This window comes from Nostoc mirabile CHAB5784, assembly GCF_020829645.1.
Classification (GTDB): Bacteria; Cyanobacteriota; Cyanobacteriia; order Cyanobacteriales; family Nostocaceae; genus Nostoc; species Nostoc mirabile.
In genome coordinates, this window is record NZ_JAIVFS010000061.1 from 1 (window position 1) to 49,679 (window position 49,679).

Sequence of the window (49,679 nt, forward strand, 5' to 3'; positions counted from 1 at the left end):
TATCTCAGGTTTTGGATACTGATAAAAGTTGCCATAATGCAGTGAGTAAAGTTATTGCTTATTTGGCAGGGCAAAGAGTAGAAATTCCATCAACTGATACAAGCGCATATTGTCAAGCGCGGTCTAGATTACCAGAAAAGTTGTTAGAAAAACTTTTTAGTCAGTCTGGACAAAGTTTAGAAGACAAGGTAGTAACAGAGCATTTATGGTGTGGTCGAAACGTGAAGTTGATAGACGGGTCAACTGTGTCCATGCCTGACACTGTAGAGAACCAGAAAGAATACCCTCAACCAAAGACTCAAAAAGCTGGATGTGGGTTTCCAATTGCAAAAATTGGCGTGATGTTCAGTTTAGCGACGGGAGCCGCTGTCGGATTGTGCATCGATATTTTGAACACTCATGATATTCGTTTCAGACTACCTGTCTAGGGGGCATCGTATATTAAATGATATCACTAATCTAGATTTTGTTCATTCAAACATTCACCTAAATAACCCAAGTTGCGGGTTATCGACTGATGTGTGCTTGTTACCACTCAATTCATGCGATGGCGTACCCGCCCGACGTAGGCGATCGCTTTCCTGAGCGTGTCTTTTGTGGCGATCGCTTCCATGACACTGCATCAAGGACGACCGCCTGACCCCTCCTCGACTGTTCAATAACTTTCAAAGCTGTAGCCCTTATTCCGTATAGCTTAGAGCTTTTCTTAGTGCCATTCGACCAACGTTACCTTATCAGTAGACAAGTCACCGGCTGAAGCTGCGAATGCAGGGAGAGCTGTGAATGCGGAAAAAGCCGCTTTTGGGTTTACTGACTTTTGAGTAAAGCTTCTATAGCTTCTAGTTCATCTGTAATTGAGGTTTCAATACCCTGTTCTGACATGGAATTTTCTAGTTCAGAGATAATCATCACCTGCGCTAATTCCCTTTCTTCTGTGTTTAGTAGGAATTCGCTGGCAATGTGGTGCGCTAGGGATTGAATGGTGGGATGCTCAAAAAGGACTGTGGAAGCGATCGCTTTATGCAAACTGGCTTCCAATCGACTACGTAATTCTACCATCATTAAAGAATCCATGCCCATATCAAAAAATCCTACTTGGGCATTTGGTAGTTGGGAAGTTGGTAAACCTAAGACTTTACCAACTTCAGTTTGCAGGTAGTTGGTCAATAAGGAAATGCGATCGCTCATCCCCAATGATGTTAATTGCTCCATTAATTGGGAAGTTTGATGAGTGGGCGATGGTGCTTGGGCTTGAAAGTCTGTAAAGAACGGAGAGGATAAACCTTGGGCTAGGAGTTCAGTCCAATTCACTGGTACTACTCCCACTTGACTGCTAGATTGTGTCAGGAGGAATTCTAAAATATCTATGCCTTGGTCAGGAGCGATCGCACCAATCCCCCGTAAACTCATTTGAGTAGCAATTTGACCTTTGGCAGCAGCACCGATATCTGCCCAAACTCCCCAATTTATACTCAGTGCGGGTAATCCTTGGCTGTGTCGATACTGTGCTAAGGCATCGAGAAATGTGTTACCAGCTACATGGTTGGTTTGTCCAGGAGAACCTAATAGGGAAGCGGCAGAAGAAAACATGATAAAATAATCCAAAGGTATATTTTGGGTCAAAAGATGTAGATTCCAAGCACCTGCAACTTTTACAGACATCACAGACTGCAACCGTTCCGAATTCAGTTGCTGTAAAACTCCATCATCTAAAACGCCCGCTCCATGAATGACACCACGCAAAGGCGGACATTTTTGTTGGATGTTAGTCAGAACTGCTGCTAATTGTTCTGTGTGAACAACATCTGCCTGAGTTGTGATAACTGTAGCACCTGCGGCTTGTAATGCTTGAATTTGTGACTGTGCTTCTAGTGTCGGGCTGCTACGTCCCACGAGTACCAAGTATTTCGCACCTTTTTCAACTAACCAATGGGCAACGCGCAAGCCTAAACCTCCCATTCCACCAGTAATCAAATAGGTTCCTTCGGGATGAACTGGCAATGTTTGCAAATCATCATCTATCGGTTCGTGGGTAATGGCGATTTTGCCAATATGTTGCGCTTGTTGCATCATCTGCAATGCTGTCACCACTTTTTGGGCAGGAAAAACTGTTTGGGGTAAAGGTTGCAACTTTTGGCTTTGAAACTCTGCCATGAGACGATGTAACAAGGATTGCACCTGTTGAGGATTTTGCTGTGCGAGATTCATTAAATCCACCAGATGATAGGCAACTTTGGGCTTGACTTGAGCAACTTGTTGTGCATTCCAAACTCCCCGTTTGCCAATTTCAATAAAGCATCCGTTGGCTTTGATAACTTCTAGACTGGCGGCAATCAACTCACCAGCTAGGGAATTAAATACGATATCTACACCTTTACCGTCAGTGATTTCTAGAATTTCTTGGGCAAAATCCAAGTTGCGTGAGTTAAAGATGTGTTGAACACCTAAAGAACGCAATGTCTCCCATTTCCTTGGACTTGCTGTGGCAAAGACTTCTGCCCCAGCTTGTTGAGCAATTTGTAAAGCTGCCATACCTGTACCCCCAGTGGCGGCGTGAATGAGGATGTGTTGTCCTTTTTGAATTGCAGCAACTTCTTGCAGGGCATAAGCTGCGGTAAGGAAATTGGCGGGAATTGTCGCAGCTGTCTCAAAGCTCAAAAAGTCGGGTTTGGCAACAACAAAGCTGGTATTAGTAGTAACATATCGGCTAAAACTATCAGCAGCTAAGGCTATGACGGCATCACCGATACTAAACTGAGTTACGCCTTCACCAACAGCGACAATCTCACCGGCACATTCAACACCAAACCAGTTGCGATCAAAAGGCAGTAGTCCCAAAGCATCTAATACGTCAATAAAATTTAATCCCGTCGCCCGTACCTGAATCTCTACCTCCCCTGGCTGCGGTTGACAACGCTGTGAGGTTTGCCATTGTAGGGAGTCGAGTAAACCGCGTGTGCCGATTGTTAAGCGGTAAGGCTGTTCGGGAACGGCAAGTACTTTTTGGGGATTAGTGAAGCGAGTTAATCGTGCTACCCTTCGCCCAGTTGAGTGGAGGGCAATTTCCTCTTCCTGGGAAGGGTGCATGAATTCAGTTATGAGGGTATCAACTTGGGAAATTGCTGCTTGTGTCGGATCTAAATCCACACAGCGACAATTGAGTTCTGGGTGTTCCAGACGGATGACTTTACCCATACCCCACACAGGTGACTGCATCAATCCTGTGATTGTGGAGGTGGGATTGACTGCACCTTGAGTCACCAGCCAGAGGTTAATCGGCTGATGTTGCTTTTGAATTAGGGTTTGGACAAGGTTGAGAACATTGGTACATTCAGCGTAACAGTCTTGAGGTAGAGTCTCAATGTGTTCTTGTGAACCAGAAATATAAACAATGTTTTTGATTGATTTCTGAATGCTTTCTGATGTTAAGAACGTCCCAACCTCCCTTGCGAAGGCTAGTGTGTCCGAATTACCCCCCTTAATCCCCCCGATGCATTGGGGGAAACCGGAAATCAAGTCCCCTCCCCAATGCATCGGGAGGGCTAGGGAGGGGTAAAACCGACTTGTGTGTACACCGTAGCTTGCTAAGGGGGGCGATAATTCGTTATTCTCTGTTGTTAGGGGAGCTAAAATGGTACATAATTGCTGTTGATGGTGTAATCGTTGTGCGATCGCATCTCCTAACTCGGAAAAATCTGTCACAATTAACCATTCCCCAGTACAGACGCGATTAATCGCGTCTGTACCTTGATCTGACTGGGCCACAATTACTGCTTGTTGAGCCAATACCTCTGGAAGCACAGAGTTAGGGATAATATTTGCAACGCTGGCAAATCCATTTACTTGTAATAAATTGTGCCACTGCTGGGTAGAAATTAAGGGATACGTAGGACGCAAATCTTTGTCTTGGAATCTCCACCAGCCTTCAGTTAAACCAAAAATCAAATCCAGCCAACTACTGGGACAAGTCCCTTCCACGAGTATCAATAATCCGTTGGGTGCGAGTAAGGATTTGACGTTGGTGATGGTTTGGCTTAAATTTTTGGTGGCATGTAGAACATTTGCTGCAATAATAATATCAAAACTGTTGGCAGTAAATCCCCCAGATGCAATTGGCTGTTCAATATTCAAACTTTGGTAACGGACAAAGCTGTAATCTGAAAACTGCTGGCGTGCTTTTGCTAAAAATAGTGGAGAAATATCAGTAAAAACATATTCCACTGATTGAGTAGCAAGTTGGGGTAAGAGATTAGCTGTGGTTCCCCCTGTACCTGCACCAATTTCTAGAATTCGCACAGTTTGCCCAGGCGGTAACTTTTCTAAAGCTGAGAGTACCGCTTGCTGTACTAGAGTATTCATCATCTGGGCACCAGGGGAATTTTGATACAGTTGAGTAATTGCTGTCAAGTCTCCATTGGGAAATAATATTTGTAAAGGTTCACATCGTCCCTGCAACACCTCTGCTAAACGTAAACCACAGCGTTTAATTAGCGTGAGTTCTGCCGAAGAAGATGGGTATTTTGTTTGTAGTTGTGCTTGGAGAATTTGTGCTTGTCCAACATTAGGAGACTGTCGCACATACCATCGTTCATCTCGTTGTTGTAGAATACCTGCGACTGTTAACATTGACAGCAGGTGTAGAAACAATTGTTCTTGCTCAGGTATAATTTGCAATTGCTGCCCAGAAAAATCTTCACCCATCTGCAAAGATAAACCCAACTGTTGCAGCGCTTCAACAATATAGGCAAGACTCAGAGTTTCCAACTGGGGTAATAATTCTGCATAGATTTGGATCTCCGATTTTGTTAACAGTTTAGTGAATTGAGGTGCTAACTGCTGTGCAATCATCTCTGGAGAAGGAAGCAAAGATGTCTCCTGAAACAGAGAATTGGGGTAAGATTGGGTGCGCCATTCCACCTCATACAACCATTCTCGCCAGTCTGCTGATGAATCTTCAGCAAAGATACTTTGTGATTCCACAGCTTTCAGTTGCAGTCCGGAAAAAGTTGCGATCGCTACTCCCTCTGGCGTTAAAACTTGGATATCTGCAATTATAATTGGTGATGAGATATCTCTATGACGCAGTTGCACCCAACTCCATAGATTTTCCCCGACTGGTTCCCAAATAGTCAAGCGATCCAAACCGATGGGTAGATAAATAGATGAGGTGGACTGGTGAGATAAAATAGCTGCGATCGCTTGTAAACATCCATCCAACACAATTGGATGGAACTGGTAGCCAGCACGCTCAGTACATATTTGTGGTAGATGAATTTCTGCCAATGCTTGATTGTGATTGTACCACAGTTGGGTAATGACTTGGAACATTTCGCCGTAATCAATGCCAACCGTTTTGAGGTTTTGGTAGAAGTCGGCAATATTTGTAATTTGGGTACAATGCCGTTGCTGTTCTAAAAAATTAAAAATCCCATTTGGCTTAATATCTTTGTTCACACCCACTTTCCCTGTTGCATGAACAGTCCAAGCATTTTCAGTGGTGCTGACAATTTCAAATTCGTAGCTGTCAGTGAGAATGAATTGTACAACCCGTGGGCAATCTGGGGTGAAAATGCAAGCCTGTTGCAGAGAAATATTTTCTAAGTATAGACGTTCGCTTTGAAAAACTTCCTTTCCGGCTGCCAATGCCATTTCTATGTAGGCAGCTCCTGGTAAAATTACTTGGGCAAATATCCGATGGTCTTGCAGATATATCGGATAATTATCAGCGAGTTGTTGCTCAAAGTATAAATTAACGGATTTGGCTAAGTGTAATTTCTGTCCCAATAAAGGATGGACATCCACACGACCCCTCCCCAACCCTCCCACCCCCCTTTCATCCCCCCTTGGTAAGGGGGGACAGAGGGGGGTGCTTGATAGGGCGGGTGGGGTAATTTCTGCCCAGAAACGCTTTCTTTGGAAGGGATAATTTGGCACATCAAGACGCTGACGGTTGTAACCTTGATCAAATCTGTGCCAATCAAGCTGAACTCTTCGCCGATAAAGCGTCGCCACACTTGATAATATTACCTGCCAATCCTCCTGTCCGGCTCGTAAACTGGGCAACCAGAGATATTTTTCCTCATCCGCTACCAGCGATCGCGCCATACCGAGTAAAATTGGCTTGGCTCCAACTTCCAAAAATACACTACACTCTTGCTGAATCAGGGTTTGAACCCCGGCAAAAAACTGCACTGGCTGGCGGATATGACGACACCAATATTCAGGTGTGGCAATTTCTGCTACGATGATTTTGCCAGTAAGATTAGAAATGATTGGGTATTGCGGCGGATGAAAGTTGACAGTACGGGCGACTTGCTCAAATTCTGTGAGCATCGCCTCCATTAAAGGAGAATGGAAGGCATGGGAAACTGGTAAAGGTGTAGTTTTGATGCCTTGGGCTTCCAATATGACGGCAATTTGGTCAACAGCAACGGTTTCGCCGGAAATCACCGTGTTATTGGGTGCATTGACAGCTGCAATGGATAGCTGTTGATTGAAGGGTAGAATTAGTTCTTGTAACTCAGACGCAGCAGCAGACACCGCGATCATTTTACCGTGGGGTAACTGCTGCATGAGGCGGGCGCGGGTGGCAATCAGCTTTAGTCCATCCTTTAAACTAAACACTCCTGCAATACAAGCAGCGACATATTCACCAACACTGTGTCCCATGAGAAAATCAGGTGTCACTCCCCAAGATAGCCATAGTTGACAGAGGGCGTATTCCAGGACAAATAAGGCTGGTTGGGTGTAGATGGTTTGGTCTAAACAAGATGCGGTGAAAGAAGAATTATCCGTGTTTTCTACAGTGTCACCTAAAGCAAATAAAAGTGAACGCAAATCCAAATCAGAAGACAGTAATTCACAGCAATGATCTACTGCATCTTGAAATACAGGCGCAGTATTATATAGTTGCCAGCCCATATGAACATACTGGCTACCTTGTCCGGTGAAGAGAAAGGCGATTTTTGGACGTGGTTGAGGAACCCCACCCGCCCTATCGGGCACCCCCCTCTGTCCCCCCTTGCTAAGGGGGGATGAAAGGGGGGTGGGGAGGGGTGTATTTTCTTGACTGTCAACAAAATGATATAATTTTTCACAAGCAACGGTAGGAGAATCGGCAATTATAGCTAAACGATATTCCAAGTGCGATCGCCCCGTGTTGGCACTAAAACAAACATCTGCAAAAGAAACATCTTGATGTTGGCTGAGATAGGCTACATAGTTACGGGCGAGATGTTCTAAAGCTGTAGGAGTTTTAGCACTCAGAGTTAGAATATGTAGAGGACGTTCAATTGTATCTTCTTTTTGAATTTCTGTAGCTGCTGCTGCTAATACGATATGGGCATTAGTGCCACTAAAGCCAAAGGAACTGACACCAGCCAGCCGTTTGTCAGAATTCCAAGGGATACAGGTAGTGGGAACGGCAATGGGCAATTGTTCCCAAGCAATATGGGGATTAGGTTGCCCAAAATGCAGATGAGGGGGAATTTCACCGTATTTTAATGCCAAAACCACCTTCATTAACCCAGCAATTCCCGCCGCCGCTTCCAGATGTCCAATATTGGTTTTAAGTGATCCGATCAATAAAGGGCGATCGCGGGTATGATTGTCACCAAACACAGCCCCTAATGCACCAACTTCAATGGGATCACCCAAAGCTGTACCTGTCCCGTGGGCTTCAATGTAAGTAATATCTCCTGGTTTGACTGTGCTATTTGCTAATGCTTGGCGGATGACAGCTTGTTGTGATGGCCCGTTGGGAACCGTTAACCCACTGCTGCGCCCATCTTGGTTGACAGCACTACCTTTAATCACTGCAAGGATGGGATACCCTGCGGCAATGGCATCTGACAGTCTCTGAAGGACAATGACACCGCAGCCTTCGCCCCGAACAAAGCCATCTGCTGTTGCATCAAAGGTTTTGCAACGCCCATCATTGGCAAGCATCCGGGCTTTGGAGAAATTAATCGTAAATTCTGGTGATAAAATACGATTCACACCACCTGCTAAAGCAATATTACATTCACCACGACGCAGACTTTCACAGGCAAGGTGTACTGCTACTAATGAGGAAGAACAAGCGGTATCAACAGCTAAAGAAGGGCCTGTGAATCCGAGTGTGTAGGATAGACGACCAGCCGCAGTACTATGGGAATTACCAGTTGCTAAGTAAGCATCTATATCTGTAACGGGACGATTTAATAGATGAGTTGAATAGTCATTACTACTAAGTCCAATAAAAACACCTGTAGGACTATCTGCGAGTTGTTCTGGAGGGATGCCTGCATTTTCCAAAGCTTCCCAACTGACTTCGAGTAACAAACGCTGTTGTGGGTCGAGAGAAACGGCTTCTCTAGGAGCAATACCAAAGAATTCTGCATCAAATTCCTGCAACTGCCCAACAAAACCCCCGTAACGATTATACATCTTACCGGGAACATTTGGGTCGGGGTCATAGAATTTATCCAACTGCCAGCGATCGCTCGGTACTTCTGTAATCGCATCAACGCCATTGCGTAACAGTTCCCACAATGCTTGGGGAGTATCTGCCCCACCGGGAAAACGGCATCCCATACCCACAATGGCGATTGCTTCTGTTTGTGCCTTGAGTTTGCTACGTAAATCCCGCAACTTTTGTAGAGCATTTTGCATTAAACTACGATAGTCTTTGGATTCAGGTTGGGTCATGTCGCTTCGCTCCAATTCGTAATTCGTAATTCGTAATTCGTAATTAATACCCCTGGACATTGATGCTACGCATTTCTTTGTTTTCCATAAATAAATAATGGTGCTTTAACAGTTATCAGTTAAAAGTTTTGATAATTGGGTTTAAGTCCCCCACTTATCAAGTATCCGCATTATCAGTCAACAGTTAACTGATAATGCGGATACTGTTCACTGGTTTAAATCTTACGCTGATAATGAGGATACTTGATAACTGTTGACTGTTCACTGATTTAAACCGTGAATTACGAATTATTTTCAGTCAAAACTTTTCCTGTTTAATTTCTAATAATTCCTGTGCTAGTAAATCGGCAATTTCGTCTTCGGATAACTCTGACCCAGAGGAGTCTGCTTTGTCTTGGGCTATTTGGGAAGGTTGGGAGTCATTTAGATGTAATACCTCTTGTATTAAGTAGGGCACCAACTTCTTGATGTTCGGATAGTCAAAAGCAACTGTGGCGGGAAGTGTGGATTTGAGGTCGGTTTGCAAACGATTTTTGAATTCGATCGCTGTCAAAGAATCCATACCCAGATCAAAAAATCCGGCTTGGAAATCAATGGCATGAGCTTGAAATCCCAAAACTTGGGCGATTTGCTGGCACACATAGGTATTGAGTAAGTCATAGCGATCGCTCTGGGCAGCTAATGACAATTGCTCTAATATAGATGATGTAGTTGGAGTTAATGAGGGCACAGGTGTCTCAAACCGTTCCAGAAATCTTGAAGATAGTCCAAGTTGTGTAAATTGTCTCCAATCAATTGGTACAACTCCCACCTGGGCAATGGGTTGAGTCAGCAGATATTGTAAAACTTGGATGCCCTCAATCGGTGCGATCGCTCTAATTCCTCGCTGTTCCATCTGGCTGGTGACTTGGGGTTGTGCAGCAGAACCAATTTGCGACCAGATACCCCAGTTAATGCTCATTGCAGGTAATCCTTGAGAGGTGCGATAGTGGGCTAAAGTATCCAGAAAAGTATTAGCCGCAACATGATTTGCCTGTCCGGGAGAACCAAATAAGGCCGTTGCTGAGGAAAACATGATAAAATAATCCAACGGAGTGTTTTGAGTTAAAAGATGCAGATTCCAAGCACCCATGACTTTAGCAGCCATGACCTTTTCCCAGCGCTGCCAATTCAGTTGTAGCATTACACCATCATCCAACAAACCCGCCGCATGGATAACACCAGCCAAGGGTATAGTTGATTCTTGTATTTGCGTTAATACGGTTGCCAAGTCTTGCTGTTGTGAGACATCCACCTGGGCAACGGTGACGGTTGCACCTGCTGCTTCTAACTGCTGAATGCGAGATTTTGCAGCAGATGTGGGAGCATTACGTCCCAATAAAACAAGATGACGAGCGCCCATATCTACGAGCCATTGAGCTACCAATAAACCTAAACCGCCTAAACCACCAGTAATTAAGTAAGTGCGATCGCTTTTGAATAAGATTTGATCCCCCCTAACCCACGCCAGTTGCTTCAAGTCGGCAGAGCCGCCCAACGCACTGGCTCCCCTTAAAAAGGGGGGAACAAGGTCTTCCTGTTTCAAAGGCAAAACAAAGCCTTTCTTTAAAACAGGTGAAACAAAGCCTTCTCTTGAAACAGGTGGGACAAAGCCCCCCTTTTTAAGGGGGGTTGGGGGGATCTGATTTGCTGCATAGCCAGTTGCCATAAGTTGGGAAACCACTACCTTACCGATGTGCTTACTCTGTTGCATATACCGAAAAGCATCCACAACATTTGCCATCGGAAATACTTGAGCGGGCAATGGTTGCAGACGATGATTAGCAAATTCCTCTACCAACTGCTGTAAGATTTGTTGCACTAATTCTGGTTGCTGTCGGCACAAATCCACGATATCGACTAAGAAATAATCTGCATTTAGTTTGACCTGTTTAACTTGTGACTCTGACCAGACGCCGATTTTGCCAATTTCCACAAATCGCCCGTGGGGTTTGAGAACCGCCAAACTCTGGGGTATAAATTCCCCACCCAGAGAATTGAGGATAATATCTACACCTTCTCCTTGAGTTTGGGCGGCAATTTCGGCACTAAAGTCGAGGGTGCGGGAGTTAAAAATATGCTGCACACCTAGTTTTTGCAATATCTCCCACTTGGAAGGACTTGCTGTGGCAAATACTTCTGCCCCAGCCATCTGGGCAATTTGAATTGCTGCTTGACCGACACCACCAGCGCCAGCGTGAATTAAAATTCTCTCGCCTGCACGAATTTTAGCCAGATGATACAATGTGTAAAATGCTGTCAAAAATGCCACAGGAATAGTAGCAGCTGACGTCACACTCAGATGTTGCGGTTTGGGTACAACCATCTGTGCATCCACAGTTACGTAATTACTAAAACTGCCACTCGCTAATGCCATCACTGTTTGTCCTACTTGGAGGTTTTTAACTCCCGTACCGACGGCAACAATATCTCCGACGCATTCACAACCCAAAAGTCCTGCATCTCCAGGATATAAATCCAAGGCATTCAACACATCACGGAAGTTTAACCCAGTCGCCCGGATACAGATTTCTACTTCTTTAGTAGCTGGGGAACGACGGTTGATAGTTTGGAAGTACAGATTTTCTAGAGTTCCTCGCTGATTAATTATCAGTTGACGCAAAGATGTATCAATAGGAGAATACCTCGCAAGTCTTGCGACACGGCGAGTTTGACCGCGCCAAGCAATATCCTCTTCTGGGGAATTTGCCAGCAATTCTTGTAACAGGATATCTAATTGTGCTGTGAGCGATCGCACTGGGTCAAGATCCAAGCAGCGACAGCGTAATGGATGCTCTAACCGCATAACTTTACTCATCCCCCACAAAGTAGCAGCAGCCATACCGGGGATATCGTTTTCTACACCTGTGGCTACACTTCCCTGAGTTACTTGCCACCATTGAGGCTGGGTAGCTAGTGTTGACAGTGTTTGTAACCAATGCGATACTTGACCACAAAGAACTTGTTGTGTTGCCATTAGTTGCTCTGTAGTCATCTCGTTGGTGTGGGGTACATCCAAACCCCAAAGATTGATCAGGTGGGATGGGGTAAAGGGTAGAGTAAAATTTGAATCTGCTGTAAATACAAGATGACAAGTTGCGCCTTGTGCCTCTAAAGCTGCCGCAAGTTGCAAACCAACACCTTGCTGATCTGCTAAAATTAACCAACATTGAGGCTGGGTTGCATTCAAGTATTGTAGGGGAGATGGGGGAGATGAGGAAAATGAAAGAATTAATTTGTCTCCCCTTTCTCCCTCATCTCTAGATAATTTGGGAGTTTGGGCAATCAACACGGCTTGTTGATCAAAAAATTGGGAATTCTCTATTGTTGGGTTGAGAAGGGTTGTAGATTCAAATCCCACATCCTTTAATAATTCCTGCCATTTTTTGCTAGAAATTAAGGGATAATTTGGACGCAATACTTGGTCTTGGAAGCGCCACCACCCCTCAGTTAAGCCAAAAATTAAGTCTAACCAACGCACGCTTTGCACACCTTCTAATAAGATCAGTAATCCACCAGGGGATAATAATTGCTTGATGTTGGTGACAGTTTGGTGCAAATCTTGGGTGGCGTGGAGGACGTTGGCAGCAATAACAATATCAAAGCTCTTTTCTGTGAACCCTTGGGTAGATAAGGATTTCTCAATATCGAAAAGCTGGTAACGCACGCCAGAATAACTGGCAAATCGCTGTTGTGCTTTGCTCAAAAATAAAGGTGAAACATCGGTGAAAAAATACTCAACTTTTCGTTGTGCTAATTCTGGTAAAATATGGGCTGTAGTGCTACCAGTACCAGCGCCAATTTCGAGAATCCGCAGGGTTGATTCTGGTGGTATCTGTTCTATAACCGCCATCAGTGCCTGTTGCACTAAAGTATTCATCACCTGTGCCACTGGTGAATTTTGGTAAAGTTGCGTCAGGTCACTGAAGTCTCCTTCGGGAAATAGTAACTGTAAAGAATCGATGCTTCCTTGTAAGACTTCTGGCAAATGACTAGTACAGCGTTCGAGTAAAGTGAGTTCTGCTGTTGCACTGGGGTAGGTTTGGCGCAAATGGGCAAAGACTGGGGTAGTTGCAGTGGGTTGAGTTGTTCTCAAAACCCGCCAGTATTCATCCTGTTTTTGTAAAATCCCCTCTTCTTGGAGCATTTGCAACAAGCGGTGACACAATCGCTGATGATGACTAACAACGCCCATTGCTAGCATTGCCTTATTAGTCGAGAATTCCTCACCGGGTTGCAGTGAAAATTGCAACTGCCCGAATGCCTCAAGTACACAAGCAATACTCAACTCCTCCAGTTGTGGTAATAATGATGCGTAGGCTTCAAGCTCTGGCTGATTTTGGGTGAATTGTGCGGAAATATGTTTGCTAATGGTAGACGGATTCTGCAAAGTATGGAATAATAATCCTACGGAGTTTATTGGGTGTTCTTCCCATTCCACTTGATACAACCAATCTTGCCAAGTATTCAACTCAGCATTTCTCAAACTATCCTGTCTGACTGGCTGGATTTGTAAGCCGTCAATGGTTGCCACTAAACTACCATCTGGATTTAATAGTTGCAAGTCGGCAATGTAGGAAGACTCGTCGCGAAGTTCCACATAACTCCAGAGGCTCTCACTTAGCTGACCATACCAACGTACCTGCTCTACACCTACAGGTAAGTACGCTGTGGATGGCTCAGAAGTGAGGAAGATTGCACCCATTACCTGAAAACAAGCATCCAACAAAACGGGATGAATTTGATAATAGGATGGATCTGTGAGCAATGGAGATAAACGAATCTCGCCTAAAGCTTGTTTTTCTCCCCACCAGAGGCGTTGAATTGCTTGGAAGGACTTTCCATATTCCACTCCCAATTCTTGGCAAGTTTGATAGTAGGATGTTACAGCAATTTCTTGAGGGCAAGTTGTTTGTAGTTGAGTTAAATCTACAGTGGTATACCCCTCCCCAGCCCTCCCGATGCATTGGGGAGGGTGTCCAATAGGATCGTTTTGGAGGATGCCTGTAGCATGAGTTACCCATGCTGCATCTTGGGAAATATTGTCTGTGCTGGCAATTTCAAATTGGTAGGTTTGTTGATCTACTGCTTGGAGAATGAGTTGCAGGGTGGTAGTTGTACTTTCTGTCAGAAATAATGCTTTGCTAATGACAATATCTCTGATCGTGTAAGCATCAGTTTTCCAGATTTCTTTTGCTGCTGTCAATGCCATCTCCACATAGCCCGCAGCTGGCATGACGATATGATGGAAAACTTGATGATGTTGCAAAAATAGCGGCTGATTCTGGCTGATTTGACTTTGAAAATAAATTTTCTCTGTATGGGCTAGTTGTAATCTCTGTCCCAACAAAGGATGTTGATGGAAATACCTGTTTTGTGGTACTATTCTGTCCTGTTCAACCCAAAAGCGCTGACGTTGAAATGGATAAGTAGGTACTAAAACACGCTGAGGTAATTCGTCACCTTCAAAGTTCTGCCAATTGATATTCACACCCCGCATATATAATGATGCCAAACTGGATAGCATCACCTGCCAATCGCTTTGTCCTGAACGCAAACTTGGCAACCATGTGAGGTTTTGGGCTTCTGGAAGACAGGTTTGTGCGATACTGAGCAAAGTCGGTTTTGCACCAATTTCCACAAAGACTTCGCAACCTTCTTGTGCTAATGTCTGAATGCCAGCAGCAAACTGCACAGGTTGGCGGATATGACGACACCAATACTCAGGTGTAGCAATTTCTGCACCGATGATTTTGCCAGTGATATTCGAGACTAGTGGAATTTGGGGGGGATAGTAGGAAATGCTCTGTTGCATTTGCTCAAACTCTCTGAGCATCAGCTCCATTAAGGGAGAGTGAAAAGCATGGGAGACTGAAAGTATTGTAGTTTTTATCCCTTGGTTTTGCAAGGTTTCTACAAGTTGCGCGATCGCTGTTTGCTCTCCAGAAATTACTGTATTATTTGGTGCATTAATTGCCGCAATAGATATTTGTTGTTCAAATATTTGCAGTTGTTGGGCGATGTCTGCCGCAGATGCAGCAACTACCACCATTTTACCATTATCAGGCAACTGCTGCATTAAACGAGCGCGGTTGGTAATCAACTTGAGTCCATCCTCTAAACTAAAAACTCCTGCAATACAAGCTGCAACATACTCGCCGACACTGTGTCCCATTACAAAATCCGGTTGCACTCCCCAAGAGAGCCATAGTTGACACAAAGCATATTCGAGGACAAATAAGGCTGGTTGGGTGTAGATAGTTTGGGATAAATTTTGGGAGTTGGGAGAGACGCGATTAATCGCGTCTGTACTGGGGAGTGGGGAAAGATAAAGTAGATTTCGCAAATCTAAGCCTAAGTCGGGATGCAATAACTCACAGCAGTAATCAATTTGGTGGCGAAAAGAGGATTGAGTCTCGTACAGTTCTCTACCCATATTGATATACTGGCTGCCTTGTCCGGTGAAGAGAAAGGCGATTTTAGATACTTGACTTTTAGATATATCTGTAGTATTGTCTAAATAATTTACAAGATTTTCATAACATAATATATAAGAATTGGCGGGTATCGCCAGACGATATTCAAAGTGCGATCGCCCAGCGTTAGCGGTAAAGCAAACATTAGCGAAGTGCGTATCCGGTGGCGTTGCTAGATAGTTTTTATAAAGTTGGGCGAGTTCTCGTAATCCTTGGGGAGTTTTGGCGGAGAGCGTGAGTAGGTGCAAAGGACGTTCAATAGCATCTGAATTTTGAATTTTGAATTTTGAATTTTGAATTGATGAAGGTGCATTTTCTAAGATGATATGCACATTTGTACCACTCATCCCAAAGGAACTAATACCAGCTAGTCGCTGTTTATTCTGATCCTGCCAAGGAGTTAATTTTTGTGGAACGGCAAGGGGTAATTTGTCCCAAGGAATGTAGGGGTTGGGTTGTTGGAAATTCAGGTGGGGTGGAATTTGCTGGTGCTGGAGGGCAAGAATTACTTTGATTAATCCAGCAATTCCAGCGGCTCCTTCGAGATGTCCAATGTTGGTTTTGACGGAACCAATGTATAACGATTCATCTTTTGTTCTACCTTCACCTAAAGCTTTGGCTAAGGCCAAAACTTCGATGGGGTCGCCCAATACCGTACCTGTACCGTGGGTTTCTACATATTGAATTTGCTTAGGTTCTAACCGCGCATTTTTCAAAGCTTGACGAATTACTGCTGACTGCGCCGTGCCATTGGGGGCTGTCAAACCGTTGCTGCTACCGTCGTGATTTACTGCCGAGCCTCGAATCACCGCTAAAATTGGGTCATGGTTAGCGATCGCTTTTGAAAGTCGTTTCAGGACAACAATGCCACAGCCTTCTCCCCGTCCATAACCATCTGCTGCGGCATCAAAGGTTTTGCAACGTCCATCCACTGCCAAAGCTTGCAATTTGCAAAAGCCGATCATTGGCTCTGGCGCTAATATCAGATTTACACCTCCCACCAATGCTAAATCAGATTCCCCGGTGCGGAGACTTTCAGATGCTAAATGCAGTGCCAGTAGGGAAGAAGAACAAGTTGTATCCAACTGCATCACCGGCCCTTGTAGTCCTAAAACATAGGCGATACGTCCGGCGGTGATACTGCGGGTGTTGCCCAAGCTGCTGTAAGCATCAATTTGTCTGGGATCGTTAGATGCAATGCTGTATTTGGCGTAGTCATCAAAACAGACACCAATAAATACCCCGGTGCGACTACCTTTCAACTGTTGGGGAGATTGTCCGGCTCGTTCCAATGCTTCATAGCTGACTTCCAGTAAGAGGCGTTGTTGAGGATCTATGGCTGCGGCTTCACGGGGAGAAATGCCAAAAAAACGGGCATCAAATTGATCTACCCCGTCGATAAAATAACCGTAGCGGGTGTACATTTTTCCAGGTGCATCAGGATTAGTGTCGTAGTAAGCTGCTACGTCCCAACGGTCAGAGGGAATCTCGCTCACCGCATTGACACCATTCTGCAAGAGTTGCCAAAATGCTTCGGGATTATTTGCACCACCCGGAAAGCGACAAGCCATGCCAATAACTGCAATCGCTTCGGTTTTTTGTGACTCAATGGCTGTTAATTCTGCTCGTAACTGGCGCATTTCCAGTAAAGCATCCTTGAGCAAAGCTTGATAGTTGATGTTTGGCGATGATGAATTGCTCATGAGGAATATGGGTTTAATAATTTATAGCGTTTTACCCCACCCTAACTCTCCCCGATGCATTGGGCAGCCACTGCGCCCTTGCGGCAATGCCCGACTTGTTCGCGTAGCGGCGACCACAGGAGAAGCAAGTGGCGTGAGGGAACTGGATTTATAATTTCCCCCGATGCATTGGGGAATGAACTGGATTTTTGATTTCCCCCCAAATGCATCGGGGGGATTAAGGGGGATAATTCCAGGATCGGAATGAGATTTGTGTGTTCATGAGCGTGTCCTTTGTCGTGCTATGGCAATTTCTTGAGCTAACAGTTCTGCCATTTCTGCTGCTGATAAATCTTCTAATGAGGGGGATGAGGAGAACAAGGAAGAATTTTCTCCCTCATCTCCCTCATCTCCCCCATCTCCCCCTGGCTGAGTTTCAAAGGTATCGCTCAAATAACGGGCTAAATCTTCAATTGTGGGAAAATTCCAGGCGATGGTTGCTTCTAATCTCTGAGAAATACCCAACCATTCTTGTAAATCTTGAGCTAATTCTACCGCCGTAACAGAATCGATGCCGTAGTCAGCAAAGGCTTTCGTTGAGTCAATTTCTGAGATAGAAATGTGCAATTTCTGACTCAACCAAGTGATTAACCAGGTTTGGATTTCGGAATTAAACCCACTTCTTCTTAACTCTGTTCTTCGTAAGGGGAAGTTGGGAACAGTTAAGTTCTGGGATGGATTTTCTAAGGAGACTGTTGATTTACGTAACAATTCATCTAGCTGATCGTCTTCACCTGCTAAAGTTTGTTCTACATCACCAATCGTCTGTGCATACTCACTAATTAAATTAGCTGTTGTTTGCACGTTGGCTAATGGCAAGTTATCAGGTGCAAAATTTAAAGTTTGGTGGAGTTTCTCTTCAAACCGATTTTTGATCCAAGCGATCGCTCTTTGGATATTCGCTGATTTATCTATCATACCTGCCATTGCTGCCCAAAGGATAGCATCACTCGCCAATTCACCAAGTTGATGAGATGCCCAGCGCTGGATAGTTATATTATTAGTGAAGTGTAGGCGTAGCCCGCCGTAGGCATCGCTAATTCTTTCTACTGCATCAGCTAATCTTTGGGCTACTTCCACCGCACCCAAAGTCTGAGTCAGAAAATGTTGCAGTTCTTCGCCCTGTTTCAGCACACGCGCACCCAAAAATCCACATAAGGTTTCAGTCGGCCCTTCAAATATCCGAAAAACTCGCGCATCTCGAAGGATTTGTGGTGCTAGGTTGCTTTCGATATAGCCGCGTCCACCCAAGGTTTGTACCAGTAAATCTGCTGCTTGCCAGTAAAATTCGGGGGCAGAAATTTTACAAGCTGTGTACGCTTCTACAGGGACAGTAATTCCTTGGTCGAGTAACTCACAAATTCGCATCACCAAAGTTTCAACTGCGGTAATTGCGGCTGTCAATTGCTCAAGGCGATGTAACACCACAGGATGCTCTAGCAATCGTCCGGTAGCAATTTGACGACGCTCACTGTAGCGCCACATCAGTTGGAGGCAGCGTTTCATCCCACCTACACAAGCAGCTGCGATCGCTAATCTACCATACATCATCGCATCCTGGGCAACGCTCATCCCTGTCCCCACAGTACCCAAAAGTTGCTCAGATGTGACGGGGACATCTTCTAAATAAACGGTATTTTGCACCATCCCCCGCATTCCCATCGTCAGCGCTTCTTTTCCCTGGCGCAATCCAGGGCTACCCCGACGCACTGCAAAACCGCTAATACCTTGATGTGAATGTTGGACAAACACATTAATTACACCCGCCCAAGCCGCAGAACCACTCCAAATTTTTTCACCCCGCAACCGCCAACCATTACTATTTGCGATCGCTTGGGATGCGATCGCTTGGGGATTAGCACCTGCTCCCGGTTCCGTGAGGGCAAATGCTGCTAATTCCCTTCCCGTGGCAAGCATTGGCAGTAATTCTTCCTTCAGGGATGACGTACCATGCAGCAAAATTGGGCGAATTCCCAACACGTTATTCAGTCCCACAAACAGCGCTAAGGTAGAATCTATTGCCCCCAACTGTTGTATAATTCTGATGGTGTCCGTATGTCCCAAACCCAATCCACCATAACTAGGCGGTACTTGCATTCCCAACAGCCCCTGATTACCAAAGTCCAAGACAACGTGGGGCGGAATACAGCGCCGCTCATCCATCAAGCGCGAATTAATATGATGGTTAGCGTAATCTCGTAACCATCTAATCAAATCATCTGTTTGCTGTTTGCTACCCGCCAAATCACCCCTCCCCAACCCTCCCACCCCCCTTTCATCCCCCCTTGGTAAGGGGGGACAGAGGGGGGTGCGCGTCAGCGCGGGTGGGGTAAATTGAAGTTCCCACTGATAAATTACATCCAAACTCTTATTGATAAACCCAGCCTGACAAGCATGGCGTTGCACCTTGCCACTAGAAGTTTTGGGGATGCTGCTCGGTTTGAGCAAGCAAATAGCATACACCTGCAATTCATGTTCGCGGGAAATTGCCCCACGAATGGCTGTAATCATGGCTGCGGTATCAAGCCCTCGCCAAGCACTGCGTTCTACTTCCTGAACAACTACTAACCGTTCTTCACCAGAAACTTCTACATTGAAAGCCGCTCCCCAATGAGGATTAAGCATTTCATGACTGTGAGCAACGCTAGCTTCAATATCTTGAGGGTAATAATTCTGCCCTCTGATTATAATAACATCTTTTATCCGCGCAGTGACAAATAATTCTTTACCCCGCAAAAACCCTAAATCTCCCGTCCGTAAAAATGAACCTGCTCCTGATGCCAAAGTCGCTCTAAAAGTTGCTTCTGTGTCCTCCACACGACCCCAATAACCTTGAGCTACACTCGCACCCCTAACCCAAATTTCCCCTTCTTCCCCTTCTATACATGGTTTTTGGGATTTGGGATCAACAATCATGACTGTTTGTTCAGTGCTAGCGCAACCACAGCCAACGATCGCCTTTTGGTCAGTAAAAGTCTCAATAGTCGGTGCTTTGTCCTTATGTCCGCCAGTGACAAATAATGTTGCTTCTGCTAACCCATAACAGGGATAGAAGGCTTCTTGCCGAAACCCATATTGAGCAAAAGTTGTAGCAAATTTTTCTAGAGTTTGCGCCCGAATTGGCTCTGCTCCGGTAAATGCGATTTCCCAACTACTCAAATCCAAATCTTGACATTCCTCTGGGCGAATATCGTGCAGACACATTTCGTAGGCAAAATTAGGAGCGCCGCTAGTTGTGGCGCGGGTTTGGGAAATCGCCTGTAACCAGCGAATTGGTTTCTGGAGAAAGGCCACAGGAGCCATCAGCGTCACTGGGAAACCGCCATAAAGTGGCTGAAAAATTCCCCCAATCAAACCCATATCATGATAGGGTGGCAACCAGCTGACAAACTTGCTGCTAAATGAATGTCCAAAGCGATGATAAACTTGCGCCAAATTATGCAGTAGATTCCCGTGACTTAGCATCACTCCCTTTGGTGTGCCAGTTGAACCGGATGTATACTGTAACAGGGCGATGCTGTCAGAATTTAGGGAGGGAGGTTGCCAAGCATTAGCCAAGTCTAAAGAAATGCCATCGGTAGTAATTATCGGCAGAGTCGCCATTGCTGTTTCTTTTGCAGCTTCCCTCAACGAGCTTGACAAAGCCACCGTCGTCAAAATCCCACTTGGTTGGGCATCTGTTGCGATCGCTAATAACCGAGCTAAATTACGATTTCGACGTGGTGGATACACCGGTACAGCAATCACACTAGCATAAAAACAACCCATGATTGCCGCAATCAATTCTAGCCCTGGTGGGTACATCAGTAGTATACGCTCTTTTTGCCAATGCATCCCCTGTAAATGAGTTGCGATCGCCCGTGCTTGTTGATCTAACTCCCCATAGGTGAGACTAAGGCTTTCTCTGTCTTGGAGAAAATTGAACCCGATAGAGTTAGGCTGCTCCTGTATCCACAAGAGCAAAACATCCGGAAGTGCCACTGCTTCTTGTAGGGCTATTGAGAAAATTTCTCTTTGACGAGACATAATCATCCAACTAACTGCTTGAAGAGGGTATGAAATTGACTAACTAAGTTTGTGAAAAATTTGCACGTTACCTCTAATTTTATGTGCAACTATAGCAACCAATGTAAAAATATCATTTTTTTTGCAATCTAACCTATGCAATATAGGATATATTATTTTTCATAATACTTCTCAATAAGTTTAGTAAAATTCACCATCTTATGTGATAGTTATCACAGTCAATTTTTTTTAACGTAGACGCGGAGCGGCTTGCCGCAGGCTACCGCCAAGACGCCCAGAGTTGTCAGAGCTAAGGTTTCCTTAGATCTGAACTTCTCCCAAGGGGAGACGCTGCGCGAACGGTGGACACAGAGAGAAGAAAGAAATGCTTAACTGAACTGTATTGGTTTTTAGACCACACTCTTGATTTCTCTCTGCGCCTGGAGCGTCTGGAGCGTGAGATAAAAAAGATGTGGTAGATTCACCTGAAATAAAGCCAGCAGCAACGCAATTTTTAGTGTGAGTGAGGAAACTTTGACATGACGTGGAATTATTGGCAACCATCGATAGGAGTTGCTAACGTAGTAACTCTTGTAGCATTACAGCCAGCTTGGGCGGCACCCATTCCTGTCACAGGAGTGCAACTCAATTCTAACAACCAAGGTTTAGAAATTGTCCTCCAAACACCAACCACAGAATTTTTAAACACCATAACTACTAGCGAAGGTAAAACCCTAATCATTACCGTCGCCAACACCCAACTAAAGTTAACACAAGGACAATCTTTTTTACAGCAGAATCCCACGCCTGACATCGCCGAAGTTGCTGTCATCCAGTTAGATTCAAATACTGTTGAGATCCGAGTAATTGGGAACGCAGCACCACCCACAGCAAACATCCAACAAAGTAACCAAGGATTAGTTTTTAATCTCACCCCATCTATCACAGCCCAAAATCCATCCCCACCAACTGACCAAACTTCAGAAGCACAGGAACCAGAAGAACCAATCGAAATCACCGTTATCGGAGAAAGTCCCCGGCCAACCTACCAAGTTCCTAATTCCTCAGTTGGTACTCGCACCGACACCCCGATTATCGATGTCCCACAAGCGATTCAAATCATCCCCCGAGAGGTGATCAAGGATCAGGGTACGCGCACAGTAGGGGAAATATTGAAAAACACCAGTAGTGTCAATACCGGACGTTCATCTTCCCAAGCCCCAGCTTTAAATCCGGTGATTCGGGGATTTGAATCTAAAAATATTCTGCGTAATGGTCTGCGGGATGAAACTCTCCGCTTTAATAGTGATATTAGTAACGTTGAACGATTAGAACTCCTCAAAGGCCCAGCTTCGGTGCTGTTTGGGCGCGGGGATTTAGGTGGAGTAATTAACCTAGTCACAAAGCAACCTTTAGATCGACCATTTTATTCAGTTGAGTATCAAGTGGGATCATTCGGTTTACAGCGTCCCTCTTTAGACTTTTCCGGCCCTTTGGGCACAGATGGTGTTGCTTACCGCTTAAATTCTTCCTATGAACGGGCTGACAGCTTCAAACAATTTGAAAATAATGAAACTTTCTTTATATCTCCGTCCGTCAGGTTAATTAGTAACAAAGACACAACATTAATTGTCGATTTAGAATATCTCAAATACCGCAGTTTTGAGACTGCACCAGAGTTACCCGCCTCTGGGACGGTGATTTCTAACCCCAATGGCAAAGTCGCACTAGATGCTAACTTGGGTGAACCTTCCCTATCTGAAAGTGAAGCAAACATAACCCGCTTAGGTTATCGATTAGACCAACGTCTTAATTCTAATTGGTCAATAAAAAATGAGTTTTTAGCTTCGTTTTTAGATGTTTCCGAAAATACTGGGGTGATTGCCCGTGCTAATTCCGAGACAGCAGATGGATTGCAGCCAGATCAACTTAGTCTCAACCGATTCTTGGTGGAAAATCCCAGTGAATTATCTACCTTGACATTCAATACTAGTTTAGCGGGTAAATTCCAGACTGGAAGTATTGAACACAATTTGCTATTCGGTGTAGAGCTTGCTAGACAGAGGTTTAAGGATCGGCTTAACTTTAACTTTTTGAATCCCATTGATATTTTCAATCCTGTTTATGACCCTGATACCGTTATTCCCTTGAGCTTGCTAGGTTTTGATATTGATACTAACACTGACACTCAAGAAAACACTGTCGGACTTTACCTTCAAAATCAAATTTCTCTATCAAAGAGCATCATCTTAGTTTTGGGTGGACGTTTGGATTTTGCTGAACAAATCTATGACGATTTAGTTGACCCAACACAAAGTTTTGAGCGTAACGATACTGTATTTAGTCCCCGTGTTGGTTTAGTGATCAAGCCAACTGAAAATATTTCGTTGTATGCCAGCTACAGCGAATCATTTAAACCGATTGCTGGCAGAACTCGCATCTTCAATGAAGAGACTGGAGAATTTGATATTGGTGATCCATTTGAACCAGAACGCGGTGTTCAATACGAAGTCGGTGTAAAAGCGAATTTATTAGGCGATCGCCTCTCTACCACCCTAGCATTTTACAACTTGGAACGCAGCAATATCGCGGCTGAAGGACTGGACGATCCCCTATCACAATTTCAAATCGGCAAACAACGTAGTCGTGGAATTGAACTAGACGTTGCTGGGGAAATTCTACCGGGTTGGAACCTAACAGCGAGTTACGCTTATACTGATACAAAAATTCTTGAAGACACTGACCCAGAATTTGTGGGTAAGCAATTACTAAACGTCCCCAGAAATGCTTTTGGATTGTGGACTACCTATGAACTACAATCTGGTAGCCTAAAGGGGTTAGGAGTTGGCATTGGTATATTTAACCAAGGAGAACGACAAGGTGATTTACTAAATAGATTCACTCTACCCTCATACTGGCGAACAGATGCATCGCTGTTTTATCGCCGCGACAACTTCCGTGCCGGAATCAATTTGCAAAACTTGTTTGATCAAGATTACTTCGAGGGTGTCCGCAATATTGTCCGCGTCATCCCAGGTGCGCCTTTTGCTATTACCGGCAGCGTTTCCTGGGAATTTTAACTTTTACACCGTAAGTCCCCCACTGAATTTTGTACTCAAAATCAGTGGCGGGATATAAGGTGGGCAATGAGGAATTGACCAACAAGCGGCAATAACCGTAGGTTATTCAGAAACGTTGGTCGATGACGAATTGCCGATCTTGGTATTTGGCAACGAGTCGATATATTCTTCTATCAGTTGGGTTAATGTCTTGTCCTGATTCGCTGCATAGTTTCGGAATTTATTCATCCTTCGTATCGATATTCGCAAACTTATTCTACATTCTTTCATACAATCCACCCAATAGCCGTACATTCATGTTATCATATTGAGAAGGAGGAAAAGACATGAGAATTTCGTATCAGTACAGATTACGTCCAACAAAACAACAAGTCATTCAGTTTGATAAATGGCTAGATATGCTGCGTTGTCAATATAACTATTTGTTGGCTGATAGATTCCGTTGGTACGAAGAAAATCGATGCTCGATTAATTCTTGCAATGCGCTTGTTTGCCATTTACCAGAATTACGAAACAACCCTAATTACAATAGCCAGCAAGATTCTCTCCCACAGTTAAAGAAAGACCGTCCCTGGTACAAGGAGTTACACTCTCAAGTGTTGCAGAATGCAGCCAAGCGTGTAGAGTTAGCTTTTGACAGATTTCTTAAAGGCGATTGCAATGGAAAGAAAAGCGGAAGACCTAGATTCAAAGGAGCTAATCAGTACAAAACTTTCACTTATCCTATTATCAAAAGTGATTGCATTGATAATGGTTTTATAACCTTGCCTAAGTTTGGGGAAGTAAAACTAGTACAGCATCGCGTTATTCCAAATGGGTTCAAGATAAAGACTTGCTCTATTACCAAAAAGGCTGATGGATATTATGTTACTTTAAGCTTGGAAGATGCAACAGTCCCTGCGCTTCTGCCTGATTTCAACCCCGATTCTATAACAGGTATTGATGTTGGTTTAAAAGAATTTTTAACAACTTCCAGTGGCGATGTAGTCAAAATCCCACAGTATTATCGGAAAGTCCAAAAGAAATTACGGGTTGCCCAAAAACGAGTATCTCGCAGAAAAAAGGGGAGCGTTGGTAGACAAAAAGCAGTAAAACAACTGGGTAAGCAACATAAAAACGTTGCGGATAAACGTAAAGATTTTCATTTCAAAACTGCCAATAATTTGTTGAAAAAATATGATGTTGTGGCGGTAGAAGATTTGAACGTAAAAGGACTTGCACGAACACGATTAGCTAAGTCTATATTAGATGCTGGATGGTCAAGTTTTCTGTCGATTCTAACAACCAAAGCCGAAAATGCTGGGTTGTTGGTTATCCAAGTCATTGCGTCTGGCACTAGTCAAGATTGTTCTAGTTGTGGTGTAAAAGTACCCAAAAAGCTGCATATCCGCTGGCATGATTGTCACCATTGTGGATGTAGCTTAGATCGCGATCATAATGCTGCTATAAATATAAGAAAAAGGGCGGAGGGTCATCCCGTTCTCAAAAAGCCAAGAGCCTCCTAAGCGATAGCCGGATTGTCTTGGAAGCCCCCACTGAAACGGTACTCCGTTCAGTGGCGGGAGATGTCACTATTATGTATGATCTCAGGTTCGGTTAAACACTTATAATATCTGTAGGTTGGGTTGAGGAACGAAACCCAACATTTGATCCTTGTTCATGTTGGGTTGAACGGCAGTGAAACCCAACCTACATTGATAGATTTTATTATAAGTAATCACTTGAACTTGATATGAAGCATTGGGCATAGGGAATGAGTGTTTTAGCTCGATTAATGAGTGTTTGAACTCCATTAATGAGTGTTTGAACTCCATTAATGAGTCTTTTAGCTCCACTCCCCACTCCTACTTCCCCACTTCTCACTCTCCACTCCCCACAATGCGAACTTTTTTAATAATCTGGCTAGGGCAGATTGTATCAACCATCGGCAGTTTTATGACAGTGTTCGCACTGACAATTTGGGTATGGGACAAAACGGGTTCAGCAACAGCTTTGGCATTAGTGGGTTTCTTCGCCCAACTACCCAGATTGCTGATTACCACCTTTGCAGGTATTGCCGTTGATCGCTACGATCGCCGATTGCTGATGCTCATCGCTGAAGTTGTCGCCTTTTTATGTACTCTAGCAGTAGCGCTGCTATATCTCACCCAGCAATTACAGGTGTGGCATCTATATATAATAGTCGCCCTTTATGGTGGTTTTGGACAGTTACAAGTTCTGGCATATTCAACTTCCATCGCCCTGCTGGTTCCCCAAGAACAATATACCCGTGCTGAAAGCTTGGGGAGTGCAGTAAACTACAGCGCGGCAATTTTTGCCCCCGCCTTAGCCGGGTTTCTCTATCCGCGTTTTGGGTTGCAAAGCATCTTTTGGATTGACTTAACGACTTTTATCGCTTCCTTTGTAACGTTGCTGATTGTCAGAATTAAGAGGACATCTATAGAAAAAACAGTGAATGATCACCAAGAAACCCTCTGGCAAAAGTTGACCTTTGGATTTCGTTATATTTGGGCAAATCCTTCTTTAACAGCAATGGCGATCGCCTTTACTTTATTCGCCATTCCCAATGATATCAGCAAAGCTCTTTACAGCCCGATGATTCTCGCCCGCACAGGTGGCGACTCAGAAATTCTCGGCGCTGTCACCACTGCTGCGGGTATTGGCGGTGTCGTCGGTGCCCTACTACTAGGAGCCTGGGGAGGATTTAAACGCCGCATTCATGGAATGTTACTTGGTTTTGCCGGATATGGTTTCTTTAGAATAATTCTCGGTCTTGGACAAACATTACCAGTTTGGATAGTTGCCCATTTTCTGGCAGCAGCACTTATTCCTATGTTTTATAGTTCTAGTAATGCTATCTGGTATACTAAAGTGCCACCAGCTTTACAAGGGCGAGTTTTAGCAGCAGATCAACTTATTGGCGTGACGATCTCAACCATCACACCGTTAATCGCTGGTTTTCTAGCTGACCAAGTATTTGAACCAGCAATGCGTCCGACGGGGAGTTTAGCGCCTATTTTCGGTAACTTCTTTGGTACTCGGATTGGTTCAGGCATTACTTTGCTATTTGTCAGCATGAGTATTTGCACGGTAATAGTAGGAATCTTGGGGTACAGCGTGCGTTCTTTGCGACGAGTAGAGGACTTAATACCAGATAGCTCCCAATCTTAAGTTCACTAGCCTTGAAGAAGGCAAATTCGTGCAAATTTTGCAAGAGTAAAGCAAAAATCTTTTCAGAGTCTCCCCTATTTCCGCAGCTTGCCCAATTTATATCAAGTTAGTTCTTACCCATAAAACAACCCTCCCCAAAACATCTACCGTGTACACACAAGTCGAATTACCCCCCTTAGAAAGGGGGGAAATGAAATCTAGTTCCCTCCCCAATGCATCGGGGAGGGTTAGGGAGGGGTAATGCGAGAATTCATATCATCCCGATATCTGTAACGAAAATTTAACTTACACACAGGAAATGACTTATGGCGCCAGCAGTCAAAATTACAGCCAATACTCAAAATCTGGTTGAAACTCAAGGTACTCTCTTAACTTTTAGCTTTGAGTTAAGTGAAACCCCGCCATCAGCAGGCGTGAGAGTTTACCTGAAAGCCAATATCGCCCAATCATTGACCCAACTCGATTTATTTGCGATCGCTTATTCCGGAGGCGATGCCCCAGAGGGAGATTTTGATTTTACAGGGTTCTATTTTAACATTAAGTCTCAAGTTGCCACAGTTAGTCTGCCGATTTTCGTCGATGGAATTGTGGAAAGTCCACAAACCGTAGTTTATACACTCCAGCCTGGAACAGGCTACACTGTTAATCCAAGTTTCAGTGCGATCGCTGTTAACTTATTCGACGATGCGATTATTGGTGGGGCAGGTAACGACAACCTCACTGGTAACAGTGCTAACAACGTCCTCGTTGGTAATGCTGGTAACGACATACTAACTGGGGGAAGTGGAAAAGATACTCTAATTGGAGGTCTTGGAGTGGATCGCTTTGACTACCGCAATTTAACTGATTCCCTATTCAGTAGTTTTGATATTATTACAGACTTCAATGCCACTGCTGGTAATGATCTATTCCTCGTTTCCACTGCACGAGCCGGATTCTTGAATGCGGGTGGTGTTGCAACTCTTAATGAGGCTGGAATTGGAGCTAAATTAACCACCGCTAATTTTGGAGCCAACTTTGCTGCCCGATTTACCTTTGGAAGTCGCACCTTTGTCGCTATTAATAATAATACAGAAGGGTTTAACGACACTACCGATGCCATCATTGAGGTGACAGGATTAACTGGAACTCTGGGGATCAATAATTTTACGACCACGTTGGCGTAGCCGTCCTTTTCACCTTGATCATAACTATGCTTTTTAGAATCCTCCCAACAAGTATTCTCACCTCAGCTCTATTGTTTGCTCCAGCTGCAACCCTGGTAACTGGAGCGATTTCTTCCCCTGCCTTATCGGTCACTCTTGCAACGAATTCATTACCACCCCCTGTTAATCAAAACTTGGCAGAGCAGCTACAGGCAAGTCTGGATCAAGCACGGGGCAACATTCCTGGGGCAGCCGTAGCGATTATCAGCCCTAAAGGAACCTGGTTTGGGGCTAGCGGGGTGGCAGACTTAGCAACAAATACACAATTACAGCCTAGCGATCGCTTCCAAATCGGCAGCATTACCAAGACTTTCGTGGCAACAACCATACTACAACTAGTCGAAGAGGGTATCCTTGGTCTGGAGGATACCCTAGTTGACCGACTACCAAAGACGGTGACGGCGGTGATTCCCAATTCAGAGCGGATTACACTGCGCCAACTATTGAACCATACTAGTGGCATTGCCGACTATACCGATGTGTTGTTTACACAGGCTGCGGTCAACCCAGGAGTTTTTTTTAATAATTGGCAACCAGAGGAACTGGTGAGCTTAATTAATGGTGTAGAAGCGATTTTTGAGCCTGGAGAGTCGTGGGAGTATTCCAATAGCAACTTTCTCTTGTTGGGTATGGTGGTGGAAGCGGCAACCAACGGTAATATTGCAGATGAAATTCGCGATCGCATCCTCGATCCCCTAGCCCTCAGCAATACCTTTTTCGCCGAAGAAGAAGCTATTCTAGGCGGCTACGTCAAAGGCTATTGGGACTTTGATCAAGATGGCACGCCCAACGATATTTCTGTTGCCAATCTGTCTTGGGCCTGGTCTGCTGGGGCGATGGTGTCCAACACTGCCGATTTAGCTACCTTTATTCAAGCCCTAATCGGCGGGGAACTATTGGAGCCTGACACCCTCAACCAAATGCTGACGACCATCAGCCCCATTGCATCAGAGAATTATTCTGCTTATGGACTGGGCATCGGTACTATTGAATCCCCCAATCGCTTCTGGTACATCCATCGCGGACAGACTCTGGGATATCGCTCTAATATGTGGTACTCACCTTTGGAAAACATCACTTATATTGAATTAATTAATGGGCGATCGAACCAAAACTTATCAGGTGCAACATTAACTACCTTAAGACGGTATGAATCCAGTGCGTCAGTTCCAGAACCAGGAATAGTGACTGGACTGCTGTTGCTTGTCGGCATGGGGTTAACTTTGAGGTCAAGATTGCCACTCCTAAACAATATCTGTTACCGGAATAAGGTTTAATATCATGTTCACTTGATTACTTATTAAACCCGAAGAACCCCACACGCTATCCGGCTCCACTTGGGGAGACCCCAGACGCTCGATAGCGCCACGGAGAGCGACGTAGGAGCGTCTGACTCGCTACCGCTTCGCTATGCGCTAAAGCGTCTCCCCTTGGGAGAAGACCGCACTGGCTCCCCAAAATCTCCCCTCCCCAAAGCATCGGGGAGGGGAGACAAAGCGTAGCTTTGGCTCTTTGGGGTGCATTTCTGGAGATGTCTACTATTTATTTTTACGCTTCATGCAAATTTTGCACGAGTTACCAATCTGCTGCAATGGATTTAACCAAAAAGGCTTTATTTAAATTTTATAATTCATATTTCCGATTAAATACGGTTGTGGTATTGTTTATGGTATAGTCTTCCTATCAAGAATATTTCTCAACTAAAACTGATCAAGGTATTATGCACGAATAAGCTACACCGTTTCAGAACTGCAAACCTTGAGAATCAAGGTTTCTCATGAATAAAACAGGTAGTTGATTTTCGCGTGGCTACTAACTTAGTTTTTGCTTGACTCAGGGTGTCTAGCACTGGATTTACAGCAATTTTCAACTGGGTAAAAGATTATCGTAGGGGTATGGCAGTGCTCATTGGTGTCAACTTAACGTAAAAGCTATGTCCCGCAAGGAACTGAAGTTCCTTGCTAATAGCGAAAGTCTTCTTTTGATGACTAAATATATATACCCAAAAATCTTTAGTCTACTTCAGTAGACTTTAGCTAAAAGCCAAAGAACTTTAGTTCTAGGCGGGTGAGTCAAGCCGAAAGTTTTGCTATTTTTAGCTTAAGTTGAGACGCATGGGCAGTGCTGTTCCTCAACCGTTGTATTCAATTCAGATGAAATTCGCTGTAACAATTTTCAGTGGCAAGAAATGAAAAATAGTGAAAGGAACCAAACACAACATTGACCTGCAATGAGAACGGTTTCTTCCACTACAAACAAATGCAGACTTTAGTGGCACGGATAGCTTTACCTACATTGTTAATGATGGCAAAGCAGATTCAACGATTGCCACAGCCACGATCGCCGTTTATCCACTAACACCAACACATAATTTATGCCAACGATTATTGGAATCAGTTCGACACCGATTACCGTGGATGCCGAAGATAATCTGCTCACTTACGGACTCGTAAAATCTACGACAGGTGCAAGTGTCCTCAACCTATCACTGAATGTAGAAGGTTCTATACCAGAAGAAGGGTTAGTAGTCAATGTGATCAGCAATATTGACTTGTTGAAGTACCTGAATGGGTTGGGCACCACACCCTTTGCACCAGGTGCCGAAATCCTAGAGGGGATTTACGACGAAACAGGCAAAGGCATTGGCTTCAAGGTGAAGGTGGCAACCCCGAATTCATCGATCGCCTTCCGCTTAAAGAGTGAGCTACCAGCAGATGAGTTAGAAACAGTCACCTTCTCCGTCCAACCAGGAGCTGGCTACGATGTGAACCCAGAGAGTGATTCCACAACATTTCCCGTGTACAACACTCTACAAGACGTTCCCACTCCTAGCGTCACCCCAGAAGTCAGCTTCACGGCGACCAATACAACCATAGTAGAGTCGCAAGGCGATCGCATCACCTTCAACTTCAGCCTCAGCGAAGCTCCACCACCAGAAGGTGTAACTATCTTTGTCGGTAGCGGTGGATTCGGTAGTTTGGGCGAGTTTGACGTATTGAATGCCCAAGTGACCGGCGGTGACTATCCAGCCCCCAACTTCGCCAGCAATGGTTTCTACTTCCATATTACCGAGCAGACAGCCAGTGTCTCAGTAGCAGCATTCCCAGATGATACGTCGGAAGGACTCGAAGGCATTGGCTTTAGCCTGCAAGCCGGCCCAGGTTACACGGTGAATGCTACTAGCAGCCAGGTGTTAGTGACAATTCAAGACACACCCGAATCCACGTTACCGCAAGTTACACTCACAGGTACACCCACTACCCTAATAGAAGCAGATAGCACAGTATCTGTACACACCTTCACCCTAAGTACGCCTCCCTCAGCCGATGGGCTGATTGTCTCGGTCAGCGCCGCTAATTTGAGTGAATTTGACCTCGCCCAAATCAGCGTTACTGGGGGCAGTATAGAGGCGGTGAGAGCCAATGGCTTTGACTTGAAGTTCACCAGCCAAAGTGCTGTGATTGAATTGCCCGTGAAGAATGACGGGGTAGCAGAAGGGATAGAAACTGCCGTCTTCACCTTGTTAGCGGGAACAGGCTACGTAATTGGTGAAACCGATAACCAGGCAACATTCACCATTTTAGATACCCCAGGTCAGTCCCAACCCCTGAGCGCAGAAATCGAAAGCAATGACACCATTGCCACAGCTAATAACATCTTATTGAGTGCCGCCAATCCCACAGTTGCCATCACCGGAGCAATTGATTATAACGCCACCAACCGTTATCGCATCAACCCCACAGACGCAGGCTTTACCTACGTAGATAACACCGAAGATGTAGACCTGTATAAAGTTGAGTTGAAAGCAGGCGATCGCTTAGTACTCGACATCGACGCTCAACAAAACGATTCTACCCTCTCCTCAGCCCTGCAAGTCTTTGATGACAGTGGTCAAGTACTAGCAGCTAACCGCAGAGCGCCTGCTCCTAATGAAATATTCCTCTCCCGCAACGACTCTTATCTCGATTTCACCGCATCTGAGGCAGGGACATACTACGTTGGAGTCAGTAGCAATCCGAACTACAACCGGAGTGTCGAAAATCCCACTCTCGCCAATTTTGACCCCTACAATCCCAATCAGCAGGGAAGCGGCACAGGTACAAGCAGTGGCACTTATACCCTGAATCTGAGTCTTAACCCAGGAGTTGGTACAGTTGTCAATCCTCCCCTACCAGTTCCTAGTGGTACTAGACCCATCATCTCCTTAGAAACAATTACTGGTACTTACTCTGGTCGTGATACAGGTGAAAAGATTCTCTCTCCATACCTGATAACATCTCCACCAGAGGGTGCAGCAGTATTAGTTATCTCTTTGCAGGCAGACGGGGATATTCCCGAAGGTGGCGCTAATGTCACCATCAACTCCAACATCATCCTGCGCGACTACTTGGGCGCACTCAGAACCGAACCCTTCAGTATAGGTGGTGAAGTTGGCAATGCCATTTATGACGCACAAACAGGTGAAGCGACGGGCTTTACTTTCAACCTCACCCAGAATAACGCCTACATCAGCTTCATTGTTCCCACCACTACCGAGATTGAAGGCTCTCAATCAGCCACCTTCGCTTTATTACCTGGTGACAACACCAGAGTTAACCCAAATGCTGACTCCTCTACAGTTACCTTCTACGAAACTTTAGAGCAAGCACCCCCACTAACGGTTATTCCCCAGGTAGGACTGGAGGTTAGCCAGACGCAGCTGGTCGAGTCAGAAGGAACTTCTACCGTACTCACATTTACCTTAGACCAGGCACCATCACCAGAAGGTGTACTAGTTTATGTCAATAGCGGTGTTACTGGAGGAGTGGCTGAGTTTGACGTTTTCCAAACCGAAGTCAATGGTGCTTCCTTCCCCTATGGCAACTTCCAAGCAGGTGGTTTTTACGTCAAACTGACTGAGCAGACCGCGACTCTCACCCTGTCAGCTTTTGATGATGCGGAAGTTGAAGGCATAGAATCTCTGAAATTTGAACTTCAGTCAGGTGCAGGATATACAATTGATCCGGCCAAAGCAGCCGTTACCTTCACACTGCTTGATACGCCGACATCTCAGATTCAAGTTAGCGATGAACTCAGTCCCACTAATCTGATTGAGTCGGCAGAAACAGTAGTTGAGAACGAAGGTGACAGCCTGCAAACCGTCAATGATGTCATCCCACAGGCAATTGATACGAAACTGGACAAAGATAACACCAGCTTCAAGATTCAGGCGGAAATCGGCAATGCACCAGGGAACTTCATTGATGCTTCTGAAGATGTAGACCTGTACAAAGTCGAACTCAAAACAGGCGACAAGATTAAAATTGACACTGACTCCGTGCCTTTCCTAATTGAAGGGTTTGAAGACGAGCAATTTGTAGATACGGAACTGCGGCTATTTGACTCCACAGGTCAGCAGTTGGCAACATCGTTTAACAACCCCGCCCCGGATGAGTTATTTGTTTCCAACCGCGATGCCTACCTAGAATTCACAGCCACCGCAGACGGAGCCTACTACATTGGTGTCGCCGCCAATAGTAATCGTTACTATGACCCCTTCACAGCAGGTAGTGGCGGTGGTCGGATTATTCCTGCCTCTGGAACTAACATTGGCAACTACGAACTTAGCATTGACCTCACCGCTGTTCCTCGTCCCCCTGAGCCAACAGTATTCTTCAACACGATCGCTGGAGCATTCGACTTTGAAGATAATCTATTAGCACCAGCCCTAGTCAAAACCTTACAAGATGGCACCTCCCTGTTGACATTCGTCTTCAGTGTCGATGGCGAAATTCCAGCAGATGGTCTAGTTGTCACAATCAACAGTGATATCGCCTTCCAAGATTACTTCAGCAACTTAGGAACCGAACCATTTAGCCCAGGAGGCGAATTCGTTGGTGCAGTCTTCAACTCAGAGGGCGAAGCCACCGGATTCAAATTCAAACTCACCCAAGCCAACGCCCTGATTAACCTGTCAGTCAAAGACAACAGTGCGGGTGCAACCACCGACACAGCCACCTTTACCCTCGAAGCAGGTACAGGTTATGACGTTGGCGCTGCTAGTTCTACAGTCACCTTCTACGAGAGCCTCAGCGAAGTACCGGCTGCTACCGTAACTCCAACGGTTAGCCTCAGCACCAACAATACCTCGTTGAGTGAAGCCACAGGTAACACAACCACCTTGACCTTTAGCTTGAGCGAACCACCCCCCCAAGGAGGTCTGCTGGTATATGTCAACAGTCCCAGCCCAACAGGGGGAGAAGGTGATGCCGCAGGGCGCGTCCTGGCAGAATTTGATGTCTACAACGCTGAAGTTACGGGTGGAGTATTCCCAGCACCCAACTTTGGTGCCAGCGGTTTCTACTTCAAAATTACCTCGCAAACAGCAACCATCACCCTGCCAGCCTTTGCTGATGACGAAGTCGAAGGTATTGACGAAATCACCTTCAACTTGCAACAAGCACCTGGTTACAGTATCAACACTGATGCCCCAGGAGTGACATTAACGGTTGTAGACGATACAACTTCGCAAATTCAGGTGAGCCTGACAACCTCTCCCCAGGTGTTGGTAGAGTCGGAAGCGACGGTATCACTACATACATTTAGCCTCAGTGCTACGCCCCCAGAAGCAGGCGTGACTGTCTCAGTCAGAGCATCCAACCTCGGAGAGTTTAACCTGGATGGCATTGTAATTGAGGGTGGCGAAATTGCCGCTGTCCGCAATAACGGCTTTGACCTGAAAATCACTGCCAAAGATGCCACTATTAAGCTGCCTGTGAAGGCGGATGGTGTGCCGGAATTAGTCGAACAGGCTTTGTTTACCTTACTGCCCGGTACAGGCTATCAAGTTAACTCAGCAGCTAATTTTGGGAAGTTTACCATCGTCGATATCCCAGAGTTTGCACCCCCTCTGACTGAGGTGAGCGAACCCAATGACACGATTGAGAGGGCGTTTGATACTAAACTGAGTTCTGCCTATCCCTTCTTTAGTATCGATAGTACAATCGACTTTGAGTATGATAACAACTACGAAACTGAGAAGGGCTTGATTTTTGTCGATGCCTCAGAAGACGTAGATTTATACAAGTTTGAACTCAAAGCCGGAGACACCATTAAGATTGATGTTGACGCGAACCAGTTTGAACCAGGTCGTAAGCTAGACACCTCGCTGCGTGTCTTTGATGCCAACGGTGTCCAGGTAGGCTACGGCGAAGATAATGCAGCTCCTGATGAACTGTTTGTTGGCAAGTGGGCATCCTATTTGGAATTTACAGCTCCTGAGGATGGTGTGTATTATGCTGGGGTTGCCATCTACAACAATACAAAATACGATCCACTTGAGCCAGCTAGTGGTAATGGTAACTCCAGTACTGACCCCAATGGTTACGGCACCGGCAAATACACGCTCAACATTAGTCTCAACGATCCGGATGCGTTTATCGCCAACCCGACAGAGATTCCTGCTGGTAACGGAGAAGGCCCCGCAATTTCCTTGTTCACCATTGCAGGGACTTACAAGAACGACTTTGACAACCTTGACTTTGGAATTGTCTCACCTCAGATATCAGAAACTGTTGCAGAAGGTGCAACGTCGGTTATTACCTTTGTCCTGACAGCAGAGGGTGAAATTCCCACAGGCGGAATCGAAGTTTATATCCAAAGTGACAATCCCTTGCTGGACTATTTGGGAAATCGTGATTCTTTCGGTTCTCTCCTCAGCGATAAACCCTTTAGCCGTGGCGGACAGTTTCTAGATGCTGTTTATAACGAAGCAGGTGAAGCAATTGGTTTTAACTTCCGCCTGGAGGAAGCTTTTGCTACGATTGTGATTCCGCCTACTAATCGGGAAACACCTGAAACCAATGGAGCTGAAACTGTTACTTTCTCTGTAGTGGAGAGCGTAGGGTACACCGTCTCTGATTCTGGCAGTTCTACTGTCACCTTCTACGACACCGTAGCTGAAGTTCCCGCACCGACGGTTATTCCAGAAGTCAGCATCGCATTCAGCCAGACAGAACTGATTGAATCAGAGGAAACGGTCACCGTCATCACTCTGTCACTGAGTGAACCACCGCCACCAGAAGGGGTGCAAGTTTATATCAGCGGTAATGCCCAAGATACACTGAATGAATTCGCCATCTTTGATGGCCAGTTCACAGGTGGCGTACCTGCTGCTGATGGTGCAGTTAGCGGCTTCTACTTCAAGCTGTTGGAGCAAACGGCAACCATTACCCTACCTGTGTTCAACAGCACCGACATCGTTGAAGGCATTGAGGAGTTTAAATTCGAGGTCAAACCCGGAGCAGGCTACACTGTCAGTCCAACCAATGGTTCGGCTGTCATTACCATCAAAGACACCCCTGACTCGAAGATTCAAGTGAATCTCAGCACGGAACCAAAAGTGTTGATTGAGACAGAGGAAACTCTAGGCAAGCTCAACTTTAGCTTGAGTGCCACGCCACCCACTGAAGGCGTAATTGTCACAGTCAGTGTTCCCGACCTGGAAGAAAACTTCGTTACAGATAGCCTGGTTGTGGAAGGAGGCTCTCTGGTTGCATCTTCAGCCCAGGATAATACCTTCACTCTGAAGATTACTGAGAAAAACGCTAGTTTGAGTGTGGCGATCGCTAATGATGGTATCGCAGAAGGTGTAGAAACTGCTACTGTAACAGTATTAGCTGGCGAGGGCTATCAAATTAATCCTGAAGCTAGTAGCGGCACTTTCACACTCGTTGATTTACCAGCTCAGGTTCCTGGTTCAACGGCAGAATCAAATGATACTTTAGCAACTGCGATCGCTATCGGTGTAACAGCAAGCAATACTAATGTTAAATTTGACGGTGAAATTGCTGAGTATACTGTTGGTGAAGGTGATAATCAGATTCAAGTTGATGGTAGTGAAGATGTAGACCTTTACAAGGTTAATCTCAAAGCCGGGGATAAGCTCTCAATCAACGTTGATGCCGCAGAAATAGACTCTAAGTTGCTCTACTCACAGCTACGGGTTTTCGATGCCCAAGGCAAGGAACTGGTGAAAACTGGTTTCGATGACTTCCAAGCAGCACCAGATGAGGTATTCTCAACCTTTAACGATCCTTACCTAGAGTTCACCACCGAAACCGATGGTACTTATTTTGTCGGCATCAGCCAAACTGGCAACGACTACTACAATCCCAACACAGTGGGCAGTGGCTCCGGCTCGGTGTACCCTGATTTTGGGATTGAAACTGGTAAGTACACAGTCAGTTTTGGACTATCTGCTGAAGAACCCACCAGTCCCTTTGGTACTGCGGGTGACAACACCCTAATTGGCACTGCTGACAACGACCAACTGTTTGGCAACGGTGGCAATGACAAACTGTTAGCTAGAGGTGGCGATGACCTATTGTTTGGTAGCTCTGGCAATGACCTGCTCAATGGTGGTGATGGCAATGACCAACTGTTTGGCAATGGAGGTAAAGACACATTGCTCGGTGGTGCTGACAATGATATCATCTACAGTGGTTCGGGAGATGACTTGATTAACGGTGGTGTTGGTAATGACACCCTTTACCTGAACGGCGGTAATGATGTTGTTATATTGACACAAGGTCAGGGTGTAGATACCATCAACAACTTCCAGATATCTTTTGGTCAGCGCATTGGTTTAGTCAGCGGTTTGAGCTACGACCAGTTGACTTTGAGTCAGAGCGGATTTGATACCGAGATCAAAGTAAATGATGAGACATTAGGAGTGCTGAAATATACACAAGCAACTAGTCTCAATTCATCGGCGTTTACCAATGTTTAACTAGCTATGCACAACATAGTTAATTAGTCAAATGTTTGAGTGAACAAAGGGGGGGACTTTCAGATATTTCATCTGAATCCCCCTTTTCCTCAAGTTGAATGTAAAAGAATTATGGATTTTAGCCTGTTTTATTTCGATGGTGATGGCTCTGTTGCTCGTCCTCATCAATACCAACTTTTAATCGAAAGCGCTAAATTTGCCGACCAAAACGGTTTAACAGCTATTTGGACTCCAGAACGGCATTTTCACGCTTTTGGAGGACTTTACCCGAATCCAGCACTTACTAGTGCAGCGATCGCTATGATTACTAAACAAGTGCAATTACGTGCTGGTAGTTTTGTCCTACCTTTACACGATCCTGTACGAGCTACCGAAGAATGGGCAGTGGTAGATAATTTATCACAGGGAAGGGTAGCGATCGCTTTTGCTTCTGGTTGGACTGTGGATGATTTTGTTTTGGCTCGTGAACCTCATGTCAATCGCAAAGCTATAATGTGGAGGGATTTGGAGGTGATGCGAAAACTCTGGCGGGGCGAGTCGGTTGAACGTCAGGACGCTACGGGAAAAGTATTCTCCGTAAAAACACTGCCTAGACCTGTACAAGCAGAACTTCCTATCTGGATCACTTGCCAGTCGCCAGAAACTTTTGTGGAAGCTGGTAAACTAGGGGCGCACGTTTTGACTTCATTGCTCGGTGGTACATTAGATGACATCGCTCCCAAAATTAAGCTTTATCGTAACTCCCTGAAAAAACATGGACATAATCCCCAAGGGGGTAAAGTGGCGCTGATGATCCATACTTTTTTAGGGGATAACCTCAACGATGTTAAGGAGAAAGTTACCCAACCTTTCTGCAATTACCTCAAAACCCATTATGAATTAATAGAAAGTTTGGCGAAGAGTATGGGCTTAAAAGTCAGCCTGAAAAACTTCTCTGAAGACGATATCGATAGTATACTGCAATTTGGTGTCGAAGGATTTATGAAAGGGCGATCGCTCATTGGCACTCCCGACAGTTGTCGCCCTTTTGTTGAGCAGATTCGCGCCGCCGGTGTAGATGAAATTGCTTGTCTAATTGACTTTGTACAAGATTACGATTTGGTGATGGACAGTTTACCATTTGTGAGTCAGTTGCGACAACAATTAGCCCCTTTGCTGAAGTAAAAAGTAAAAAGTGAATGATAATTGATATTAGGCTCGACGAATAATTATTATGGCAATTATTCTCTACAGAGTATCTGGATCAATACCCATTGCTCGGAGTCTTTCTGCTAGTATTTGAGAGCGCTCTAGTGCTTGTTCTTTCTCTAAAATGGCTTGGTCTTTCTCTAAAATAGCTTGGTCTTTCTCTAAAATAGCTTGGTCTTTTTCTAAAATAGCTTGGTCTTTTTCTAAAATAGCTTGGTCTTTATCCAATCTTTCGCTTTGGGCACGTTCGTCTGGTGTTAGTAAGACAGAACCATCCTGGTGACACCAACGTAACCAAGTATCCAGTCTCCCTTCAAATTCTCCTTGCCAAAGCGTCAAACCCAACTCGACTTGTTCTAACCAAGTTTCTGTAGTTTCAAAGTAACGTCTAGGTCTAAGTTCAAAGACACGTAGGGTTTGTTCCCCTAATTGATGGCTAGGGTCGTAGACTATATAGTAACTGACGCGCATCTGTTCATAAATTTTCAACTTGTTACCAAGTTCGTCACCTTCTTTATTTGAGACAATTTCAATTACCAGTTCTGGTGGTTTACCAAACCGCCAAACCATGTAACAACGATTTTGCTTTTCCCACCAATTTGCAGGTACTTGCACATCAAAACTCAAAAAAACATCAGGTACGATGGGTGGTTCACCATCTGTATGGTAGATACCAATATTAGCAGCAGCTATAAAATTCTGTGAAATAGCACTGTAAAGAGTACTAACTAATAGACGTTGTTGTTTTTCTGAGCCGAAATTGTCCACAGGTGTATCATCTTCTGTTACTAGCTGGCTAGCATCTGGAACATAGTAGTCATCATCATGAATTAGAAGTTGCTCAACCATAAGTCTACCTAGTAATTAAGAGCCTAATTTTATCTTAGTTGATTAGAATAATGCTGTTATAAGTTGATCATTTCACACGGGGGTCTTCAGCAGTGGAGTTTTTGATTGCCTTGCTGCACGTCTTATTAGCGATCGGTTAACATCACTCACTAGGTAGATTATCAGGGTCGATGGTGAGCGATCGCAAATACCACGCTGACTTTTCTGCCTTTTCTTCTGGTGTCAAATAGCGATCGCCCTGTTTGTTATACCATGACAATAAATCCTGTGGAATGCCAGGTGCGCCATTTTCTCTTGTAGGAACAAATTTTGCTTGGGGATTGGGTTTGAAACAGATGAACCAAAAACTGGTAAATTGTTTGGTGATCATATAAGATTACCGGGGAGCATCCCATTTTGGAATATGTAGTGCGAGCGTCTCGCTCGCGTAATAGATGCCAGCGAGCAAGATGCTCGCACTACAAATAAATCTGCTCGCATCTGGATGCACCCGATTACCGCAATAGTTTTTTCTGGACTAACTTCTTTGTTAGTAATCCTAAATAGCGTTGCCCAAACCATTCTCTAAATGGCAAAATAGTAGCATCCCAAAGGTTATTGTAGTTTTCACCAGTAGTTAATCCTGTTGCCGGAAATTCACCTTTTCGGGCACGGTAGTAAGAGCCAAAAATGATGTCCCAAATCGGAAAAAACAGAGCAAAATTTTTATCTATATGTTCTGGCCGAAATGAATGGTGAATTCTGTGGTGTTGTGGCCCAACTATAATTGGTGTGAAAATACCCAATTCTAAACGTAAATTTAAATGGATAAATTGTAACCAGATAATTTCAATAAACGCCAATAATCCTATGGCTATTGGTTCAATGTGAAACAATAAACTCATAGGAATGACAATGAACGCGAGAATCAATGGTTCTTCTAGCCAATGTACCCGCCGAGTACTTGTGACATTTAAAGAAACTTCGCTGTGGTGAAATTTATGTTGTTCCCACAAAAATGAATTAGTATGTTGAAATCGATGTAACCAGTAATAAAAGAAGTCAAGAATGACAAAATAAAAAGCTATCCCAAGGATTGTTTCTATCCAGTTACTGGGTTCTGGTAAAGTTAAATAAGGGCCGCCCAGCCAATGCCGAGTTATTTCGACTAATGCTCCAATTCCGATCGCATTGAGCAAAAATGCAAATAAAGTATAGACAACGTACCACTTTAAGTTAAAAACAATATCACGAAACGGCTGATTTGGCTCCACTGGACGTAACCGTTCAATCAAAATAAAAACACCATATATCAAAAATGCCTTCAGGACATATTTAATAAAGCCGAAGACAGGATCAATCCATTCCATATTTGAACTAACCTCAATTTTGTAGAGCAGCAGGGCTATTTCGTTCTATACATAAACCGCCCAGAACTAAAGTTCAGCGGCTCATAACTAAAGTCCGTTTTAACGGACTATAACCTTTTCTCAGTCTAAAGTCCGTTAAAACGGACTATAACCTTTTCTCAGTCATCTTTAGATGAATGAGTGCTATTAGACTGGTGAATTCATTCTGAGGCGGGCTAGATGAGAATGAAATAGCCCTGTGTAGAGCAGAGGATTATTGGATGCTGGGAATTTTTATAATAGTACCACAGACTGGTGCATAATTATATAGCAATTGCCCTTATTCTACTAGATTGTCACTGTGTTTTTATCGTAAATTAAAGGGTTTAAGACCCCAACCATTACATGTAGCGCGGAGTCGGAGCCACTCCGCCTCCGATCCATTTCAGTCGGGGTTTAAATCCCCGTCTGAAATGTCTAAAATGTTTGAATTTTGAATTTTGAATTTTGAATTGTTAACATAGTTACTAAGGAGATTCGATGAATTGGAGTATTTTCCTAGCTGCACTTGGCAGCACGGGCATTGAATTTTTAGAAGTTGTAGCGATCGCCTATGCTATTGGTAGCTCTGGCTATGCTCGTGAGGCGATTTGGGGTGCAATTACAGGTCTAGTTGTGGTATTACTAGGAGCGATCGCTCTTGGCACAGGATTACAGTTTCTCCCTCTGCAACCGTTGCAAATCTTCATTGGTTTGCTTCTGTTGTGGTTTGGTTGGAGATGGGTGAATAAATCTGTGCGCCGACTAGCTGCGGGACGGCGAGCAGGTTGGGTTGATGAGAATGTTCTCGAAAAAGAAGGTATTGCTTTAGATCAGCAATCGCCAGGATTCAGCAAGTTGAATTTTTTGATCATGACCAAAAGTGCTGCTTTGGAAGCTTTGGAAGTGGGTGTGATTGTGATTACACTGGGATTAGCTTCTAGTGCTTGGTATGAAGTGATCGCTGCTACAGGACTGGCGCTATTATTATCGCTAGTTGCGGTAGTCACTTTACATCAATATTTGGTCAAATTGCCAGAGGTGTTAATTAAGCTTGGTGCTGGGATTATGCTCAGTTCCTTGGGAACTTTCTGGTTAGGGGAAGGTATGGGGCTGGAATTCCCTTTTGAAGAGTTTTCAATCTTGATTTTGATTGGGTTATATAGTATCACTGCGGCAGTTTCTATTTATTGGTTGAGAAGGGAAGTTGTGACGGAGTGAAAGGCTCAGGCAAAGGCGCAAAGGCAAGCCAGTGCGCCCTTGCGGCAATGCCCGACTTGTTCGCTCTTAGCGTTCCCGTAGGGTAGCAACTGGCGTCGTAAAGGTAAGAAGTTTAATGGATTGTCGTTACTGTTCGGTGGTTTCTCAAGCTAATGGTGAAGATCCAATTGGCACCGCAGGTACGGTGGATGAATGGTTGATTGTAGAAGTACCGCGTCCCTGGAAGGCTGAACTTTGGCAAGAAAAGCCGGAATTTCAGCCGTTGCTTCAAGTTGTGGAACAGTTAGCGTCTAACCCGATGCGGTATTTCAAAGGTCGGCTGTTAGCGATCGCTCCTGACAAGGCTTATACTCATCCAGAATGGGTTAGAGTCTTTTATTATCAGCGTCCAGCCCAGCTATTTGCTCAGTATACCAAGCAGGAATATTTACTTCCCCTAACTCAGGTTGCTCTGCTTGCAGAAACTGTGTTATTTCAGCCGCAAAATTTACCCAGTTTTCAAATTTATCGTCAGCCAACAGAACACATTCGAGAAATTCTGGTTTGTACCCACGCTAACTATGACTTAGCTTGTGGGCGGTTTGGCTATCCCCTTTACCAACTCCTGCGCCAAAAGTATGCAACAGAATCAGACAGTCTGCGGGTATGGCAAACTAATCATTTTGGTGGACACCAGTTTGCACCGACATTGATTGATTTTCCCACCGGTCAACTTTGGGGACACCTGAAAGCAGATGTTTTGGATTGTCTGATTTATCGACAGGGTGATGTTTCCCAATTGCAACCTTTCTATCGTGGCTGGACAGGTTTGGGAAAATTTGAGCAAATTGCTGAGAGAGAAATCTGGATGCAGTTAGGCTGGGATTGGCTGGATTATCCCAAAAGTGGGCGTATTCTAGCACAAGATGAAGGTGGTATTGTGCGATCGCTCCTTAAAAGTATCTTCAAACGTGTTCCATCCCCAAAATTAAAACTTGTGGTTGCAAGATGGGATGAGCAAGCAACCTGGGCAAAAGTAGAGATTGATTACACAAGTAGTAATAATAGCCACCGAAGTGCATACGAAGCCACCGTTAAATTGACGGGAACAGTGAATAGTAAACGCAAATCTGGAGATGATGTACCCCTAACTAGCGTCAACCAGTACAGCATAGATCATCTATTAAAAATTTGTAATTCGTAATTCGTAATTCGTAATTCGTAATTCGTAATTCGTAATTCCCAATGCCCAATGCCCCATTCCCAATTTTCAATTTTCAAACTTCTTGAACACTCAACCCTGATGCGACAATTGCCCGTTGGCATAATTCCAGCGACGGATCTCCAGCAACTACTCGTCGCTGCAAATGATGAGCGATCGCAATCATATCTTCTTGAGGCAGCCAGGGAAACACTACTAAGTCTCCTGGTTGCGAAAACATGGTCACTAATTGCTCAAGGGTCTTTGCTTGCAAGCCAGAGGGTTGCAGAATAATAAGTGTTGTTGCTTCCTCAATCAGCCAATCATGATCCCAGTCGTCTGAAGTGACGGCAACAGCTAAAGTGACTGGAGGAATTTTAGCAAAAAACTCTGGTAAAGCTGTATCACCGTGAAATAATAGGTGCTGCTGTCCTAACTGCCACCAACGATATTGGCTCCTAACAGGAGCTTCAGGTGTTGTCTCTAGATGAGTAACAGGAACCTCAATAACTGGAGATGGAGAATTGTCTTTTTGGAGGGTTTTTGGGACAATAGCGATAATTTCTGGCTTTATTGCTGATTCTGATGTAGTTATCGAGTCAGTTTTTTCTTCTTGCTGATGTTTAATAGTTTGGACTAAATCTTTGTGGGTGATGCGCTTACCAGTTTTTGCTTCTTCTAGATACTGCTCCCGCAGTTTTTGGGTTGTGGAGGGTGCAGCAAGTAGATACAAAGCGGAGGTAGCAATGTCAATTTGTGCAAGATTTGCACGATTGCCAAAGGTTTCATACACGTTAATAAAGTTGTATGCTGTCCGACGACTCCAACCAAATTCGGCTTTCAACCAAGTATCGAACTGCCCATGCTTCAGTTGAGAACGCACTTCTGCCAATCGTTGCCCAATCTCCCAAATGTCTTGGGCAGTCCGCCGTAGCTGCTCTCGGATTTCTGTTGTGCGCTGCTCAACTAACGTCCGCTGCTCTGGCGTGAGAAGTTTGTAATCAAAACGAGTGATAATTGTATCTTTTGTATCCTTGTGATTTGATTTTACCATTGTGAATTTCCACATTCATTGGCTAAGAACTCAGCTACCTGGGATTACAGATAGAACATATTACAACATTGTGAGCATAATTTCACTTAGTTGTAGCTAGACTTGCTGCACTCAGTACACTATATTATTCATTTTATTTTAAAAGTAGGAAAATCTTAAAATTAGACTCACAACAAAAGCTTACTGTCCAGTGAGTGTTGGGTAGCTGGTAAGATTTAACCTTTTTAACACATTACTTCTCCCGATACCCGTGCTGACAACCTAAGGACTTGACAAAAAATCCTATTTACCTGTTAACTGAGAATAATTAGTAATTATTCTCATATCTGGTTAAAAATGGTGACATGGTTTTTGCGTTTTCCGGGGGCTTGTCTGATTAATAAAATTGGTAATTTTTACAAAGCAAACACAAATTTTAGTTAGCATTTAGTACTGAGTTTGAGTAGCAAATATTACTAAAAAATCTGCTATTTAGCTAGTTTAAAAAGCAAAGTTAGATTTAGATGTATTAGATAAATCGTCACAATAGCTTGTACAGTCAGGGTTTTAACTGAATTATTTAAATTACGTATTTTTACATTTAGCAGTGCAAATTTTTACATGAAAACTCAGTTGCTAATTTCGACAAATAATTCCTTGCTAGAAGTTGACCACATTTTTATTTGTGTTGAGGATGCACCTAAAGTTGAGTTATTTGGGCGAGCAGGGTTGATGTTTGCCAGTCCTCCTGTGCAGCAGGTGGAACGAGGTACAGCCTCACAGATTCTCTTTTTTGAGAACTTTTATCTAGAATTTATCTGGGTTGAGAATGAAGTAACCGCTGAAATCTATGCTGTCCGCACAGGCATAGACTTTTTGGCGCGATCGCATTGGCAACAAACGCAAATCTCTCCCTTTGGCATTGCCTTGCACCAGCAGTCTCGTGCGACATCCTCGTTGGATGAGGATAAATTTGAGCGATCGCAATCCCAAAAAACAGAACTACAGTTAAGTTTTTCCAGTCAGAATTTAGTTACGCAAACTGAACCCCTATGCTTTGTGATTCCGGATGCGATCGCCTTACCAACTTTATTAAAAAACTTTCCTAACTTCCAAAAACAGTTTGTGTCCCATCCACTAGGGCTGAGAAAAATGACAGGCATAGAGGCAACTGTGGCTCATACTTACCCTCTAACTCAGCCTCTGGCACTGCTAGTACAGGATGGAGTAGTGCAAATTGAGCAGGGAATTTCCCCGTGTCTACAGTTGACTTTTGACAATCACATCCAGCAGGGTGTATTAGATGCGCGAGCGATCGGCATTCCTTTAATCTTAAAATTTTAGCATCGCTGCTTCTTTTCGCCTCTGCGCCCACCGAAGTTTTGATCTAAGGAAGCCTTATATCATGTCCGCTTGATTACTTATTAAACCCGAAGAACCCCACCCCGCCAAAGCTGTGCTTTGTCTCCCCTCCCCGCAGGCTCTTAGCAGGGTGGTTTCATACGAAAAAAGAAAAATACATAAGTCTTGATTTCTCGTTTTGTGACATAGCTTTTTACCCCACTTCCATTCCTCTCCCCGAAGCGGAGAGAGGCTTTGAAACCCAGTTTTAGTTTTTCTCTGCTTGTATGAAACCACCCTGCCTCCCCGCAGGCTCTTAGGGGTTGGGGGTGGGGTGTAATGATCGTGGTTAGCATAACTATTTATGCGGACATGATATTAGAGGATGTTTGAAAAGTATTAGGCGAATAGAATTCGCTACTACACAATCAAAGTCTACCTCCGTAGACTGAATGCAAAATCAAGGGTTTTATAACCCACGGAGGTAGGTTTTGTCTTATGTAGCCAAGCCAGTGCGTTGGGGAGCCAGTGCTGTGGGCGGGTTTCCCGACTTGAGGCACCTGGCGTCCGGCTCTGCCGACGAGCCTTGCAACTGGCGCGCGACTTCTAGTCGCTAGGGCTAGTAATAAATTAGACTTGTTCATTCATCCTCTTAGAGGTTGTTTAAAAAGTGATTTGCTGTATCTTTGCACTTATTGATCCCCCCTAACCCCCCTTAAAAAGGGGGGAACCGGAATCAAAGTCCCCCTTAAAAAGGGGGATTTAGGGGGATCTAGAACATTTCGCTACCGTAAAGAGGACTTGTTCATTCATCCTCTTAGCTCAAACTTTTCTCTGCGTGAGATAAAACATGCTAAATTTTCAAATCTGGCAGCAATTTCGGCAAATTATTCAACCTTATTGGTTTAACCAGCTACGTTGGGGTGTAATTTTCCAGTTACTACTCCTAGTAGCTTTCTCCTTGGGAAGCAGCACATTCGTAATTTTTGAAACATTACAACGAGGAGAATTGACTTCATCTCTAGCACAGCAGAACGTCAACCGATTTCAGCAGGCAATTGGTTTTTTCTTCAGCATTATAATTGTGAATATTATATTTATTTCTGGAAAAAACTACATTCAAGGAAAACTTAGCCTAGATTGGCGAAAATGGCTAACATCTTACTATCTTAATCAATATTTTACCAAACAATCATTTTATCATTTACAGGCTTTTTCTGAGGTTGATAATCCCGATCAGCGCATGGCTGAGGATGTTAAAAATGTCACCCAACGACTAATTTCCCTTTTAGTTATGTGTCTGGATTCCCTGGTGCAATTAATTGGTTTTATTGGCTTACTGTGGTTTATTTCTCCGATTTTGATGATAACTCTGCTGGCGTATGCAGTGGTTGGTACACTAATCACAACATTAGTGTTTGGACGAGCATTAGTTGGAATTAACTTAGAGCAACTGAAGCGAGAAGCAGATTTTCGCTATGGTTTAGTGCGGATTCGAGACAATGCAGAAGCGATCGCCTTTTATGAAGGACAAGCAGAGGAATCAGTACAAATCAAACAGCGATTTGGGCGTGTGTTTGCTAATATCAATCGTCTGATTCGCTGGCAATTCAACTTAAACATTTTTCAAAACGGTTATCAATATTTAACCTTTATTTTGCCCTTTATCATTTTGGCACCCCGAATTTTTGACCGTGAATTAGAATTGGGGGCTGTCACGCAATCTCAAGCAGCCTTTGAGCGAGTGGGATTTGCACTAGGACTAATTATTACCCAGTTCGATCAACTCAGTGCCTTGACAGCAGGAATTAGACGCCTGACCGAACTTAGAACCAACATGGAAAAGATAACATCCTTGCAGCCAAATTCGGGAATTCAGTTGAGCGAAGAGACGTATATTGCCGTTAACCATTTGACACTACAACTTCCCGATCGCCAAACCAAGCTAATTCAAGATTTATCCGTAACAATATTACCTGGTCAATCATTACTGATTATGGGAGCAAGTGGGGTAGGTAAAACCTCCCTATTGCGTGCTATTGCTGGATTTTGGGTGGAGGGAGAAGGTGCGATCGCAAGACCAGCCCTAGACCGCATACTGTTTCTTCCCCAACGTCCCTATATGCCTTGGGGAACTCTCCGCCAACAGTTACTTTATCCCCATACAGAAACAGCGATCGCTAAAGAAACCCTTCTGCAAACCCTCCATCAGGTTCATCTACCAGATTTAGCTGACCGTTACGGTGGACTAGATGCCTTTGTTGATTGGTCACGGGTGTTATCTTTGGGAGAACAACAGAGACTCGCCTTTGCCCGACTGCTATTGAGTGAACCAACATACGCTATTCTTGACGAAGCGACAAGCGCTCTTGATGAAGAAACCGCAGCCAGTTTATACCAAAAATTACAAGAAACATCAATTACTTACATCAGTGTCGGACATCGCAGCGAATTGCTGAATTATCATCAGTTTGTCTTGGAATTACGGCAACAACAAGAATGGGAATTGTTTTCAACAAAAGACTATGAAAAAAGGGAAAATCTACCAAAGTCTTTGAATCAGTGAACAGTCAACAGTTATCAGTTATCACGGTTTCAGTGCTCTTATTTAAATCAGTGAACAGTCAACAGTTATCAGTGATCACGGTTTCAGTGCTGAGAAAAAATTCTTAACTGATAATGCGGATACTTGATAACTAATAACTATTAGAAGTGGGAGACTCTGCTCCCAATTGACAAAAAATTCTTAACTGATAATGCGGATACTTGATAACTGATAACTGTTGAATTGAGTATGCATCAAAAGCCGAGTCCATTCCCAAGATGGGTACTTGTTCTACCATCGCTTGGGCAATCAACAATCGGTCAAATGGATCTCGATGATGCAATGGCATGGTGGCAACAACCGCAAGATGATCCAATTCGATACTCAGCAAATCCATACTGTTTTGTGTGATTTGCTATTTCACAAATGTTTGAAGTGGTAAATCAAATCTCAACTTGCCGAGACTATGTTTAATTGCCATTTCCCAAATACTGGCAGTGCTGAACAACTTTTCGTTGTACTCGTCTTCAATTAGTGCTTTTGCTGAAAGGCTGAGTTTAGGGCTATCGGTGACAAACCAAATAAAAGTATGCGTGTCCAGCAAGAATCTCATTCCATATATTCTTTAAAATCTTCCAAAGGTTCATCAAAATGTAAGGATTCAGGTGGCAGAGTATTGACAAGGAGGACACTTGAGGGTGAGTATCACAAATATGAACCAAAGCCAGCCTGAAGAATTAGACCGAGAAAGTTTGAGCCAGTTGCCCAAAGAAGAACTGG

At 44.4% G+C, this 49,679-nt stretch carries 23 protein-coding genes and 1 pseudogene; 14 read left to right on the forward strand and 10 right to left on the reverse strand.

Annotated features, from left to right (window positions below; genetic code table 11):
- Positions 1 to 428: transposase (locus tag LC653_RS28980; RefSeq protein ID WP_504828438.1), on the forward strand; the 428-nt coding region annotated here is incomplete at its 5' end.
- A gap of 54 nt (positions 429 to 482) precedes the next feature.
- On the opposite strand, the gene LC653_RS28985 is transcribed toward LC653_RS28980, so the two are convergent.
- The 4 genes from LC653_RS28985 to LC653_RS29000 all read right to left on the reverse strand — a co-directional run bounded on the left by LC653_RS28985 (position 483) and on the right by LC653_RS29000 (position 20,971).
- The gene (locus tag LC653_RS28985) at positions 483 to 623 is read right to left on the reverse strand and encodes a hypothetical protein (protein WP_229498106.1); all 141 of its coding nucleotides are present in this window, start codon (positions 621 to 623) and stop codon (positions 483 to 485) included.
- A 184-nt stretch (positions 624 to 807) separates the two neighbouring features.
- Positions 808 to 8,688 (reverse strand): type I polyketide synthase, encoded by a 7,881-nt coding sequence (locus LC653_RS28990; protein ID WP_229498107.1) that lies wholly within the window; start codon positions 8,686 to 8,688, stop codon positions 808 to 810.
- 298 nt (positions 8,689 to 8,986) lie between these two features.
- The gene (locus LC653_RS28995) at positions 8,987 to 16,906 is read right to left on the reverse strand and encodes a type I polyketide synthase (RefSeq protein ID WP_229498108.1); all 7,920 of its coding nucleotides are present in this window, start codon (positions 16,904 to 16,906) and stop codon (positions 8,987 to 8,989) included.
- Positions 16,907 to 17,164: 258 nt separating this feature from the next.
- Positions 17,165 to 20,971 carry an AMP-binding protein gene (locus LC653_RS29000; protein WP_229498109.1) on the reverse strand — a complete coding sequence of 1,269 codons (3,807 nt, stop codon included), beginning with the start codon at positions 20,969 to 20,971 and terminating at the stop codon, positions 17,165 to 17,167.
- 518 nt (positions 20,972 to 21,489) lie between these two features.
- On the opposite strand from LC653_RS29000, the gene LC653_RS29005 reads away from it, so the two are divergent.
- The 9 genes and pseudogenes from LC653_RS29005 (at position 21,490) to LC653_RS29040 (ending at position 39,339) form a co-directional block, all read left to right on the forward strand.
- A complete protein-coding gene (locus LC653_RS29005; protein ID WP_229498110.1) occupies positions 21,490 to 24,030 on the forward strand; it encodes a TonB-dependent siderophore receptor in 2,541 nt (846 codons plus the stop codon).
- 326 nt (positions 24,031 to 24,356) lie between these two features.
- Positions 24,357 to 25,630, forward strand: a pseudogene (locus tag LC653_RS29010) (RNA-guided endonuclease InsQ/TnpB family protein).
- A gap of 203 nt (positions 25,631 to 25,833) precedes the next feature.
- Complete coding sequence (locus tag LC653_RS29015; protein WP_267923222.1) at positions 25,834 to 27,201, forward strand: MFS transporter; 1,368 nt, start codon at positions 25,834 to 25,836, stop codon at positions 27,199 to 27,201.
- Between the two features lie 305 nt (positions 27,202 to 27,506).
- Positions 27,507 to 28,367, forward strand: a complete 861-nt coding sequence (locus LC653_RS29020; protein WP_229498112.1) for a bluetail domain-containing putative surface protein — start codon at positions 27,507 to 27,509, stop codon at positions 28,365 to 28,367.
- Positions 28,368 to 28,393: 26 nt separating this feature from the next.
- The gene (locus tag LC653_RS29025) at positions 28,394 to 29,683 is read left to right on the forward strand and encodes a serine hydrolase domain-containing protein (RefSeq protein WP_229498113.1); all 1,290 of its coding nucleotides are present in this window, start codon (positions 28,394 to 28,396) and stop codon (positions 29,681 to 29,683) included.
- A 943-nt stretch (positions 29,684 to 30,626) separates the two neighbouring features.
- Positions 30,627 to 30,764 (forward strand): hypothetical protein, encoded by a 138-nt coding sequence (locus LC653_RS29030; RefSeq protein WP_229498114.1) that lies wholly within the window; start codon positions 30,627 to 30,629, stop codon positions 30,762 to 30,764.
- A complete protein-coding gene (locus tag LC653_RS47520; RefSeq protein WP_372478237.1) occupies positions 30,701 to 30,859 on the forward strand; it encodes a hypothetical protein in 159 nt (52 codons plus the stop codon). Before LC653_RS29030 ends, LC653_RS47520 begins: the two co-directional genes overlap by 64 nt.
- Positions 30,790 to 38,175, forward strand: a complete 7,386-nt coding sequence (locus LC653_RS29035) for a pre-peptidase C-terminal domain-containing protein (RefSeq protein WP_372478238.1) — start codon at positions 30,790 to 30,792, stop codon at positions 38,173 to 38,175. Before LC653_RS47520 ends, LC653_RS29035 begins: the two co-directional genes overlap by 70 nt.
- Positions 38,176 to 38,286: 111 nt before the next feature.
- Positions 38,287 to 39,339, forward strand: a complete 1,053-nt coding sequence (locus LC653_RS29040) for an LLM class flavin-dependent oxidoreductase (protein ID WP_229498116.1) — start codon at positions 38,287 to 38,289, stop codon at positions 39,337 to 39,339.
- Between the two features lie 63 nt (positions 39,340 to 39,402).
- Here the strand turns inward: LC653_RS29040 and LC653_RS29045 are convergent, their stop codons facing one another.
- The 3 genes from LC653_RS29045 to LC653_RS29055 all read right to left on the reverse strand — a co-directional run bounded on the left by LC653_RS29045 (position 39,403) and on the right by LC653_RS29055 (position 41,561).
- Positions 39,403 to 40,212, reverse strand: a complete 810-nt coding sequence (locus LC653_RS29045; protein ID WP_229498117.1) for a Uma2 family endonuclease — start codon at positions 40,210 to 40,212, stop codon at positions 39,403 to 39,405.
- A 142-nt stretch (positions 40,213 to 40,354) separates the two neighbouring features.
- Complete coding sequence (locus LC653_RS29050) at positions 40,355 to 40,582, reverse strand: hypothetical protein (RefSeq protein ID WP_229498124.1); 228 nt, start codon at positions 40,580 to 40,582, stop codon at positions 40,355 to 40,357.
- A 124-nt stretch (positions 40,583 to 40,706) separates the two neighbouring features.
- Positions 40,707 to 41,561 (reverse strand): sterol desaturase family protein, encoded by an 855-nt coding sequence (locus LC653_RS29055; RefSeq protein WP_229498118.1) that lies wholly within the window; start codon positions 41,559 to 41,561, stop codon positions 40,707 to 40,709.
- Positions 41,562 to 42,080: 519 nt separating this feature from the next.
- Between LC653_RS29055 and LC653_RS29060 the strand changes: the two genes are divergently transcribed.
- Positions 42,081 to 42,800, forward strand: coding sequence for a COG4280 domain-containing protein (locus LC653_RS29060; protein ID WP_229498119.1), 720 nt, complete (start codon positions 42,081 to 42,083; stop codon positions 42,798 to 42,800).
- 115 nt (positions 42,801 to 42,915) lie between these two features.
- Positions 42,916 to 43,983: a ferredoxin family protein gene (locus tag LC653_RS29065; protein WP_229498120.1), complete on the forward strand. Its 1,068-nt coding sequence runs from the start codon at positions 42,916 to 42,918 to the stop codon at positions 43,981 to 43,983.
- A 73-nt stretch (positions 43,984 to 44,056) separates the two neighbouring features.
- On the opposite strand, the gene LC653_RS29070 is transcribed toward LC653_RS29065, so the two are convergent.
- Positions 44,057 to 45,034, reverse strand: coding sequence for a DUF3102 domain-containing protein (locus tag LC653_RS29070; RefSeq protein ID WP_229498121.1), 978 nt, complete (start codon positions 45,032 to 45,034; stop codon positions 44,057 to 44,059).
- 600 nt (positions 45,035 to 45,634) lie between these two features.
- Here LC653_RS29070 and LC653_RS29075 point away from each other — a divergent pair.
- A complete protein-coding gene (locus LC653_RS29075; RefSeq protein ID WP_229498122.1) occupies positions 45,635 to 46,357 on the forward strand; it encodes a VOC family protein in 723 nt (240 codons plus the stop codon).
- An 847-nt stretch (positions 46,358 to 47,204) separates the two neighbouring features.
- Entirely contained in the window at positions 47,205 to 48,920 is a 1,716-nt protein-coding gene (locus LC653_RS29080; protein WP_229498123.1) for an ABC transporter ATP-binding protein/permease, read from the forward strand.
- Between the two features lie 130 nt (positions 48,921 to 49,050).
- Here LC653_RS29080 and LC653_RS46990 read toward each other — a convergent pair whose 3' ends face one another.
- Both LC653_RS46990 and LC653_RS46995 read right to left on the reverse strand, forming a co-directional pair.
- Positions 49,051 to 49,296 carry a PIN domain-containing protein gene (locus tag LC653_RS46990; protein ID WP_308189155.1) on the reverse strand — a complete coding sequence of 82 codons (246 nt, stop codon included), beginning with the start codon at positions 49,294 to 49,296 and terminating at the stop codon, positions 49,051 to 49,053.
- Positions 49,297 to 49,314: 18 nt separating this feature from the next.
- Entirely contained in the window at positions 49,315 to 49,512 is a 198-nt protein-coding gene (locus tag LC653_RS46995; RefSeq protein ID WP_308189156.1) for a type II toxin-antitoxin system VapC family toxin, read from the reverse strand.
- Positions 49,513 to 49,679: the final 167 nt, after the last annotated feature.

Coding starts and splice junctions, on each gene's coding strand:
- LC653_RS28985 (WP_229498106.1), bottom strand. CDS start 623: ATGCAGTGTCATGGAAGCGATCGCCACAAAAGACACGCTCAGGAAAGC.
- LC653_RS28990 (WP_229498107.1), bottom strand. CDS start 8,688: ATGACCCAACCTGAATCCAAAGACTATCGTAGTTTAATGCAAAATGCT.
- LC653_RS28995 (WP_229498108.1), bottom strand. CDS start 16,906: ATGAGCAATTCATCATCGCCAAACATCAACTATCAAGCTTTGCTCAAG.
- LC653_RS29000 (WP_229498109.1), bottom strand. CDS start 20,971: ATGTCTCGTCAAAGAGAAATTTTCTCAATAGCCCTACAAGAAGCAGTG.
- LC653_RS29005 (WP_229498110.1), top strand. CDS start 21,490: ATGACGTGGAATTATTGGCAACCATCGATAGGAGTTGCTAACGTAGTA.
- LC653_RS29020 (WP_229498112.1), top strand. CDS start 27,507: ATGGCGCCAGCAGTCAAAATTACAGCCAATACTCAAAATCTGGTTGAA.
- LC653_RS29025 (WP_229498113.1), top strand. CDS start 28,394: ATGCTTTTTAGAATCCTCCCAACAAGTATTCTCACCTCAGCTCTATTG.
- LC653_RS29040 (WP_229498116.1), top strand. CDS start 38,287: ATGGATTTTAGCCTGTTTTATTTCGATGGTGATGGCTCTGTTGCTCGT.
- LC653_RS29045 (WP_229498117.1), bottom strand. CDS start 40,212: ATGGTTGAGCAACTTCTAATTCATGATGATGACTACTATGTTCCAGAT.
- LC653_RS29050 (WP_229498124.1), bottom strand. CDS start 40,582: ATGATCACCAAACAATTTACCAGTTTTTGGTTCATCTGTTTCAAACCC.
- LC653_RS29055 (WP_229498118.1), bottom strand. CDS start 41,561: ATGGAATGGATTGATCCTGTCTTCGGCTTTATTAAATATGTCCTGAAG.
- LC653_RS29060 (WP_229498119.1), top strand. CDS start 42,081: ATGAATTGGAGTATTTTCCTAGCTGCACTTGGCAGCACGGGCATTGAA.
- LC653_RS29065 (WP_229498120.1), top strand. CDS start 42,916: ATGGATTGTCGTTACTGTTCGGTGGTTTCTCAAGCTAATGGTGAAGAT.
- LC653_RS29070 (WP_229498121.1), bottom strand. CDS start 45,034: ATGGTAAAATCAAATCACAAGGATACAAAAGATACAATTATCACTCGT.
- LC653_RS29075 (WP_229498122.1), top strand. CDS start 45,635: ATGAAAACTCAGTTGCTAATTTCGACAAATAATTCCTTGCTAGAAGTT.
- LC653_RS29080 (WP_229498123.1), top strand. CDS start 47,205: ATGCTAAATTTTCAAATCTGGCAGCAATTTCGGCAAATTATTCAACCT.
- LC653_RS46990 (WP_308189155.1), bottom strand. CDS start 49,296: ATGGATTTGCTGAGTATCGAATTGGATCATCTTGCGGTTGTTGCCACC.
- LC653_RS46995 (WP_308189156.1), bottom strand. CDS start 49,512: ATGAGATTCTTGCTGGACACGCATACTTTTATTTGGTTTGTCACCGAT.